Consider the following 57,671-nt stretch of genomic DNA (forward strand, 5'->3'; position numbering starts at 1 on the left):
GGTTTAAAATTTCACTAGAAATTTTAAAAAGAACAGTTTTAGATAATGCCCTTTTTCTAAACCATCTAGAATTAGTAAAAAGTGGGGACATTTTTGAAATTTTTTTTAGAAACAACATAAAAAAACGACTTATATTCTAAAAAATTAAAAGCGGTTTATTTTTATTTGCCTTTCCGGGAATTTTTGCTGGACCCTTTATTGGATTTTTTGGATCTAAAGAAACAACTTTAAATATAGAAGGAAGAAAAGTTGCTGTTGATGAATCCACAATAACTTTTTCTCCAGATGAAAAAAATCCCCTTAAAGAAGAATGAAAAGAGGATAAAAAACAAAAAAACAAAAAATTTGTTATTTTGGGATTATGTTTAAATGGGGAATTTAGGCCAGATATTTTATTGAAATGAAATCAACTTCAAACACAACAAGGATCATATGTAGTAAGAGATTACATAAAGAAAGCTTTAAAAGAAATAGATGAATTGTTAAGACAAAAAATAAATAAATGGGTAGGATGCCAATATAAAGATTTAATTGATGAAAATGGAAAAGTTGGTGTTGGCTTTCTTGAACAAATGTTTACTCTACAGGAGGGCGGGGGGGGCCGAATTCATTGAAAATGAAAATATCAGAATAAAAATAATATAGAAAAAATAAATCTTGCAGCAAATTATCATAATGATTGTCAACGATTAAAAGAAAAAAGAGTAATATGCAAAATAGAACCGCAATTTGTTAATAAAAACATTCAAGATGAAGTAAGAAAGTCGATTGAGGAGAAGCTCGAAAAAACTATTGAAAATCTTGTTAATCGGTGACTCAACGAAGGAATTTGGACAGGACAAAATTTATGCATTTTTTCAAATAAATTTAAACCTGAAAATAATGGATGTTTAAAATCGGGGAAAATAGGTGAAGATAATTCTCTCAAAACAGATATTGAAAAATTAATTGATAAAAATTCAGGAAGACAAGAAAAGATAAATATTGAAATTGGGGATTGATGATTGTCGGGAAGATGAAAAAATAATAGCCAAAACAATGAATGGGGTAGGAGGGAAGGGAAAAGTGATGGTAAAGGAGTTACTTGAAAACTTATTGAATTTGCAGGGAGCATAGGGCAACTATCAACGGAAGCTTTAAAACAAGCTGTTAAAGAACTTGCTGAAGAGTTTGAAAGGATGCTTATCAATCAAAAAGGAGATTTATGCGGTATATGAAATACAGGAATAACTTGTCCTGATGGAGGAGTAATACTTTATAAAAGATAGGGAGACAAACGGCTTAATTCTCGATGATGAATGTTTTAGATTTTCAAGTTTATTAATCATGAAAAAAATGATTAGGTTAATGAAATTGTCAATAATTATTAAGAAAATTTATTAAAGGTTAAAGAATTCAAAAATATAACAGCAGCTATCCAAACATATAAGCGACAATAACATTTATCACTTTTAAGAGTTTTTAAACAAAAAACAAAAGATTAATGCACTAAAAAGACTACTTCAAGTTTTGATGTTTTTGAAATAAATTATGAAAAAAGGATTAATAGCCAGTATTATTGGATGTCCATATGGTCTCTGAGTAGGAGTCAATTTAATTAAGAAACTGGAAGTTGGATTCACATCTTCAGTTAAAAGTGATAGGATCATGGATTGAGAGACTTTTAAATCAAATAGCGAGAAAAAAATTAATTTAGGAGGAGAAACGAATATAACCATTCTAAAGCATGGAGGAAACGATCATAAAAAAGAAATTAAAGTTGCAATTCCCTGTTTAAATGGAGACATGATTGGTTACAACGGGTGAGAACAAACTTCTAAAGTTGGATTGGGATGAACTGACTTTATTAAAAGAATTGAAAATGGATTGAAAGGTTATTTGAATTTAATGTTTAGTTGCAATTTCAAAAAAGTTGTTGAAGATTTTATTAAAGGCGGATGAGATGGTCAGAGAAGGTTCGGAACAAAAGAACAAAATATTGCTGCAATTGTCATTGCAGCTCGAAGTCCAATGAATAAAATGACTGGTTTAAAAAATACTCAACAAGAAGAATTATCACGCGAAAAAAATTCTCATAAAAATAGAGGATATTTGAAATTATTTGATGGTCGTTATAGTCGAGGAGATGAAAAGACAGAAATCCTGATTAATGGGGTTGTATTAAAAACTTGAATTCATAATAGGAATGAATTTCAAGAAACATATCAAAAAGAGGTACAAGCAAATGTTAGACGGGCGTTAGCTGAAACTATAACTGGGATTGTAATTAATGGAAATTGGTGTACTCAAAAAGACTGATCTCACGGTAATTGCCTGAAATGAGAAAAATATAAAACAAAATTGAATGAATATGGTTTTATTCAAAGCCAAAATATAAAAGAAATCAAAGAATTTCAATTAGATGGCAAGACAGGAGTTCAGTGACATACTGGTCAAGAAGGTAAAGGTCGCCCTGTTTGAATTTGACAAGGTATGAAAGATTATGAAAAAGGGGGGGATAATTTTTGAAAAAAAGTTATAGAATACTTAGGAAATCTTAGCGATAGTTCGTGATTCAAAAAAATACAAAATGAAGTTGCAGATGAAATTTCTTATCGAGTTTTTTGTGACTTAATTGGAGGAAATAGAACAAAAGAAATCGAATTGGTTAGACTGGCAATTTCTAATGAAGAATTAAGAAAGAAAATGTGTTCTATCGGAAAAAATGGAATAATTTGTCCTAAAGGCGGATTAATTTGAAAAGATAAAAATTAAAACATTTAAAAGTATTTATTTTTGATAAAAGTTATCAAATTACTTTAATTCCCTATAAATTAAGGTTTTACAAATAAAATAAAGAAGGAAAAATTAAAAGGATTTAAAGAAAATTCTTTGTCTTGATTATTAGATTTAGGTTTGTTCTCGATTAACAAAAGAATCAAGTATATTTCTGGATAGTTGTTCTGCAATTTTTTATTATTTCCCATAGAATATTGATAACAATATAAAGGAATAAAGTAAAAAGATTTTTTGAATAAGGTCCTTTCGTCGAAGAAAATAAAAAAAGTGAAATAGTTGCTGTAAATAAGAAAAAAGGAGCAAATTTTAACAACATTTTGGATTTGGAATTAAAAAATTAGGTTATAAGAAAGGGCTGATTAACTGGGGTAATTGGATGTCCAGTTGGGGCTTGTGCGGGAATTAATTATGTAGATGGTCTAAGAGTTGGATCTAAGACTCAAGTTGAAAACAACAGAATTGTTAGATATGAAAATACTGTAATTCATGGAGAAAGAAAAATAAATTTGGGAAAAGAAATGGATGTTGTCATCTCAAGTCGTGACAAAGGAAAATTTAGCAAAAAAGTTAAGGTTGAAGTTCCCTGCTTAGATGGCGATATGATTGGAAATAGTGATTGAACCAAACTCGGGGGGGGCCAAGGAGATCTAATGAAGATACAAGAGTTTTTTAAAAAAGTAGAAGATGGTTTAAAAGGTTATTTAAATTTATTGTTTGGCTGTGATATAAATTACGCAATTAGTAAAGCATCTTCAGAAAGATGAGCACGCTGGGATAAGATCGGGATAGAACATAGAGAGATAGCTTCAATTGTAGGAACAATTAGAAATAAACCTAAAGGGCTGGCAATGATAAACGGTATAAATTCAAGTGCAGGATCATCAGAAACAAAAAGCTACTTAAATTTGTTCAATGGAGTGTATGGCCGAAACGCTAATGAAAAAGTTCCAATTGAAAATCTTGCTTTAGAAATGTGAATATATGACCGCAAAGAATTTGAAAATTCATATAAAGATATAATACAAACATCCGTTCGAAGGGCTCTAGTGGAGTCAATTATATGAATAATTTTGAATGGAGAATGATGCACACAAAAAGATTTCAGAAAACAGAAATGTTTAAATTATAAAGAATATAAAGATGAAACTATCAAGGGTTTAGTTAATAAAGATAGAGCAATGAGCCTAGGAAAGAAATTTCAATTTGATGGATTAATTGGAGTCGAATGACACCCTGGAAATGGAAAAGGAGGAAGACCAAAATGACTTTGAGAAAGCTTTACAAAAATTAAAGGCGACAAAGATAAAGAATGAGAAAACATTAAAAACCTAATTAAAAAATTAGGGGAAAGTTCTTGACATAAAAAAATTCAAGATGAAGTGGCAAAAGAAATTGCTTACCAAGTTTTTTGCAATTTAATTGGCTTCGAAAGAAGAATGATTATGGAAGAGATAAGGTCATCTTACTTTGATAAAAAAATAAGAGAAAAAATATGTACTTTTGGAAAAAACGGAATAATTTGCCCTAAAGGTGGATTAATTTGAAAAGATAAAAATTAAAAAAATTTAAAGTATATTTTTGAGTAGTTTTTTTATAATTTTCCTTTTATAATCTCTTATGGGAGTATAGCGAGAATATAAAAAGAATATAAAAAAATTAGCATCGGTAATTAAATTTTCTTAATTAAGAAAACAAATTTAGTTTAATAAATTCTTAATTTAAAAAATGAGGTTAAATAGATAGTAATAAATACTTTTTAAGGAAAAACAGTAAAAAAATTTAATAATTAATAACAATTATTAGTAAATTTAATTGGAATTTACAACTCAAGTAGGTAAATGTACAACTGGACCAATTAAACCATTTCCAGCATCACGTGAGTTTGTTGTATAAAGAATTGTTGTTGGTTTAAGTTCTTTTAAAGAAGTATTTTTTGAATAAGATCCTTTTGCCCAAGAGAGTAAAAGAGGTGAAATTGTCGCTGTAGATAGAAAAAGAGGAACAAATTTTAACAATATATTGATGTTAGAATTACAAAGTTAGATTATAAGAAAGGGCTGGTTAACTGGGGTGATTGGATGCCCAGTTGGGGCTTGCACAGGAGTCAGTTATGTAGATAGTTTAAAAGTTGGGTCTGAGACTCAGGTTGACAACAACAGAGTTGTTAGATATGAAAATATTGTGATTAATGGAGAAAGAAAAATTAGTTTAGGAAATGAAATGAAAGTTGCCATTTCAAATCATGATTCAGGAAAATTTGGAAAAAAAGTTAAGGTTGAAGTTCCATGCTTAGATGGTGATATGATTGGAAACAATGATTGAACTAGACCTGGAGAGGGGCAAAATGGAGATGTGATGAGAATACAAGAGTTTTTTAGAAAAGTAGAAGATGGTTTAAAAGGTTATTTAAACTTATTTTTTAGTTGTCACTTAAGAGATGCTATTTATTCAGCTACTTCAAATAAATGATCAAGTTGAGATAAAATTGGCAGAGAAAACAGAGAGATAGCTGCAGTCATATCTGCAATTCGCGGGAGAAAGGAAGGAATTGGAAAGTGATTGCAAAAGAGAGGGGTTAAAACAAATGAACATAACAATTTAGAAATTTCTCATGAAGAGAGAAATTACTTACAACTGTTTAGTGGTAGAACTTACGGGAGATTCGCTAAAGTTAGAGTTCCAGTAGAAAATCTTGCTTTAGAAGTTTGAGTATATAAACGAAATGAATTTCAAGGCACCTATAAAGATCAAATTCAGAAGCGCGTTCGACAAGCTTTAGCTAAATCAGTTGTCACATTAATGCTAAATGGAAAATGATGTGTTCAAAAAGATTCCCATAATAAAGATTGCAAAAAGCAAGAGAAATACAAAAAGGAAAATGTTTTGCCGCTATTGAAAGGTTGAGCGGGGAAACTTAATGAAAGCGAGGAATTTGAATTGGATGGAAAATTTGGGATTCAATGACACCCTAAAGACGAAGATGGGGGAAAACCAAGATGAATTTGAGATAAACTACAGGAAAAATTAAAAAATGTAGGGGAATGGTGAAGAGAATTTAAAGTAGTTTTAGAAAATTTAGGGCAAAGTTCTTGACATAAAAATATTCAAGATAAAGTTGCAAGAGCAATTACATATCTGACTTTTTGTGATTTAATTGGGCCAGAACGAAAAATGATTATGGAAACCCTAAGATTAGCTAAATCAAATCAAACAAAACAAAAAGAAATGTGTTCTGTTGGCATTAATGGATTAATTTGTCCAGAAGGTGGAGCAATTTGAAAAAAATAAAAAATTTAAATGAGTTAGATTTTTAAAAATACTAAATTTATAAGTATTTTTGCTAAAAATGTCCTAATTTCCTTTTTGCATTTAGATTAATTAATTTTCATTGGGGAAGATTAGGGGAAATTTTCCCCTAATCCTTTATGAAAAAATCTAAAAGTTGAAAATCATAAATTTCTCTTTTATAGTTTTTTGAATTCAAAACCTTTTGCAGGTAATAAAAAATTAATACTTATTAAAAATTAATGAATGTAAATTAATAGATTTATTTCATCTTTTAAAAGGATAATCAGAAAGAAGTCAAAATACTAAAAAAGATAATGCAACAACTGCCCCTACAATAATAAAAGAAAAGAATGATAATTGAAAATTATAGGCCGAAAATTGCACATCCAAATGACTATTATTTTCCGTTGATTTCAAAACTTCTGTTAATCTGGTTCAATTTCAATTAGTAACAGCTCCATAAGGCAATAATTGTGTCTTATCAAATGAAAAGAAAATATTACTGATTATATTTAATAATCAATAAATTCCAAATTTTTTAGATACTTCATATTTATTAACTCTAAGGGAAGAATCTTCTCTTCTAAATCTATAAATTAATAAATTTATAAAAGCAATAGGAGTTACAGTATGATTTCACAAATTTCAAAAAATATTAACAGATGTAGGTATTTTTACTGAGTAATAATACAATAAATCAGTACTTAAATAAATTGGTAAAAATAAGAAATAAAAAATAAATCCTGAAGTTACTAATAATGAAGATACAACAATAAAAATTGAATCTGTTTTAAAAATTGATAATTTTGGTTTTATTATATAAGCTAAAGCTACTCCAAGAGCAAAAAAATTAGATTGTCAAGTTATCTGGCGAATAATAACTAAAAAATGTTTTCAAGAGGGTTCATAGTATAAGGAAACTATAGAACCTAATAAAAAAACTATACCAGTAAATAAAACTATTCAGTAGGGATTAACTTTATTGAAAAGGGCCTTAAAGCCCCTTTTAATCCCTATCTGCTGATAAAGGATGATTTTAGAATTTCAAAAGTATTGTTAAAAAGGTTTTTCATGTTTTTAATAAATTTAAGCAAAAAAAGCTAGTATAACAAAAACGGATAAAACTAATGAAAAAAGAACAGCAATTCATACTAATCTAAGATTCTTTAATCCTTGCTTATCAACAATAACTCTGTTTGAAAAAGCATTTAAATTATGATTGGAAAAAAGAGTAAAAACTTTTTCTAAATTCAATTAATTTTTATTATCTACTAGAAAATTTTTTTATTTCTATAGTATCCGCATTCACAAACTCTATGAAATTTTACATATTTTGCACATTTAGAACACTGTAATAAAGGAAGAAAATCTTTAATACCAGAATGAGAATTTCTCATTCTTTTTTTAGTTTTAGAAACTCTTCTCGGAGAGACAGCCATAAAAAACCTAAATTAAGACAATAACCTTAATTTTTTAGACAAAAAAGCTCCAATCCCAGCTACTAATCCACCACCAGAAAGAACTCCTCCAACAACTGCAGGAATAACTATTGAATTATCTAAAAGGGATTTAGATTGATCAATTTCAGATCCAGTCGAAATATAAAAAGGTAATTCTGAATCATTGGGAAATATCATATATGAATCTCTTTTATTGATTTTAAATTTGGTTTTGCCCAAAAGATTAACTTTTTCTCCATCTTCACTCATTTGTTCGAAAATATCCTTAGAAGGATTTTTTTGATATTCCACTATAGCTTCTATATAATCATTTTTTTCTCCTATTTTAGTAAATTTAAAGTCTGTTATATCTATATCAAACTTTTTATTTTCTGGTTTATGTACATTAAATAATTCTTGAAAATTACCATTTTTAATTATTTCTTGTAAATTAGAAATTTGAGTTTTAGGAATTAAATATTTATCTAGACTATTTTTAACCTTTATTTGAATATTTTTATAATACTCTTTTCACTCTCGATTAATTTCATTTATATCTTTAGGAACTATTACATATTTTTCAGTTCCGTCTAAAATATTTTTTTCAATTAATTTCAAATCCATATTATTTCAGAAAAATTCTCCTATTTTTTGATTTGTTTGGGAAGAAATAATTTCTTTAACACTAGAAAATTTATCTCTTCTAATATATTCGGATTTCAAAAAACTAGGTAAATATTGTAAATTAGAAAGCTCTAATTTTTTATTTTCTTCAACCAAAAAATCATAATATTCTATTGATGCTGCAGGACTCAAATCATTTCCAGTAATTTTTATTTTCAAATAATCTAATCATTCTTTTGACATTTTTATAAATTTACTTTTATTTCCCTCTTTATCTGTAGATACTAAATAAAATAACTTTTCTAATTTTTCTTTATTTTTTAATTCCGAATAATAGTAATTTTTTAATTCATCTTGATCCATTACTATTGAATGAAATAAATTAAATCTTTGTTTAATAATAGAAAGATTTAATTTATACTTAAATGATTTTTCATTTTCATTGAAAACTAATTTAATTTTTGAATTATCAGAATTTACTAATAATTCAAAATTAGAAAAAGAATAATCAAGAATTTTATTTTGAGAACTCATTATGTCAAAAGTCTTTCCTTCCAAAATATCTTTAATATGAAATTTAATTTCTCTATCCTCTCCATTTAACTTAAATTTCATTTTGTAATTTAATTGAGGACTAATCTTTCAAAAATCGCTTAATGAGCTATTAATTTTGTCATAGTTTAAATAAATTGATAGTTTTAAAGTATGATCTTTCGTTTTGTTAAATATTTCTGGGATTTTTATTTCAGGAATAAAAATATCATCAAAATCAACATATCAAATTTTGTTGTCGGATTCTTGAGATTCATTAACTTGATATTGTGCCGGTCTATCTAACATTCATTCTCCCAATGAATAGAAAAAATATTGTTTATTTCAACTATTTTCCTTATTTCTATATCCAACATATCCGGAAGAATAAATATTTTTATCTCTATTATTTCGAAAATAAGACTGAAGATTTGCTAATCCTATTTGATCGCATTTAGAGTCAAATCCTTCAGAAATATAAGATTTTTGTTTTTTTAAATCTTTATCTTGCTTTGATGACAAACTTTCACAAGTTTGTTTTTCTTCTGGAAAATTATGATAAATGTCATTTCATCTTTTGTGATGTAATTTCAAATTTCCATACTCAACGTTTGAGATTACATTATTTTTTTGATTTAATTCGCCATTCTTTCAATATCCTGAATAAAGATGTATTTTTGAATCCATAGGAAAGGCATGATTTAATTGAACTATCTTATTATGAGTCTCAAAAGACTTTTCAATTTTTTGAGGAAGACTCAAAGAAAGAATATTTCTTAAATGATGGCCAGAACCCTTTCCATCAATTCAATTAATATTAAAGGAATCATTTCTATAAGGATATTGTTTCATATTGGTTTTGTAATATTTAAAGTCCCTTAAATGCTTCAGATCATTTAATCAAACTTTTTTATAAGAGCCTTTATATTCTTCGGAATGAATTAGTTTTTTGTCAAAAACTAATATATTATTTTCAAAAGTATATTTATCCAAATATTTTCACTCAGATAATCTTCTATAGTACTTATCAAAAATTATTACATTAACTGGTAGAAGTAAATTTGAGTCTGGAAAATTTAAAGGTTCTAAATTTTTTTTAAAATCTTCTTTTGATAAAATCTTTTTATTTTCTTGGGCATTTTTATGAGTTATTCTATTTAAATCAATTTGACTAGTGTCAATAATTAAATTATTAGCCAACAAGGTTGTTGGCAATCCATATAGTAATTTAGAACTCATATTCTATTAAGTTTTTTCATTAAGCTAATATCTGAAAAAATAAAAAAGGAATAAATTTTTAATTTTTAGATAATAAAGACTTATAGCAATATATAGCTATAAAGTATGCTTTAATATTTAAATTGGTCTAGTTTTTTATTTGAAAATGTCACAAATTCCATGAAGTTCTTTACAAAATACAGAAACATTAGTTCCTTTCACTTTATCTTCTATTGTTATTATCATTTTCTTTTTTTGAGTTCTGTTTTGATTATTCTATCAAGCTAAAAATAACATAGACAGTTTATATGAAATTGTTACAGAACAAATAACTGTTCCCTCTTCTGCGGGTGAAGGCACAAAACGCATTACTGTAACTTATAAAAGAATTAGAAAAAAAGAGGAAGTTTTAAAAGATAAAAAATGAAATTGAAAGGAGAAAAAATTATTTAAATAGAAATTTTATTTTCCCCCCCCTTTCAAAAGGGGGGAAAATTTTAGTCTATTATCTTTTCAAGTAGTTTATGGGGTTTAAAATTTCTTTTTCATCTAAAAAGAGAAATTTTTTAATAATTTCAAATATTTCTTTTTCTAAAAGATTTATTTGATTTTTTTCTTCAATATAAAAATTTTCCATTACAAAATGTTTGATAATTAAATTCTTTGAATTATTCGGTCTTATCCCTATTTTTAATTTCAAAATACTATCCAAAGGAAAAAAACTTTCTAAATTTTTAACTCCCAAGTGGGATATTTTCTTTTCTTTTCTTTTTGTTAAAGAATATTTTCCTAAGGGAATATCTAATTCATCATAAATTAATAAAACATTTTGAATATTTAATTTAAGAAAATGAAATAATTTTATAAATGATTTTCCCGAATTATTCATAAATTCATAAGGCTTGCAAAGAATATAACTTATCTCTTTATCTTTAAATGTTCTATTTTTTGAAATTTGAGAACCTAAAAAGCTTTCATAATTAGAACAATTATTTAGAAAGTGGAATTTATCTAAAAGATAAAAACCAACATTGTGCCTTGTATTTTCATATTCTTTGCCTGGATTTCCTAAAGCTACTATTACTTTCATAAATAAATATTTTTAAATTAAATTTTTTGAAATTATTTTCTGAAAAATAAATTAACTTAAATAATTTTTCTAAAGAGGCCTTTCACGGCCTCTTTTACTTTTTTACTTGGAAAAACTTTTAAAAATGTTTCCTTTTAAGCTAGACAAGTCCTTACACATGAATTAAATTTTCTTTCATAATACCCTTAATTCTCCTAAAAATTTTAACTAAAAAGAAAAATATTCTTTTGTAAGCTCTAACACAACTTCTTTTAAAAACAAATATCCTAATTTATTAAAGAATTTCTAATTTTTCACTAAAAATTCTATTTAACAAATACTTTTTAGTTCTATCTAATATTTCTATTTTTGAATGTAAATTTTCAATTTTTAGTTGAATATTTTCACAAAAATCATTAAATTTTTCTAAAGTTTTGTCATCTGGTATTAGTATTTCAAGTTTTTTTAAAACTTCTCTACTTAAATGCTTTATAGTTGTTCCTTGGACCACTTTATTTAATTGAATTAATTCTTTTTTAATTTTCAAAAAAATTAAATAATCGAAATTTTTACTATTTGACGAAATAATAAACACATCCGTTGAAGCTTCAAATTTTCCTCTACAAATTTTTGCAGAAAAATTTCCTCCTCCGGCAACTAATATTGCTGACATGTCATAAGAAAAAGTTGAAGATTTTTGAGTTTCAATAGAACAAGTAAAAAAAGGATATACATTTTCACCATATATATATATATATATTGATTTTGTAGCGCGTGACTTGCCGGTTTTGTTCCTTTTATAATTGTGGCCATTTCTTCCAGTTTTAATCTTTTTCAATTATTTTGGAAATTATTTAGCAATAATTTTTTATAAAAATAAGTTCTTAAAGCTTCTAATAACTCAATTTGTCGTTCATTATTTTCAGTTAATTCATCATAAGCGGAAAGGATATTTCCAATTTTTTGTTGAATGACAAAGGGAGGTAAAGGAAATTTAACGATTCGTAATTTTTGAAAAGATAAAACTGGCTGAGCGGTAGATGATTTAGAAAGTGACACTATTTTTTCTTTTATTATTGGAAAGTCAAAACAATATTTAATGAATTTAGGATTTGAAATCTCTTTAAATGAATTAAATCCGTAAACCTTATCTGAAAGACAAGAGCTGGCTTTTAATAAAGCTGAATCTCCTGATGTGCCACATCTAACTATGCAAACGGTATTCTTAGGGAATAATTTCGCTTTATTACTAAATCTTTTAAAATTGCAATATCTTCCATTTTTTAAAAGCCATAATTTACTTCTAGAAATATCGGATCCATCAATAAAAGGGATATTTTTCCCCTTAAACAAAGCTTCAAAATTTATCATTTTTACAGAAAGTGACATTCCATTTTCTAATAGGCCTAATTTATCTAAAGTCACTCATTTTCATTTATTCATTTAGACTAATTTATAAACAATTCACAACTAAAATAATTATTTCAAGAACTTATTAATTTTTCTTAAAAGCTCCCTAAAAGGAGCCTTTATTAAATTATTAAAAATTAATTTTCGTTATTTATTTCTTCTTCATTTGAATCATTTTCATTATTAAGTTTTCTGTTTAACCTCTTTTCTTCTTCTACTTCTCTAAGAATATCTCTTCAATCTCTATTTCTCTTAAACAACTTTTTACTTAAATTTAAAGTGTTCCTAATAAAATACGAGGAAAACTAAGCTATTTAAATTATTTTCCTTTCAGAATTAATTTTATCGCACTTTTCTTTTTCTTTGTATTGTGTATTAATGCAAATACTATTCTTCACTATTCCCTCATAATTTTTAAATTCAAATAATTTAGACTTAAAAACTTCTCACTCCTCATGAAATTTTTGAAGATCTCTTCTACTTTCATTTAATTTTTTTATAAATTCATTAATTTCAAAATTCAAAAACTTTAAGTTAATGTTATGAAAATTAGAAAGCAAATTCAGAAATACAATACTTTTTTCTAAATCTAAAATAATTTGTTCAATTTTTATCTCCGTTAAATAAAGATTCATAAGTGATTTATTGACTTTATATAAAGACTTATCCAATTGTTGATCTTTATCAGAAAGTGTTGTTTCAATTTCTTTTAACTTTTCTTTAGCTTCATCTCCTGCACTTTTTGCCCCCCCCGAAATATCAGTTGATTGATTATTTTTGAGATTTTTTTGAGTAGCATCACTAATAATCTTTTTAAATTCTTTAATTGTTTTTTGCATATTACTCATATAATCTTTCAAACTAGATGACAATTGATTTATCTGTTTTAATTCATGTAATTTAGTTTGATTTTCTAGTTTATCTTTTTCTTGTTTAGATAATATTTCCATTAAATTATTCAAAATTTCTACAACTTTCACGCTTTCTTTATATAGACGATCTATTTCTCCTTCTATTTTGAAAATTAAATCTAAAGTATTTTTGATTTCAATTGATTTTTGCTCTTTTAATGTATTAGCTGCATTAATTCCATTAGATAAATTATGAAATAAAGATTCCAATTTCTCTAATATTTCTTTTTGTTTGTTTATAAATTCTTTTATATTTTGTTGTTCATAAAATGACTTATTTTTGGAAAAGATTTTTTGTAAATTTGGAAATAAATTGCTTAATTCATAGGGAATTAAATAAGACGACAGTCCAAGAGCTCCTAAAGATGTAGTAGTTAAAGATATTAACTTAGAGGGGAAAAACAATTTAACTAAAAATTTTTACTTTAAATTTTCTGCTTTATTTAGTTAAATTCCGCTTTTAATTAAACATTTTTATAAAAAAATTTAATTATTTTATTTGCAACTATACAACAGTTTTTTCACATTTATCTTTTTCGAAATATTTTATATTGTCATTACAAAAACTATTTTGAACTATACCTCAATAATTTTGAAAAATAAATAATTTATTCTTAAGTTCTTCTCATTCTTTATGTAATTTTTGAAGTGTTTCTCTTGATTCATTTAATTTTTTTATTAAATTATTAATTTCTAAATTTAATGGCTTAAGGTACATATTTAAAACATTAGAAGATAAATTAATAGAAAAAATACTTTTTTCTAAGTTAGCTATATTTTTTTCTAGTTTCAATTCTTTAGAATAAAAATTCATCTCCAAAAGAACTAATTTCCCAGAAATCTTTTCTAAACGCTCACTAACTGAATTCAAATTATTTTTAACTTCTTCTAATTTTGCTTTCGCTTTCTTTCCTGCTTCTCCCCCCCCGCAGCAGAATCAGATTTAGCATTCTTATTATTACTACTTTTTGTAGCTTCTTCTATAATTTTTGCAAATTTATCAAAATTATTCTTTCCATTTTCAATAGATTGATTTAATTTTTTTAATAATTCTTTATAATACTTAATTTCTTCTAAATTAGATTGTTTATTTAATTTTGAAATTTGTTGTTCAGATAAATTTTTTGATAAATCAAAAATTAATTGCACCACTTTTGAGCTTTTTTCATATAAAGAATTTATGTCTTCTTCCGTTTTCAAAATCAACTCTAAAATTTTTTTCATATTTTCTAATTTTTCTTCTTTTCGATTATTTGTTGCACTAATTCCTAAAGCTAAATTATTTAGTAAAGGTTCTATCTTTTCCTCTTTTTCTTTTTGCTCATCTACAAATACTGCCGTATTCTGACTATAATAAGGTGATTTAGAGTCTTTAAAAAATTTTTCTAAATTTAAATTATTTTTTAAATTATTAGGAATTAAATAAGAAGATATACCTAAAGTTCCTAGCGAAGCAGTAGATAAAGCTATTGCTTTAGCAGGAAAAAACAATTTATTTAATTAAAGGCTATTTTAAATTTTTTATTTTATTCAATTTAATCTAACCTAATTTAAAAAAATCTTTTCAATATTAAGAAAGGTTTTTAAAAACCTTTCTTTGTTTTAAAAAAATTTAACTATTTTTAATTTGTTCACATTTTCCTTGATCATTTTGATATTGCGCATTTACACAAAGATTATTTTGAACTATTCCAAAATAATTCCTAAAAATAAATAATTTATCCTTAAATTCCTCTCATTCCTTTTGCAAATCCCTCAGTCTTTGATTAAATTCATTTAAACGTTTTATAAAAGTATTGATTTCTTTTCTCAATGCTTCAAGTCGTGAACTAAAAACACTAGATGAAACCTTAATGAAAGAAACATTTGTTTCTAAATGTTTTATATATTCCTGTAATTTAGATTTTTGATAACTTAATTCTTTTTTTAGAAGAGATAATTGAAAAATTTCTATTTCTAATTCTTGTATAAAAGAGGAAAAGTTGTTTTGTACATTTTTTAATGTTTCTTGAGCTTTAACTCTTTGCCCCCCCCCATCAACATTTTGTTTTGTTAATTTTTCTTTTTCTGTTCCCTTTTTAATGATTTCAAGAAATTGATTAAAGTTATTCTTCCCTTCTTCAGCAAATTTTTTCAAACTTTCTGATAATTCTTCAAAATATTTAATTTGCGCTAAATCTGATTGATTTTTAAATTTAATTGCTTCCTGTTCTGATAATTGATTTGATAATTGAGATAAAAGATCTACAATTTTTTGGCTTTCTTCATATAATTTGAGATTCTTACTTTCTATTTCTGAAACTAAATATAAAGTTTCTTGAATTTTTTTTAATTTTTCTTCTCTTCTCTCTTCGGAAGCATTAATTCCATTAGATAAATCTTTAAACAAATTAGTTAAACTTTCTAAAATTTCTTTCTGTTCATTTGTAAATTTATCTACATTTTGCTTTTCATAAGATGATTTAGAAGTTAAAAATATATTTCCCAAATCGGGAACTAAATCCTTTAAAGTATAAGGAATTAGATAAGAAGATAAACCAATAGTTCCCAAGGAAGTAGTGAATAAAGCTATTGCTTTGGAAGGTAAAAACAATTTAATTGAAAATTATTTTTAAATTTCCGTTATATTCAGTTAAATTCAACCTAATTTAAAAAATTCCTTTAACTTATTTAATAAAAAAATCTTTACTATGATTTCACTTGTTTTTGAGAACATTTGCCCCGATCATCTTTATATTGTGTATTTATGCAAAGACTATTTTGAACTATACCTTCATAATTTCTAAATTCAAATAATTTGGTTTTAAACTCTTCTCATTCTTTATGTAGTTTTATTAATTTATCTTTTGTGCTATTTAATTCTTTTATTAATTCATTAATTTTTAGATTTAAAGCTTTTAGATTGATGTTATGAAGATTAGATGACCAATTTATAAATGAAATATTATTATCCAATTGCAAAATAACTTTTTCTATTTCTGATTCTTTTAAATAAAGCTTTTCTAGTATTTTAAAACCTTGAGATAAAGCTTTAATTAATGCTTTATTTCTATTCAAAAAATTTTCTTTAACTTTTTTTAACTCTTCTTGAGCCTTTTCACCAGCTTTGCCCCCCCCGATGAATTTTTTTGACTACTACTACTACTACTACTATTTTTAGGTACTATTGTTAAAACTTCAATAAAGTTATTAAGAGATTCTTTAATACTAAGCAAACCATCACTAAAGTTAGAAAATAATTTTCGTCAATACTCTATTGTTTTTAAATTTGATTCTTTTTCCAATCTTTCTTTTTGTTACGAAGTTAATTGTTCTCTCAATTTGTCTAAAGATTCCACAATTTTTAGACTTTCTTCATAAAAAGAATTAATTTTGCCTTCTAATTTCAAAATTAAATCTAAAGCTTCTTTAATATTTTTAGCTCTTTCTTCTTTTCTTTCTTTCGTAGCTATCACTCCTTCAGATAAATCTTTAAATAAAGTATTTAAAACTTTTAAAATTGCTTGTTGTTCTATCGCAAATTCATTTATATTTTGCTTATCATAAGATGATTTAGAAATGGAAAAAATATTTCTTAAGCTTGGAATTCAATTTTTTAAGCTATAAGGAATTAAATAAGAAGATAAACCAATAGTTCCTAATGAAGCAGTAGTAAAAGCTACTAGCTTAGAGGGGAGAAACAACTTTTAGTTAAAAGTTGTCTTTAAATTACTCTTTTTTAGCTGTTTAAACTCTAAAAAAGCTTTAAAAAAATAGAGATATAAATAAAATTTTTATGCTCCAGTTACTGCTATGATAATCGCTATAATAAGCGCATATATTGCTACAGACTCGCAGATAGCAGCACCAATTATAAATTGTTTAAAAATAAGAGCTTCAACTTCAGGATTTCTAGCTAAAGCTTCTACAGCCTTCCCTCCCATATAACCTTGAGCAATAGCCGCTCCCATACCAGCAATCATTGCAATCCCAGCTCCAATTAAACCTCATTTATTATTGTCTTGAAAAAACAAAGATTTTAAAAAGGATTCTAAAAATCCATCCCAAAAAGAAGACATTAAATACTAATCTCTTTTAATAAATGATTAAAAAAATAAACTCCTATTATTCTACCGAAAAGCTTTTTAAAAAAGCTTAAAAATTTATCTTATTTATTAAACCGCTACCATTAAAGAAGTAGAAAAAAACTTATTTAAGCTAAAAAATCTATTAACTTTTCTCAAAAGAGAAAAAAATATTGGTCTTACATAAATATAGAATGTTCTTTTAATAAATAAAGAAAGAGAATCTCCCTTTCTGAAATTATTTTCTAAAGAATTGTAATTACAACACTTATCAGATAAATCAAATTTTTCAAACAAATCTTCTCCCTTCAACAAACAAACAAGATAGATAATAAAAAATACTCCAGCAATAGAAGAAAACAAAACTGTTCTTAAACTCAATGAACAAGCTCTATTCAAATTACTAAACAAAAAGTAATTTTTCAAGAGAAATTTAATTACTTAGTTAAAGACAAACAATTTTTATTAATTTTACTAATCAAAAATAAATATCTTTAATTTTCTTTTCGTTCTATTTGTCCTGTGATTAATCCAGATTTTAAGGAAACAACCATATCTACACTACCTTTAACAGCAGCATCTGTCAAGATTTTTCTAGTATCTTGGAAAGATGCTGCAGCCAAAAAAGAACCTGACATCATAGGAATTTCTTCAAGATCTAATATTTCATATTCTGCATGTGAAACAGCTTTTTTACCCAACATCTTGCTTTTAATTTCTCTCTTAAAGCTTTCTCTTTCAATCATCTCCCCAACTTCTACTCTTGATTTATCAGATTCTGTAATTCTCCACTTATTGGTCATTTGTCGCACTACAGATTCCACATATTTATCTGATAAATCAAGACCATGCAATCAATAAATTTTTAATACCTCTTCAGTAATATAATTTCTAATTTTTTCTACTCCTAAACTTAATTTCAACTTCTTTAAGTTTAAAGCTCCTTGAGCAATTACTTGACCCACTTTAACCTCATCTCCCACATCAACACTTATTTTTGTAGAAAGACTAACCTCATATTTCTTTTTCTCTTTAATTCCTTTAATAGTAATTGTTCTCATTTTACCTTCTCTTTCAACACTTTCTACCTTTCCTGAAATTTCAGTTAATACAGCTTCTTCTCATTCTTTTGGATCAATTCCATCGAACAATTGTCTCAAACGTTCAAAACCTTGAGTAATATTACCTTCCCCAGCAACCCCTCCAGAGTGGAAAGTTCTCATGGTCAATTGAGTTGCAGGCTCACCAACTGATTGAGCTGCAATAATTCCTACAGCAGTACCTAATTTAACTGGTTTTCTAGTCTTTAAGTCATAACCAAAACATTTTTGACAAATACCATTCTCTTGCTCGCAGCTAAATACACCTCTAACTTCTACCTCCTCAATGCCAAGAGCTTCAATTTCTTTGGCAGCTTTTGCAGTTATATATTCTCCATCCCTACATATAACTGAACCATCCCTTGGAGATACTATATCTCCAAAAGCACATCTATATTTAATTCGCTCTTCTAATGTTTTTATTATGTTATCGCTGTTTTCATCTTTAATAGCTCTAATTAATACTCCTTTCTTAGGATTGCAATCTATAGATCTAACAATTACTTCTTGAGAAGCATCTACTAATTTTCTAGTCATATAACCTGATTTAGCTGTTTTAACAGCTGTGTCTGCCATACTCTTTCTAGAACCATAAGAAGAATTAAAGAATTCAATCATATTTAATCCCTCTATGAATGAATGTTTAATAGGTACCTCTATTACATCCTTAATTACTCCTGATTCATCACTTTGTCCATAGTTATAAGATCTGTTCATTAAGCCTCTCATACCTGAAAGTTGAACGAAGTTTGAAAGGCTACCTCTAGCTCCAGATTTTTCCATAATTGCCATCGGATTATCTCTATATTCTTCTCCTCTAAATCAGGATTTAATTTCTTCTGAAACTTTATCCTTAACTTCGCTTCACAAATTAATTACTTTTTGATATCTTTCATCTTCAGTAATCATTCCTAGTTCAAAATATTCTTTTTGAGCTTTTACTTTCTTCTCAGCCTCAACAATTAAATCTTCCTTAAATGAATCTTTAAATCTAGGAATATCAAAAGGAGAAATGGTAATACATGATTTTGTAGAATATTCAAAACCTAAGCTTTTAATATTATCTAACATATTTGAAGTTACTTCTAATGGATATTGTTCATAAACTTCTTCAATAATTGTTTGAATTACTTTCTTACTGAAAGGAGCTTTTTCTTTCAGATTTTCTAATACTTTAGAATAATCTGAACCAAACTCTACTATATCTTCTGGAGAAACTCCGCTTTCTGAAGAATCATTTACATATCTATAATCCTTAGGTAATGCTTGATTGAAAATTACCTTACCTGTAGTAGTAAACAATAAACCTTCTTTATCTCATTTCTTTTCTTTGAATAAAGTAGTTGAAAGAATAATAAAAGCATTTAAATCTATTTCGCCAATATCATAAAGATATTTAACTTCTTCTAGAGAAGAACATAATCTTCCCTCCCCTTTAGCTCCTTTTCTAGTATTAGTCAAATAATAAAGACCTAATACCATATCTTGAGAAGGCATCAAAATTGGTTGTCCATTCTTAGGTGCTAAGACATGGTGAGGAGCTAATAGAATATCTCTTGCTTCTTGAACTGATTCTTCTGATAGTGGAAGATGAACTGCCATTTGGTCTCCATCGAAGTCAGCATTGAAAGCTGTAGTTACTAGAGGGTGAAGGCAAATAGCTTTACCTTCTACAATAATAGGTTCAAAAGCTTGAATTCCTAAGCTGTGAAGAGTTGGAGCTCTATTTAATAGCACGGGTCTTTCTTTAATAACTTTTTGTACTACTGGTCATAAAATATCTTCTTGATCTTCAATGATTTTTTCTGCAACTTTAATATTTTGAGCTAATTGAATTCTTTCTCCAGTCTTTTCATCTACATAACTTCTAATTAATTCTCTAATAATGAAAGGTTTAAATAATTTCAAAACTATTAGAATAGGCAAACCTACTTGATGTAGTTTTAATTCAGGGCCTACAACAACTACAGATCTACCTGAATAGTCTACTCTTTTACCTAGTAAGTTTTGTCTAAATAGCCCCTGCTTACCTTTCAAATGATCAGTTAAGGATTTCAATGGATGTTTATCTTTTGCTAATAATGGTTTTTTTCTACTTGCATTATCAATTAAAGAATCTACAGCTTCTTGCAACATTCTCTTCTCATTATTGGCAATGATAGAAGTAACATTAAGACTTAATATTTTCTTAAGTCTTTCATTTCTGATAATAATTCTTCTATAGAAAATATTCAGATCTGAAGTGGTGAATCTTCCAGCATCTAATTGAACTATAGGTCTTAAATTAGGAGGTAGAACTAGAATATTCTTCAAAATCATTCATTCAGGTCTATTTCCTGATTCTTTAAATCATCTAATAACTTCTAATCTAGAAAGAAGTTTTTTAACTTTAGGATCATAATAACTAATAGATTCTTTATTTTTACTTTCTAATTGTTTTAGAATAGAATGTTCCAAAGATTCTATATCTATCATTTTTAGAAGTTCATAAATAGCTTCTGCTCCTGTACCTATCTTTATTCCTGTTCATTGATAGATATATTCAAAAACATCATGAAGGGAGAAAGGAAGATTTGAAGAAGAAAGAGCTTTATAATAAGTTCTTCCTTGTTGATAAGCAATAGAATTAACTCCATCTTGTTCTTCTTGAGCTCTTTCTTCATAAATTAATCTAAGAAGTTTTCTAATTTTGAATAAAGATCTTAGAGGGCTATTCTGATCTGAAACATTAACTATTTCCAATCGTTCAAAAATACCTGAATATCTCTTAGATCCAGTATTTTTTATATCAATAACTATATAGTTAACGAAATAAACTACTTCTTCTACACTCTTATACTTAATTCCCAAAATTAGAGATACTTTTGAAGGCAAAGGTAATTCCTTTATCATTCAAATGTGTGCAATAGGGCATGCTAAGGCAATATGTCCCATTCATTCTCTTCTAACTATTGATTCAGTAATACATACACCACATTTTTCACAATATTTACCCTTATATCTCACTCTCTTATATTTACCGCAGAAACATTCATAATCCTTTACAGGTCCAAAAATTGCTTCACAGAATAAACCTCCTTTTTCTGGCTTAAATGTTTTGTAATTAATTGTTTCCGCAGATTTAACCTCTCCTCTAGATAAAGAAAGAAGGTACTCAGGAGAGGTAATACTAATTTGGAAGCCATTAATAGTTAAGTCTTCTAAGTCACTTTCTTGAGAAAAATTAGCATCTCTTAATTTGTATCCCTCTCTTTCATCTTTTTGATTATTTCAGCTAAGTAATTGAATTTTTTCATTTAATTTCATTCTTCTAGCTAAATAATCATCAAATCCAAGAACCTCCTTGGAGGCCCCAAATCTAATATTTACTCTAAGACCAATAGCTTGCAACTTCTTAACCAACAATTTGAAAGATTCAGAAATTGTCGGCTTAGGAAGAGCTTGACCTTTAATAATGGAGTAATATATTAAATTTCTAGCTTGAATATCATCTGATTTAAGAGTTAATAATTCTCTCAAATTATTAACTGCCCCATAAGCTTGAAGAGCTCATACTTCCATTTCCCCAAATCTTTGACCACCATTTTGGCACTTACCACCCAGTGGTTGTTGAGTAATCTTAGAATAAGGACCTACAGAACGAGCATATATCTTATCATCAACCATATGATCCAATTTCAACATATAAATAATTCCTACTGAAATCGGATCCTTAAATTTCTCTCCTGTTCTGCCATCAAATAGAGTAAATCTTCCATTATGATGATTGAAATCAATTCCGGCGTGAGACATAATATTTATTAAATCAGCATTTTTGCAGCCAGCAAAAATAGGAGTTAATACTTTAATTTCTAGTTCATCATATTTAATTCCAGCCATAGAAAGAATAATAGAGAAATCCAATTGATTCAATTTAGAAATAGCCTCTTCCTTATTCTTTATTTTTTTATCAGTTAAATAAGAGCTAAGTACTTTAGATAATGATTGAAGCTCTATTTTTGACTTAGAGAATAGAGAATTACATGATTCCAAATCATTCGCAAAATGAGCTTCCAAAATTCTTCTAAATACTAACTTTCTAGCTGAAAAAGCAAGATAACTTTCTAGAATTTGACCAATATTCATTCTTGAAGGAACTCCCAATGGATTCAAAAGAATATCAACAGGAGTTCCATCTTCCAAGTAAGGCATATCTTCTACAGGAGCTACTTTAGAAACTATACCTTTATTTCCGTGACGTCCAACCATTTTGTCCCCAATTTGAATATTTCGTTTTGAAGTAACAAATATCTTAATAGTTTCCAAAATATCATCTCCTAATCTATCTCCCTTAGCTGCAGAATATCTAATTATCTTAGTTACAATACCTTCAGAGCCTGAAGGTAGTCTTAAAGATGAATCTTTAACGCTCTTAGCTTTTTCAGAGAAAATTGCTTGTAGCAATTTTTCTTCTGGAGTAATATCTCCCATAGCTTTAGGAGAGGTCTTACCAACCAAAATATCTCCTTCCTTTACTGCAGCACCTACCAAAATAACTCCATCTTCATCAAGATATCTTTTCTCTTCTGAGGTGCATCCTGGAATAAATCTAGTAATTTCTTCATCTCCTATTTTTGTTCTCATGCAATTCACTGTATATTCTTGAATGTGCAGAGAGGTATAAACATTTTCCTGTACTAATCTAGAAGAAAGGATAATAGCATCCTCATAGTTGTAACCATACCAAGAAGTAAAGGCTACTAAAATATTTTGACCTAATGCAAGCTCTCCATTTTGGATAGCATGGCCATCTACTAAGATTTCTCCTTTTTTAACTTCTTTATTATCTCTAGGAATTATTACTTGATTTTTGCAAGTATTTTGATTAGTTTTTATAAATTTTTGAAGATAATAGGTTTTTTCCCCTAATTCCTTATCCTTATATTTAACTCTCAATTGAGAGCTATCTAGATAAGAGATTACTCCATCCCCCTCAGCTTGAAGTACTACTCCAGAATCTCTAGCTATTCTTTCTTCAGCTCCTGTAGCTACAATAGGAGATTTAGGGCTAATTAATGGAACAGCTTGACGTTGCATATTTGCTCCCATTAAAGCTCTGTTTGCATCGTCATGTTCCAAGAAAGGAATTAAAGAAGTGGAAATTGAGGTAATTTGAGTACAATCTACATCAATAAAATGAACTTCCTCAGGCTCAACAGATTCTACTTCTTCATCTCTTCTAACTGTTACAGGACCTTTTAATTTACCATTTTCATCTATTTCTGCGGTAGCTTCAGCTATGCAGAAACTTCTTTCTTGAATAGAGTTAAGTCAAATCTTAGTATCTTTAAGTACTTTTCCATTTTTAACTCTGTAATAAGGAGTATTAATGAAACCATATTTATCTACTTTAGATAAAGAAGCTAAAGCCATAATTAATCCAATATTCATACCTTCTGGAGTTTCAATAGGACAAATCCTTCCATAGTAAGAATAGTGAACGTCACGAATATTTAAATTAGGATCTTCTCTCTTAATGCCTCCAGGCCCCATAGCAGAAATTTTTCTCTTATTAGTTATTTCAGAAAGAACATTTTGTTGATCCAAGAATTGAACTAATTGATGAGAATTAAAGAACTCTTTAATTGCTATTTGGAAAGGTTTGGTATTCATAATGGCATTTAAAGAGAAATAATCTTCTAATTCTCCATCTTGAAGAGAAAAGTAATTTAATTTAGATTCAAGACTATTCATTCTGTCAATAGAGAATTTTTGAATTCTTGAAAGAGCTATAGAAATTCTATCCTTAAGGAGTTCATCAATTAACTTAAGTCTCTTATTACCTAAATTATCTATATCATCATATTCTCCAACTTTTTTCTTTATATGCAACATATAAGAGATAATTGCAATAATATCTGACGGAGAAAGAGATTTATTGTCATCCAAATAAGGTGTTCCTAATAAGGTAATTACTTCACTATCTAATCCACCAGAATAAATAGCCACTTTTTCATATTCAATTACATCGAAATTACTATATCTTTTTTCTGCATCATCAAAACTCTTAGTAATATCAAAGCTACGAATTATATTTATTTTTCTAGCAATAGCTGCATCTTTAAATTCTGATAGTTTTTCAAAATCCATAAAGGTATCTTTAGGAAAAATCACCTTTCCTGAAAAATCACAAATATCTTCAGCAAGATATTTATTTTTCATTCTGTCTCAAATAGATAATTTGTGATTTAATTTATATCTTCCCGCGGGAAGAATATGATAATAATTCATATCATAGAAATAAGATCACAATAATTCTTGATATGAATGAACTTCTCTTCTGGCTACTTCAGTATTAATAGAAAAAGCACTAATTAATTGTTTAGAAGCTAATTCAATAGCTATTTTTTCTAATATTTCTTCTTTTTCTTTTTTAGAAGAGTTTGATTTTTCAGCTTCTGTATATTTCACACATAGAGAATAAATAGTTTCTCTAATTCAACCTTTAGCTGAATCTCTTAATTTATTAACTCCTTTTGAACCTGCAATTTCAGCAAAAATTGATGTCACAGTAGAATCATTTAATACTGCTTGAGTATTAAAGGTATCTTGACTTAAAGCTTTCATAACTTCAGGGAAAGATCCAAATAACTCTTTTACAATTTTGTTAGAAACACCTAAAGCTGTTAAAAATACTGTAATAGGGAAAGAAAAAGCATTATTTCCTGAAATATTTCTAGCCAACAATTTAATTGAAGGTATATAACCTTCTTCCTTATCTTTTTCAGAAACATTAGGTAAATGGAATAGTAATAATACTCCCTTTACAGGGAGTAATTCACAAATTATTCCCTCTTGCGTTCTTTTTCTAGAATTAGAAAGTCTAATTTGCGCTTTATTAAGTACATATAAACCTGGCGATCTAACAATTTGACAAATTACAAATTTTTCAATTCCATTAATGATGAAATTTGAAGAAGAAGAGAAAATAGGTAAATGGCCAAAAAAGACTTTAAAGCTTGATAATCTATTTTTTTCTTCATTGAATTTTGAAACCAATTTCAGTTTCAAATAAACAGATCTTTGATAGCTTTTTGAACTATTAACTGCTTCTTTTTCATCAATTTCAATCTCAGGAATAATAATTTCTTCAAGAAATACTTGAGTATTACCTGAAGCAGATGACATAGGGAAATATTTCATAATCAATTCTTTAATACCACTTTCAATAAATTTGTTATAAGCATCTATTTGAATTCCCTTTAAATTAGGAGGAGTTCAATCTCCTGAAGGGAGTTTAGAAAAATCTATTCGTTTTACAACGGAATTAATTTCTTTTAGTTTGTAATTCAAGTTAATTAAAAGGAAATAACTTTAATTTCTTCCCTTTCAAAAAGAATAGCCTTTTGATTATTTTTTTCTGAAATTTTAAAAATAGAATCATTTTGTTTTACTCCAGATAAATCTAGAAAAGCTCTAGCGCATTCTTCCAAACTTTCACTTGTTTGATTTAATAGAGAAATTATATATACACCTCTAAAAATAGAACTAAACTGAGAAATTAAATCTCTTGAAGCTTCTTCATAACTTTTTTTCTTAGAGAAAACAATAATTGGGAAAGGTAATTTCAATTTTGAAAGAGCTAAAATCTCTTCTTCTAATAAAGACTCTTCAAAAATAAAACAAGCTAATATATCAGAATCAGAAGATTTATTGCGTTCAGAATGTAAAGCATCACTTAATTTCAATAATCTAAAAGATTTTATTTCTTTAGTGCAATAATCTCTTAATTTATTGTAATTGCAATGCTTTTCCCCCGCTTGCACTATTCTAGACATAGTAGAAACTGCTATTAAAGGGAATAAACCTTGAGCAGTCTCTCCTGAAAGCATAGTGCTATCAGCACTTAATTCAGAAGCTCTAAAAACATCTGAAACTTCTGCTCTAGTAGGAACTACAATTCTTTCTAATGAATCTAACATTTGTGTGGCTACAATTACAGGCTTTCCTACCTTAGCGGCTTTAGAAAGTATTTTTTTAGTCCAATAAGGAACATCATAATAAGGGCTTTCTAGAGCAAGATCTCCTCTTGCTATCATAATACCATCAGACTGAGAAATAATTTCATCTATATTTTTCAAAGATTGAGAAGTTTCTATCTTAGAAATAATTAAAGGTTCAATCTTACCCTTTTCTAAATTATCTCTCACTAATTTCCTTACAGCTAAAATATCTTCTTGTTTATTAACAAAAGATAAAGCTATAAAAGCAAATCCATTTCTTAAAGAGAAAAGAATATCATCTTTATCCCTTTCACTAATAAAAGGCATTGAATACTCAGCATTAGGCAAATTAATTCTCTTATTCCCTTTAACAATATGATCATTTTCCACTACTACTTCTACAATACCTTCTTCTTTATTAATTCCTTTTATTAATAGAGAAAGTTTTCCATCATCAACTAAAATCTTTTCACCAACAATGCAATCTATAGCCATATTATATTTACCTGTTGAATCAGTTACTGAAAAAGCTTTTTCATTTCCTTCACATTTATTAAGACAATAAATTTTTAATTCTTGACCTCTAGTATACATTTGACCTTCTTTATTTGCCATGCTACAAACCCTAATTTCAGGCCCTTTAGTATCGCATAATTCAGAAATAGGAAAAACAAAATGGAATTTATAAGGGGATTCACCATTATTTTTATTAATTTGATTGAAATGAATAAAAAATTCTTTCTTAATATCTCTCAATAAGTTCAATCTAAACACTCTCTCTTCATTATTTGAATGAGAAAAATTAAATCTAACACAATTTAATCCATTAAAGAATAAATTATTAAATAAAGATAAAACTTCATCAAAATCTTCTCTATTTTTATCTTTTGTTGAAGAAGGACTTAGTTTCAAAGTTACAGAAGGTCCAATAGTTGCAACTATTTTTGTGCACTTTAATGGATATCTCATTCTAGCTAAAAGATAAACTATTTTTTTCCTCAATTAAAGTCATTCTATCTCCCTTAGAATTACTACTTAATTCTGAAATGGGAGTTCTATAGAAATTAAAACCATCAAAGCCAATAGCTATATCAAATTCTTTTTTGTCAAAAGAAATAAAAGCTTCTTTTCCAAATTGAGAAGAAACAAATAATTCTCAAGAAGTTGGAATAGCCCCTCTTTGTACATGTCCTAAAACACATCCTCGAATGGTAAAACTCAACTCTTTCTCAAGATTTTTAGTTAGTTCTTCCATAGAAGGTAAAACTTCTTTACCAAGAATTTTTTCAGAAATTACAATAACTATCCCCTTTCTACCTTTTTCCTCTCTCAAAAATTTAATTTTTTGTTTCAATTCTTGAAAATTAGGAACATTTTTAGAGGTAATTACATAATCTACTAAAGGAGAAGCTGTAGAAGCTAAAACAGCTAAATCAGAACAATCTCTTCCCATTACCTCAACAAAAGTTAATTGGGAATGAGATTCAGCTGTATATCAAATTTTTTTAATTGCTTGAAAAATTTCTTCTAGTGATGAGAAAAAACCTATAGTGTAATGAGTAGAAGTTACATCATTATCAATTGTTGCTGGAAGTAAAATTACAGGCATTCCCAATTGTGAAATTAACTTCCCTCCTTCATAAGAACCATTACCCCCCAAAATCACTAAAGCTTCAATATTTTTTTCCTTTAAATATCTAACTCCCTTTTCTCTAGCTTCACCCGAAGCTCTAAATTCTGAAGATCTACTAGAACCTATAAAAGTTCCAGGAGAATAAACTTCTTTTTTCAACTGATCTAAATTAATTTCTTTATATCTTCCTTCAATAAAACCTTGATAACCATCCTCTATATAAAACACTTCATATCCCTTTTTATTAATTAATGAACTAAAACTATATATTGTGCTATTCATCCCAGGGGAATCTCCCCCTGAACTTAAAATAGCTACTCTCCTCAAAAATTAACTAAACGAGCTTCCCTTTATATTAAAAAAATTTAAATAAAAAGTCTGATACTTTGTATACTAAAACTTAAAAAATTATTTAATATTATTTACTTTTTCCGCCGCCGCCTCTTCCTAATTCTTCATCTATTTCTCTTTCCACTTCTCTATCAATTTCATCGTCGTCATCATTATTGCTTCCTCCATTACTTCCAACTTTTACACCTTTCTTCTTAGTATTTCCTCCACCACCTCTTCCTAATTCTTCATCTATTTCTCTTTCTACTTCTTTATCAATTTCATCGTCGTCATCATTATTGCTTCCTCCATTACTTCCAACTTTTACACCTTTCTTCTTAGTATTTTCTCTTGAAGATTCAAATAAATTAGGATTTCCGAAAGAAGAAAGGATAGAAGAATCTTTATCTTCATATTTCTTTTCTTCTCTTACAGTTTCAGCTCTAACTTCTCCAGTCATTTCATTAACTAAATAATTTTTAGGTTTAAACAATTCAGTATTATTGAAGTCAAGACTGAATAAACTATAAAGACCATAAAAGGTTGAATTAACAGAAGTCAAATCTATTTCAATTTCAAGCAATCTATTGTATTTAGCTATTCTTTCGGATCTTGAAAATGAACCTGTCTTGATTTGACCGGCCGCAGTTCCAACTGCAATATCAGCAATAGTTGTATCTTCAGTTTCTCCAGATCTGTGAGAAACAATACATGATCAACCAGCTTTCTTAGCTAATTGCATAGTTTTCAAAGTTTCAGATAATGTACCTATTTGATTAACTTTAATTAAAACTGAATTGGATAGTCCTTTATCAACTCCCATTTGAGTTAATTCTGGATTTGTGCAATAAAGATCATCTCCAACTATTTGAACTTTTTCACCAATTCTCTTATGTAATAAGGATCATCCATCCAAATCATCTTCAGAAAGGGGATCTTCAATTGAAATAATAGGATATTTTTCAACTAACTCAACATAATAATCAATCATTTGAACAGTACCTTTTGTTCCTTTTTCTTCAGAAATGCAACCAGCCTTAATCATTTTTTTAAACTTATAAAGTTTTGTTTCTTTGTCATACAATTCACTAGCTGCGCAATCCAAAGCAATAGCTACATGTCCGTGTATTACTCCAGCTTTGTAACCAGCATTGGAAATTGCAATTAACATAGCATTTAATGCTTCTTCATTCGAATTGAAATTAGGAGCAAATCCTCCTTCATCGCCCTTAGCTGTAGAAAGACCTCTGCTCTTTAAGTATTTAGCCAATTCATGAAAACATTCAGCAGAAATTCTAACTGCTTCATGCATAGAAGATGCTCCAACAGGAACAAACATAAATTCTTGGAAATCCAATGAATTATCTGAGTGAGCGCCCCCATTAATAACATTCACCATTGGCAAAGGAAGAACATACTTTCTAGCTTTTGGACTTCCTGCAAGTTCAGCTACATACTGATAGAAAGGTAATGATTTAGCTTTTGCAACAGCTTTTGCAACAGCCAATGAAACAGCAAGAATTGTATTAGCTCCATATCTTGACTTATTTTCAGTTCCATCAAGATCAATCAAAAACTGATCTAATTCTGCTTGATCAGCTGGATTTACATCATTTTCAATTAATGAAGGGCCTAGAACATAATTAATGTAGTGAACAGCTTTTTTAACTCCTTTACCACAAAATCTTGATGAATCTCCATCTCTCAATTCAAGAGCTTCTTTAGATCCAGTAGAAGCTCCCGAAGGAACTAATACTTTAGCTGTAAAGCTTTTCTTATTGAATAATTTTCCCTTTGCAACTTTTGCAATGCACGCAACTGTTGGATTTCCTCTAGAATCAATTAACTCGTATGCAAATAAATTATCTATACTAAAAGCCACTAGCTCCCTAGTTCTTCTTTAATATATACAACTAATTAAGATTTAAGCATTTTTTGTTTAACTACTCTGCCGCTATTATCCCCTAATTGAATTTTAGTTTCAAAGCCATTAATAATTCTAGTTGTAATTGTTTGTTCTAAAATGCTTTTTCTAACCATTTCAATTCTATCAGGATCATTTAAATACTCTGAATAACTTTGTCCAGTTTTACTTAAAAAATCTTTTAAAACATCTCTAGCCACATCTAAAGAAACTTCTAAACCTCATTCCTTAGCCAAATCTTCATAAATTAATTCTTTAAGAATCATTACTTTAACATTACTCCTTATTTCATCAGCACTAAAACCTTGAAATTGTTCTAAAAATTTCTTTTCTTTTTCCTTTACTTCTTCTTCATCAAATTCAATTGAATATGCAGAAGCAACTTCATCCATCACGCAATTAAAAATATTATCTTTCAAAATAACTTCTTTTTTCTTTTCTTCTAACTCCTTTTTAGTAATTCCCGGATTAGCAGCTTTCAATGCTTGTTCAAAATTTTCAACCAAATGAGGGAGGGTTTTAATTTCATTAACCACTACTAAACTTCCCCAATTAATTGCTCTATTTCTCTTAACTTTTGATTTAAATGACGGTTTACTAACTAACTTTTCTTGCACCAAAAAGCTTCGAATGGCTATTTCATTTAACTATTTAAAATTTTACTAATCAATTCAGAACATTCTAAATGCACATTCTTCAAATCTTCTAAACTTTTGTTCAATTTTTCTTCTACTTTTGAATAATCAATTTTTGGTATCGTATTAAGTTTTAAAAGAGAGTCTAATTCAACTTCATCTCTTTGTAAGCATATATTTCTAAAGAAATTTGAATAACTATCTAAAAGGTGGGCACATTTTTCATGTAATTTTCCTTCAGGAGAAAAATGTTTAACAGTAGAGCCTATTTTTCTTAAATATTCAGCATTTAATTTCAAAATTAAATATTCATTCATTCAACCTTCTTCGCCATCTTTTCAGCTACTAATATAAGGAGCATATTCATAATACAATCTCACCAAATATTTTCTTGATTCTGAATTAAATTCAGCATTAAATTTAGCTCAAAAATATTGATTTTCTCTCAATAAATCATCGCAAAGAGTATTACATTCATCCTTTAATTGATGTACCAACTTTTCAGTATCGCTTACTATAGTTTTCTCAAAATTCTCCAATATTTTCTTTTTTTGTTTCATTTTTTCTTCAATTTTCTCTTTTTCTTCATTAAATCTATCGATAAAAGCCTTAATAGCTTTATTTTGAAGATTCTTTAAAGCGCTATATTGATTTTTCACAAAATTCAAATTGAAACAATATTTATTTTCTATTCTCTCGATCTCTGAATCTAAAGAACTAATTAAAGGAATCAAAATAGAAGAATATTTTTCCTTCAATTTTTTTATCTCTTGATCTATTTTTTCTTTCTCTAATTGAAGAATTACTTCTAAATCATATGATTCAAATTTAATTGGTTTTAATTCTAAAAAGGTTTTAGCTTCATGTAATTTTTTAAAGAGAATATTCATTAAATTAACATAACTTTCTTTAATATAAGCAATCATCTTGTCAATTTCTCCAGTAAAAAAAGTTTGATATCTAATACTTATTTCTTTATAGTGATTAATAATAGAGGTAATTTCTTTTAGACTTAAAAGATATTGCCTCTTAAATTCTTTGCAATTATTAGATAATAAAACTAAATCATTAGTAATAGTATTTCCGGCTGGTAATTTCAAAAATTGAGCTTCATACATCCTAGATTCCAACTTCTTTTGAATAAATAATCTGAAATCTAATAATTTACCAGAAGGTAAAGAAAAATTACTCATAATATCGTGATATTCCTTAACAATGGATTCTCTATATTTTTCTAAATCTTTAAATGTTTCTTTTTTAAGTCCATCAATAATAGTATGTAAATCTACATATTTTTCTGATAAGTAATATATAGCTTTTCTATTTTCTGCCCCTATAATGGTATTTCTCAATTCATAATTAACATCTAACAATCTAAGTCAACATTCAAAAGCTTCTTCTTCTATTTTTTTAAGCGCCGCAATATTTAACTTACTTACAGAAGCCGAAATATTGATTTTTCCATTTTTTCTTTGGTCATAATAATATAACAGTTGCTTAAAAAAATTAATTTGTTCCTCTCCTTCTCTGAAATTAACTAAATCCTTATTGTTAATATAGCTAATATATTTCTTTAATTCAACTGGATCTAAAGCTTCTGAACTTTTCATAAAGTCATTGATTAGGGAGATGTTCTCCCTATATCTTTCTATTAATTTATTAGAAATTTCAATTATTTTGAAAGCTATAAAAGATTTAGTTTCAGATCTAAAAAAATAATAGGAGAACAATTGATAAAGAGCAAATATTCTTTTACCTTGTCTGGGTTTTTCGCAGTATAAAGATAATTGATTAGCAATTTTTGCTTTAGCTATATCAAGCTCTGTAGGATTTGAGTTAGGATTTTTAAATAAAAGTTCAGTTTTCATACTTGCTGATTGAGCCACTTTTAAATTACCACCTCTGAAGATTTCAAAATTTCGACAATTGAAGCATCTATTAATGAAAATTTAGATGCATTTCTTTTTCTGGGAATTATTTCCAACTCTACAAATTTCACAAAATCTCCTTTTTTGGCTCCATTTAAATTTTTTTTATGTACAAAATGAGAAGATTTTTTATACTTTTCACCTTCTTTTTTTATAGTAATGAAGCCATTTCCACTTTTCTCTTCAATATCCAAAAATCCTTCTCCAAATCTATCACTTTTTTTGTAATCTAAATAATCTATAAATCATTTACCATACTGATTTTCACCTATTAAATATTTTTTCTTTAAAGAAGTTAGTATATTAAAAAAAATTTCCTCAGAAACGAATTCTGTAGGATGATTTGCTCTTATAAATCTAAAAAACTTAGATTTTAAAACATTAAAAGGTACTGGTCTAGTATCTACAGTTAATATCTTCAATATTATAGAAGCTATTTCATCTTCTTTTAAATTAGATTTATTTTCTTTTTGCAACTCCAAAAAAAAAATTAATTAATGACTATAGGCCTACCAATTTAAATTTAAAAAAACCTAGGAGAGAACGCCCCCCCCGTAGGGGTATTTACAAATTTACCTTATGAATAATACAATTATTTATTATTTTCTTCTGAAGAAATGTCTTCCACTTCAACTTCTTTTGCATTGGCTTCTGGACTTTCCGCCTCAAATTGTTCTTCAGTTTTTCCTGAATCTTGATGTTGTTTATAAGCTTCTTGCATCATTTTTTGACTTAAATTTTTTAATTCTTCCATCTTACTCTTCAACTCATCATATTTCTTTTCTTCAATTAATTTTTTAAATTCATCTACAACCTTTTGAGCCTCTTTTTTAGATTCTTCCGGAAGCTTTGCACTATCATCTGAAATTTGTTTTTCAAGCATTGAAACTCAAGATTCAGCTTCATTCTTAATTTCTATTTCTTCCCTAACTTTTTTATCTTTTTCAAGATTTTCTTCAGCTTCTTTAATTATTTTGTTAATTTCATCTTCTGAAAGTCCAGAAGCTTGATTAATAGTTATATTACTTTGTTTTCCTGTATCTTTGTCCTCTGCTTTAACTGTAAGAATGCCATTTGCATCAATAGAAAAAGATACTTCTATTTTTGGCATTCCCTTAGGAGCTTGTTTAATTCCATGAAGAGTGAAAGTTCCCAATGATTTATTTTGACTTGCCATAGGTCTTTCACCTTGAACCACATGAATATCAACACTAGGTTGATTATCAACAGCTGTCGAGAATAATTGTTTTTTATCAATTGGAATAGTACTATTTCTAGGAATAAGAGGAGTAGCCACCCCCCCTAAAGTTTCAATACTTAAAGTCAAAGGAGTTACATCCAAAAGTAGAATATCTTTAATATCGCCAGCAAGAATACCAGCTTGAACAGAAGCTCCTAAAGCAACTACTTCATCCGGATTAATTGATAGATTAGGTTTTTTATTAGTTAATTTTTCTACTAATTCTTGTACAGCTGGCATTCTTGTTGAACCCCCAACTAATAAAACTTCATTTATTTCTGAAAGAGATAACTTGGACTCTTTAATTGCATCTTTAACTGGATCGACAGTTCTTTCCAACAAATCTTTTGTGAACAATTGAAATTGTTCTCTAGTTAACGAAAGATCAATATTCAAAGGTTCACCCTTAACCATTGTCAAAAAGGGTAACATAATTTGAGTTTGTTGTACTGAAGACAATTCAATTTTTGCTTTTTCAGCAGCTTCTTTCAACCTTTGCATTACTAAATTATCTTTTGAAAGATCTACTCCATGTTCTTTTTGAATGCTTTCCAACATTCACCTAATAATTCTTTGGTCCCAATCATCACCTCCTAAATTGTTATCTCCTGAGGTAGACAAAACCTGAAAGGTCCCATCAGAGACTTCTAGAACAGAAACATCAAAAGTACCGCCCCCTAGGTCATAAACTAATATTTTTTGTTCTTTGTCTTTCTTATCTAATCCATAAGCTAATGCAGCGGCAGTAGGTTCATTTACAATTCTTACAACTTCAAGTCCAGCAATTTTTCCAGCATTTTTAGTTGATTGTCTCTGCGAATCATTAAAATAAGCCGGAACTGTAATAACAGCTTTTTGTACTTTTTCGCCAACTCTTTTTTCTGCATATTCTTTAATATAAGAAAGAATATATGCAGAAATTTCTTCTGGACTATATTCTTTTCCTTGCGCAACTACTTTCTTGTCAGTACCAATAAATCTTTTAATAGAGAAGATAGTATTTTTATTTGTAACCATTTGTCTTTTTGCACTATCTCCAACAATTATTTGATCTCCTTTAAAAGAAACTACAGAAGGAACTGTTCTTTTGCCTTCTGGAGTTTCTAATACCTTAGGATTTCCACCTTCTACAATTGCAACACAAGAATTAGTGGTTCCTAGGTCAATTCCTAGAATTATTTCCTTTTTAACTGCCATACAGAAAATATTTTAGCATATTTTTTTTTGACTGCTAAAAATATTTAAAAATTAATTTATTTTTCCGGAGTAGGAGTAATAAATTTTTCTCATGCGTTTAACATAAAAATATATATATAGGAAAAATTTATACCCGCGTGAGATTAAAAAAATTTTCTATTTATTAAATTAAGTAAAAGTTTTAAATAAAACTATTGAATTAATTCAGAGGCTAGTAAAACGAGAAATATGCAAATAAATCTAACAAAAATAATGATCGGTGGAGCAGCCGCCACTTTATCTTGTTCTGGGGGAGTTTGTGCTTTAACTCTTATCCCTTCAATATCACCTTTTAAACAAAAACTTATAAGAGAAGATAGCCCCCCCCGTCAACAACATCTAAGTAGTTTTGAACAATATCATTGAAAATCGCGTCAACAAGATGGCTATAGATTTAAAAAAGAAAAACTTTATGGAAGTACATCACATAAAAAAGAACTTCATCTTTATACAAAAACAAGTTATAGTGAAGAACTAAAGAAAATATATGAAGCTGATGAAAAGAAAAAAGAATTCCATATGCCGCATGGATTTAAAGACAGAGAATGAAACAATCAAAAAAGTATAGAAATAGAACAAAAAATAAGAGACTATACAGTAGGATTAAATCACAAATGTGGTTCAGGAACTGGTTGAATATTAGATTATGAATGACCAGAAAATGGAAAATATCCAACCAAATGGTTTATTGCAACTAATGCTCATGTATTTGAAAGATTTGATTTTTCAAGCAGCACTTATAAACAAGCTCATCCAAGAAGTTGTACAGGAAGATGAAATACTGGCTCTTTCTTTCAATTAGGAGTATGAAAAGAAGTATTAAGCACTAATAATAGAAAAACAATAAATAGAGTTGGTGTTAAATCAACAAAATTATTCTATGCAGCTAGAAATCATTTAGAAGACGCATTGAACAATGTTAAAGGCAATTACTTTCATGACTTTATAGTCTTGGAAGTAGAGTTTCATGATCAACATGATGCTAGAGAAGCCACTGATAATTTCCATGAAAAATATGGAGTTAAAAAAGAAAAACCTATAAATTTCTTCCATGAAGGAATTACCAAAAATGAGGAAAATTTCTTTAAAGAAGAAACTTACACCACTCCTTATTATGTTGGTGGATTTCCAATAGATGAAGAAACTCAAATGACTTTCAATCATAATCTAGATAAATATAAAGGACTACCAGCTTCTACATTAAGTCAAGAAACACATAATTATGCTCCAAAAAGATTAAATCATGGAAAGAATGCTTTTAGAGGATTAGGTGATCATTCTTCCTTTGAATTGCAATGAGGAACAGGTAGTGCAGATAAACAAAATTTAACTGGTTTCATTTATTGAATAAATCAAATGGATATTGGAGCGGGAGGTTCTGGCTCTATGGTGGTAGATGAAAATGGAAATTTATTAGGACTTTATTCATATGGAACTGGTAAGGAACGAGAACAAGGAGGGGTTCAACCCATAAGGTCTTACAGTTTAGAAATGTCTGAGAATGAAAAATCTCCTAAATTTGATCTAATTAGAGGTACTCAAGGTCAAAAAAGTTCTTATAAAAGTCAATTAGATGAATATTACAAAGATAAACAAACATTTTTAAAAAATAATTTCAGTGAATTTAATGCATCTTTTTAGATAAAAAACTAAGAGTTTTTTCACAATAAATAACTAAATTTCTTAGGATATTTTCTATCCTCTTTTAGGATAGTTTTTTTAAAAAATTACTTCCCAAAATAATAATAAAATTTGAGATTTATAGGGAATAATAATGATTAAAAGGTATGAAATATCTGAATTGGAAAATATTTTTTCGGAAAATTCCAAATATAAAAGATGGTCAATTTTAGAAAAAGAAATTCTTTATTCTTTGGCTAATGAATTATCTATTTCAGAAAAAGAACTTTTAAAAATAGAAAAAGAATGGCCAGAAATACAAAGTTATGAAGTTATTGCTGAAGAGATAAAAACTCAACATGATTTTGTAGCTTTCTTACGACTACTAGAAAGAAAACTCAACAATCAATGAGCTTCTAAATTTATTCATTATGGAATTACCAGCTCAGACATTATTGATAGTGCTAATTCATTAGCTTTAAGGGAGGCTAATAAATTATTAATTAAAGAAATAGAGTCTCTCCAGGAGACTCTATATAAATTAGCTAATGAATATAGAGATATTCTACAAATAGGAAGGACACACGGGAGGCATGCTGAACCTACCTCTTTTGGATACAAATTTGCAATTATTTATCAAGAGTTAGAAAATTCCATAGAAGCTTTTTATTTATCTAGAAGAAATATAGAAGTAATAAGTATTAAAGGATCAGTTGGAACTTTTGCTCATATTGGCCCTGAAATACAAGAAGAATTAGCTAATAGATTTGGATTATTTACTATTTCAGGCTCCACTCAAGCTCTGCCTAGAAATAGATATTCTTCTTATATTTTTGCTCTATATCAAATAGCTTCTATTATTAATGGACTAGCCCTTAATCTTAGGACTCTCATGAGGGAGGAGATATCTGAAATATATATTCTAAAAGAAGAAAAAAATGTAGGCTCTTCTTCTATGCCTCATAAACTTAATCCAGTTGAATTAGAAAACATTACTGGTTTAACTAAATGATTAGAGAGTCTATGAACCCTCTCTAAAGAAAATAATTATTTATGAGAAGAAAGGGATATTAGTCATTCTTCTAATGAAAGAATGAGTTTAATGGACGCTCCTACTTTGGCTTTCAACATTGTAACTAAAATGAATAAATTACTGAAAAGAATCAAAATAAATGAAGAAGGAATTACTAAAAACCTTCAATTAAATAAAGGTCTAATTTGCTCACAAAGTATTCTTTTGTCTTTATTGAAATCTTCTTCAATTAAATCTAGAGAAGAAGTTCATTCTCTCCTTACCTCTTTATCTCAAGAAGTGATGGCAAATAAATTTCCTTCCCTTTTAGAGGCAATTAAATCTTCTCCTATTAAAAAGCTTCTTTCTAAAGAAGAATTAGAAAAATGTTTTAACTTAGAGAGACATTTGAATCACTTACCTAAAATTTATGCCCAAATATTTGGACAAAGAAATCAAACTTCTACTTTTTCTAGGCAATTATATAGTAAATATGAAATAGACAATATTATTTACTATTTAGCTCAAAGACTTAATTCATACTATATGAAAAATATAGAGGAAGCTCCTTCTCCTATATTAATTATTTCTCTAATAGAGGGAGCTTCTGTGCTTGCTGGGAAAATTTTATCTCTTTTAAATTTTCCCTTTGTTTTTTCTTCCCTATATCATTCAATGAGAAATTACACTAAAAGTTTCGAAATGGAAAAACTTCAAAACTTTAGTGAATTTATAAATACAGAATTAAATAAAAAACATGATTTCAAAAAAATTAGAAAACTTATTGAAAAAAGTCCTAGAATCTTAATTCTTGAGGGGGTGGTTGAAAGTAAAACAACTCTCAACTATCTGTACGAAACTTTATCTAAATTGCCTGAAGTTCAAGAAATAAAAACTGCAACTCTTTTCAAAAAAATACTTAAAGAAAATAAAGAAAAAGAAAGTTTTCAAGAAGAATACTATAAAAAATCTTTATTTCCTAAAAATTTTAAAGGAAAAAAAGAAGGAGAACGGCAGAGAGCAATAAATTGAAAAGTAAATTCTTCAAATTCAAAAGAGAAAAAGAATGAAAAAATAGTTAATTGAGTTGGGGAAATTATTGAAGTAAATAAAGGCGAATGAATTATTGGAGCTGGGATGGACTTAGAAGAAAATTACAGAGGAATAGGTGGTGTTTGAGTAAAATAGAGCTCCTTTAACTTTTTCAAATACTTATCAAATAACTTAAAATTAAATTTTTCATCTTCACTAGAATTTACTAGTGTTTTCAAAAAAATTTAAGTAGAATAAGGAAAAAATGAGTAATTGATGAGATCAATTATTTGTTTTGAATTTTTTTCGTTTAGATAGTTGGATCATGATTTTTTTGTTAAGCGCATCAAGTTTGTGTATTTGATTGGCTCTAATGTTAATATGAAAAGACTATAAAAAAATGTCTTATAGAGAATTTGGTAATTATTTAATTAAAGGAAGTTATTTTATTACAGGATATTCTTATTTTTTACAAAATATTAAAAAAATTCCATTAAGTCTAAACTTATTTATTTCTCAAATGCCTATCTGGAAGAAGTGAAAATCTATTGATAAATCAACTCCCCTTAAATCTACAAGTGAAATAAATTTATTCAACAAAAATAAAAAAACTAAAAAGAGAGCAGAACAAATATCAAACATCTTTAAAAAATAAAAGAATTAAAGAATTTTTTTTAAAATTTGGCTTTTTAAATTTAGTATTCAAGTTTTAGAAAATTAATGTTTCTAAAAAATGAGAAAAATAAATAAAAACTTTAATGTATTGATTTTTTAGAATTTTTGGATATTCACCTGAAAGTTGAGCTGATTGACAAGTTATTTTCATGATTACTTTATGCATTATTCTATATGTGTGATTTGTAATTGAAGTTGTGAGAAGCAAAAAAGGATTTGGTTATCGAGAATTTGCTAGATGAGCAATTTCATTTGTTAAAAAAGAGCAAAAAATAGCACCTAATAAAAATGGAAAAAATAATTAATAAAAAATGAAATTAAGCTTAATGGGGCAATTTCTAGCAGGATTTATAATTCCAGTAACTGCGGGAACTATTGTAATTCTCCCCAAATCATCTCATTATGAAAATAATGAAATAAATTTGAAGGATGCAAAAAGAAATGGAAAAGGTTATGGCGATAAAAGAGTACTCGGTAAATTACAGAAATAATTAATAAAAGTGTTTAAAGGGGGAATCATATTAGGAGGACTTGGTAGCGGAGGGCTACTCAGTACATTGTTTTTGTTTTGGGCTGGAAATGCTAAAAATGAAAAGACTCGTGAAAATTTCTTTAACAGTGTATTAGATGGAAGAAAAATCGATATTGAAAATCTTTTTAAAAATAGAGGAGGACTTTTTTATGCTATTCCACAGGGAGAAAAGGGCATTGATGGAGAGTTAAAGGTTATTCAAAGTAAAGAAAATGTAAAAAAAGAAAATAACAAATTTAGTAGTGGATGTGAATTTGTTAGGAATATTCTCGGAGAAGATGGAAATATTAAATACTTAGGAGAACGTGGACGAACAATTATCGAAGAAACGGAGAAAAAAGAAGAATGAAGCCAAAATGCTGTCAGAGTGATTTTAAATCAGGAATCCAGCTCAAAAGGTTGTTTATTAGATAAAATACTAAATTCAAGCAACAATGAATTTCGTCTTCATTATTTAGTTAATGTGGGAGGGTTTTCTAAACTGAAAGGTCAAAGTGGGTTAATTAATTTTGGAAGAGAAAATGATGAGAGGGCTAATCTCACAAGTTGAGGCATATATAAGAGTGCAAAAAATTTCATCAATGAGATTAAGAAAATTAGGATAATTGAAGGAAAGGGGATGGGAAGGGAATTAACCTATGACTTATATATTTCTCCAGAATGAACTAAGCAACTTAGTGATTTAGAGGTTAAAAATGACGAGGAAGTTTTATTGAGTCTGGCGGAATTTGGCCCAAGAGAAGGGAGTGAGATAACTGAGCAAAAAGGGATGACTAATTTAATTTGAACAGTAAATAAAAAACAATGAAAATTTGCTCGTTTCGAGCTTGGTTTAGCGCCCGCCGTGAAAAATTTTAAGAATAAAGTTGGTTATTTAGAAGAACAAAAATGTAAAAATATTGAAAGCGATTTTAGCAGTATTAGCGATAAGGAACTCTGCAAAATTGGTTCATTATCAACCGAAAGTCAAAAGTGACAGATCTGGTTTCCTGAAGTTTTATGAGAGTTGGAAAAATCGAATAATAATGATGGTTATCAATTTGAAAAGGGTGAGTGTAAAGATTTGAGAGATTGTATAAAAAAAGTAATAGGAAATTCCGATAATAAAAAAAATATATTAGGCGTGTGAGGAGAAGTTGGAATCTTAGATAACAATGGTGGTGTTAGATGACGAAGTTTTTAATTAAAAAAATTAATATTTCTAAAAAATAGAAAAGGGTATGGAAATTAAAGAGTACTTTATAAATTAAAAAAATAATTAATAAAAGTGTTTAAAGGGAGAATCATATTAGGAGGGATTGGTAGCGGCGGATTACTCAGTACAGTATTTTTGTTTTCGGCAGGAAATGCTAAAAATGAAAAGACTCGTGAAAATTTTTTTAACAGTGTATTAGACAGTAGAAAAATTGATATTGAAAGTCTTTTTAAAAATAGAGGAAAACTTTTTTACGCTATTCCGCAAGGAGAGTCGGGAGTGGATGGAGAATTAAAAGTTGTTCAGAATAAAAAAGAAAGAGTGGGTGAATTTGATAGCGGTTGTGAATTTGTTAGAAGTGTGCTTGGGGAAAATGGAAAGATTAAATATTTGAAAGAAAAGGGCAGAAAGATTTTAGATGAAGAAATAGAAGAGACAGATTGACAACAAAAGATCGTCAAAGAGGTTTTAAAAGAGGGTTCAAATAACCAAGGTTGCTTGCTAGATAAAATATTGAATTCAAGACAAAGTGAATTTCGCCCTTATTATTTAGTCGATGTGAGTAAGTTTTCTTCAATAAAAGGTCAAATTGGATTGATTAATTTTGGAAGAGATGATAATGAACATGTTAGACTTGCAAGTTGAGGCATATATCATAGTAAAAAGAATTTCAAAGATGGGATTACAAAAATTCGAATAATTGAAGGGGAAGGGGAAGATAGGAAATTAACTTATGACTTATATATTTCGACAGAATGAACAAAACAGTTTGAAAATTGAAAAACTGAAGATAACAAAGATTTTATATTAAGTCTTGCTGAATTTTGGCCTAGGGAAGGTAGTGAGGATAGTGAACAGAAAGGGCTAACAAATCTAATTTGAAAAACAAAGGGTGGGAAATGAAAATTTGCTCTCTTTAATCTTGGTTTAGGGCCTGCTGTAAAAGACTTAAAAAGTAAAATCGGTTATTTAGATGAGCAGCAGTGTAAAAAAAGCGAGAATGGTTTTAACAATATTACAGATAAAGATCTGTGTGAAATCAATCCAAAACAAGTCAAAGATCAAAAATGACAGATTTGATTTCCAAAAGTTTTAGAAGAATTAGAATTAGCAGAAAATAATCGAGATCACCCTTTTGAAAAGGGTACATGCGAAAATTTAGAAGAATGTATAAAAAGAGTAATAGGAAATTCCAAAGATAAAGGAAATATGATGGGAGTGTGAGGAGAAGTTGGAATCTTAGATGATAATAGTGGTGTTAGGTGGAGAAGTTTTTAATTAAAAAAATAATTAATAGAAGTGTTTAAGGGGGGAATCATATTAGGAGGTATTGGTAGTGGCGGGTTACTGAGTACAACATTTTTGTTTTTAGCTGGAAATGCTAAAAATGAAAAAACTAGGGAAAATTTCTTCGGAAGTGTATTAGATGGAAGAAAAATTGAGATTGAAAGTCTTTTTAAGAACAGAGGAGGACTTTTTTATGCTGTTCCACAAGAAGAAAATGGAATTAATGGGGAATTGAAAGTAGTCAAAAATAAAGATGGAAAGGGAGAAATAAGTTTAGGATTTGACAGCGGTTGTGAATTTGTTAGAAGTGTGCTTGGTGCTGATGGAAATATTAAATATTTAGGGGAAAAGGGGCGAAAACTTGTAGATGAAGAGTTAAAAAATGAAGATTGACAAAAAAAGACCGTCAAGGAAGTTTTGAAGGAAGGCGCAGGTGACCAAGGTTGTTTAATAGATAAAATATTTAATCCAAAGGATAGTGAATTTAGACCTCATTATTTAATTGATGTGAGTAAATTTTCTTCAATAAGGGGTCAGAGTGGATTAATTAATTTCGGAAAGGATGAAAAAGAGTTAGTTAAACCTGAGAGTTGAGGCATATATAGGAGTGAAAAAAATTTTAGTGATGTAATTACAAAAATTCGAATAATTGAAGGAAAAGGTAAGGGTAGAGAATTAACTTATGACTTATATATTTCAACAGAATGAACTAAGCAAATTGAAAATTGAAAGACTGAAAGTAACAAAGATAAAGATATTGTATTAAGTCTTGTTGAATTTTGGCCTAGGGAAGGGAGTGAGGATAGTGAACAAAAAGGTCTAACGAATCTAATTTGGAAAAAGAAAAATGATGGATGAATGTTTGCTAATTTTAAGCTTGGAATAGGACCTGCTGTGGAGAATTTTAAAGATAAAGTTGGTTATTTAGGCGAAGGCAAATGCATAAAGAAGGAACAAGGTTTTAACTATATTGAAGATGGGGAACTATGTGTAATTGATTTAGAGAATTTCAAAAATCAAAAGTGACAATCTTGATTTCCGAAAGTTTTAGAAAAATTGGAAAAATCGAAAACAAATGAAGAATACCCATTTGAGAAAGACAAGTGTAAAAATCTAGAAGAATGTATACAAAAAGTACTAAAGAATTCTGAAAATAAAGGAGATATGATAGGAGTTTGAGGGGAAGTTGGAATCTTAGATGATAATAGTGGTGTTAGGTGGCGAAGTTTTTAATTAAAAAAATTAATATTTCTAAAAAATGGAAAAGGTTATAGTGTTCAAAGAGTACTTGATAAATTAAAGAAATAATTAATAGAAGTGTTTAAAGGGGGAATCATATTAGGAGGACTTGGTAGTGGCGGATTACTCAGTACAGCATTTTTGTTTTTAGCTGGAAATGCTAAAAATGAAAAAACTAGGGAGAATTTCTTCGACAGTGTATTAGATGGAAGAAAAATTGAGATTGAAAGTCTTTTTAAAAATAGAGGAGGGCTTTTTTATGCTATTCCACAGGGAGAAAAAGGAATTGATGGAGAATTGAAAGTAGTCACAAATAAGGAAGGAAAAGAAGGAGTGGATGGCATATTTGATAGCGGCTGTGAATTTGTCAGAAGTGTACTGGGAGAGAATGGAAGAATTAAATATTTAAAGGAAAAGGGTAGGAAAATTTTAAACGAAAAAGTAAAAGAATCTGATTGGAAAGAAAATATTGTAAGAGAGATTTTGGAAGGAGGGGAAAATCGAAAAGGTTGCTCTCTCGATAAAATATTAAATTCTAGCAGTAATGAATTTCGACCCTATTATTTAGTTGATGTAAGTAAATTTTCTGAAATAAGAGGGCAGAGTGGATTAATTAATTTTGGCAGAAACAGTAACGAACAAGTTAAGCTTTCGAGTTGAGGAATATATCAAACTGAAAAACAATTTGACAATGGAATTTCAAAAATTCGAATAATTGAAGGAAAAGGTAAGGGGAGGGAATTAACTTATGACTTATATATTTCAACAGAATGAACTAAACAGCTTGAAGATTGAAGTGTTGAAAATAAAGAAGATGTTGTGCTGGGTCTTTCAGAATTTGGCCCAAGAGAAGGAAATGAAATTACAGAGCAAAAAGGACTAACAAATTTAATTTGAAAAGCGAAAGGAGGAAAATGGATGTTTGCTCGTTTTGATCTTGGATTAGCTCCTGCTGTAAGAAATTTAAAAGAAAAAATTGGTTATTTAGAATCGGGAGAAGAAAAATGTAAAACCAAAAGTGAAAGTTTTAATAGTATTAAAGATAATAAATTATGTGAAATTAATTCAGATCAAGTTAAAAGCCAAAAGTGGCAAACTTGATTTCCGAAAATTTTAAGTAATTTAGAGAAATCAGAAAATAATTCAAGTTACCCATTTAAAAGGAGTGAATGTGAAAATTTAAAGGAATGTATAGAAAAAGCAATAGGAAATTCCAAAAATTCAGGAACTATGGTTGGGGTGTGGGGAGAAGTTGGAATTCTAGATGATAGTGGTGGCGTTAGATGGCGAAGTTTTTAATCTTAAAGGAGATTAAAAAAATGTGAATATCATATTTAACTAAAAAAAATAATAATTAAGAATCTAACTCTTCATCAAATACTTCTAAACCTTCTTTATCTAACGCCTTTTGATCAATATCCTCTAAATCATTTTTATCTTTCTTTTCACTTTCTTTCTCATCTTCTGAATTTATATTAGTTGATAATGATTGGCTATTATTTCTATCTACTAAAGATTTCATACTTCATGCAGTAATACTTAAAGCTCCAAAAGTAACTAATATTATTCTTCATGCCCCAAATATCCCAAACATTTTTTATCTATTATTTTTTAAATTAATTTTTAAACTCAAAAAAATTAATTAAAGTTTTTTAATTCTAATCTTCCTCCCTTTAGAGGGAAGAATAAAAAATAATTAATAACTTGACTTGCTTATTTTATTTATCTTCATAACATACACAAGGCTTCCAATCATCAGGAATAGAATTATTAACTTTTTTAACTATTCAACTAACCGGTTGAAGCATGTGAGAAAAAACAGAAGAAGCGGCATTAAATTTAGTAATAGTCTGTTTATCTGTTACAACATTTTGTTGATTTGGCATATGATGTGCATGATTTTCTCGTTGATTGTGATGACTATGCGTATTACCATGATGATTATGATGATGCTCTTTATGATGATGCTCTTTATGATGATGAGTAATTGATGTCGGGGGAAGTAATTTTTGCTCTTTTTGTGTTGAAGAATTGCTAGTTCAATTAAATAAATATGAAATATCTCAAGAATCGTTCACCAATCTATTTATAATAGGAGTTCCAGAACCTAACAAAGCCAAGGCTCCTGCTCCATAATAAAGATGAACTTTACAAAATTTCATGTTACCTAGATTTTATATAATCTTCACCTTTCAATTTAAGGATAAAAAATTTAATTATTTTAAAAATCCTCCCAAAGGATTAAAAACAATTTACTTGATTTAATGCTTTTTTAGATATAGATTTTTGATTACTTATCAAAAAATTAAATAATAGATTTAGATTATTTAGTATATAAAAATTTACGGAAAAATTCAAAATTCTAAAAAACTAATTTAAAATTATGGATTTAAGAGTAAAAATACCTATAAAAGTGAAATTAAAATTTTCTAGAAAGTTTTTATCTAAAATCATTTCACCAGCATTTATATGAGTGTAAAAATGAGAAAAATTTTAAACACAAAAAAATAGTGAAATAAAAGAAGTTTAAGTTGAAGACAAGTATAGTTTTAGGTGGAATTGGTGGAGGAGGTATATTTAGCACAGTAATTTTGTCTTCCTCGGGAATTTCCGGAAATAAAACTACTTGGAAGAGAAATTTAGAAAAAATGGTTGATGTTAGTTCGAATTTCAAAAACTTTGGTGGGGTTCTTTTGGTTCATTCAGGAGATGGAAAAGATTTAACAAATGAAATGAAAATTAATCGAGGAGTGCAAAAGGATAATAATGGTAATTTTGACAGTCGAATTAGTGATCTTAAAAAACAGGGATTTGAAATAAAAAGTTATTTTTGCGGTAGAAAAGAACTAAGAGAATTTATAAAAGGAAATAAAACCCTAACAATGAAAACATGCGGAAATAACGGAGAAATGTTTGATACTAATAATGATGAAGCGAGGATTAGGAGTATTGTGAAATTAAGTAGTTTTGAAGAATTAGAAACAAATCTTGGATTGATTTATTTCAGAAAAAAAGAAGGATCTTATGGAAGTTTTGTGGGGAATAAGTGAATAAATGTGGAGAAGGGTGGATTCCAAAATGGAATTAAAAAAGCCTATGAAATTACTAAGAAAGGAGAGCCCAAAATTAATGGATTTATAGGAATTGATAAATGGGATTTAGGAGAAGTCGAAGAGAAAAGAGAATCAAATCTAGAGGAAAAAAGAAATGAGATTTGAGCTATTCACGATATAACTCCAACAGGAGGAGATGAAGAATCGCAACAAACGGGAATAGACAATTTAATCTGGTTTTGAAATGGGAATTATCGATGAATGAAAATAAGTAATGGGTTATGAGTTTCTATAAAAAATATTGAAAAAATTAAAGAAAAGATTGGAGAATGAAAAGATAATACATGTAAAAAAGTGGTTGATACTTATTCTTCATTAAATAGCAAAACTTTGTGCGTAATTCAAAATAATAAAAAAGATGCGATTAGCGTTCTTAATGAAATATATGAAAATGCAGAAAGTGAAGAGGAAGAGCTTAAAAAATTTTATAAAGGAGAAGAATCGACATTCGAAAAAGCTTTAGATAAAGCAGAATGAGGAAATAAAAACAAGCCCGAAAGTGAATCAGAAAGAGTTCGAATTTGAGGTCAAGTAAGTTTAGAAGGGAAAGTTGGATGAAGAAATTTTTAATAAAAAAACTAAACAAATAATTGGAATAAATTTCTCACTATCCCATTAATAATAGAAATTAGACGTTAGAAAAAGATAGCTATAAAGATATCTTTTACTTTTACTACTTTATATAGTTTTCGTCTCTTAACTTAATTTTTTAATCTTTTATCTCTATACATTCTCTTTTGAGTGAGTCCTTTTTAACAATATCTGAACCATTTCCCGTAATTTTATGAACTTCTTGAGCTTTAAGACTAAATTCCTTTAAGCATAATAAATTTTCATCATAAAAGAAAGTTTTATGTTGGTTTAAATGAAAATTATTAAATTTATTTGGTGAATTTGATAATAAACTATTAATTCAAGCCTTTTTGACATAATCATTTTGTATTTTTCCTTTTTCTATACCAAAACTTAATTTTCTTCCCTGAGAACTAGTTAAACCAGTATTTCTAAAGCCAAAATGTTTGAAATAATATTGATTTATTCGGAAATAAGAATTAGGAAATACAAATAATGAATTTTTATTAGCTTCTCTTCTAAGAAATTCCAATGCTAAATAATTATTTTCTGGAATTTCTTTTATTTTTAAATGATTGAAATCTCTTTCTTTTTCGTAATTAACAACTAACTTGTTAATACTAGATCTTTTTAGTCCGCCTTCTCTAGAAAAACCATTTCATATGTCAAAGCAACCCAAAAAATGATTATCACTTAAAAATCAATTTTTAAGTCAATAATTACCTTTAGTTTGTTTTTTTTCTCCATTAGTTACTATTGCGATTGCATCGTTGCTATGTGTTCTGCCTCATTGGCGCTCACCGCCATGATCGGAATTATCAAAGCAAGATCCTTCTTTATGAAAAACTAAAAAAGTTACTATATCCTTTGATAATTTCCATTCTTTTATTTTTTCCTCTTTAAAAAAGTCTTTATAGTTTATTAATACATTTAATACTTTTTCTAAAAAAGAATAAGACGAATGTCCATAAATTGTTTCATCATTTTCTGTAGAAACTAAAGAAAGATCTATTTCTCCCTTTTTCAGGGAAGATCTCCCTGAATCAGAACCTACAGGAAGTAAAACTAAATCAACTTTACTTAAATCAATTTCTGGATATCCCTTATTATCTACACTATCGCTTAAAGTTTCAAATAAATCAAATAAAGAGCTGCTGCCCGCAACTGTTATATTTTTAATTCCTCTATCATTCTTATTCAATAAAGGAATTAAAATCCCTTGTAAACCAAAAGTTACTACTATTCCTGTAACTCATTTAGTTTTGAGTAGCAAGATTTACTTTATTTATATTAACTTAGTTTTTCTCTCTATTCTTTTTTTGCTATTGAAATAATTTGTTGAAATTTGAACAAAATTTAAAAAAATTTCTATTTTTATTATCGTAATTGCTTTTTTGGTTTTTCATTAACTGCCGTTTCATAACCTGTAACTATATATAATTCCTGTCTCTTGATATCCCCAGACAAACAAAGACAATTTACATCGAGATAGACAAAAATTATATCTAACTTGAAATTTTTATAACCAATTGTTCAAAAAATTAAATAAAAAAGCCATTGCATCCACCTTTACTGTTATAACCTTTAACATCTTAGATCTCTTTAATACAACAATTTATTTAAATTTGATAGTTCAAAACTAAGAAATTAATAAATTCCCGAATTTATATTTAGTTAAAAACTTTATTCACATCATAACCATAAGTATTTTCCCACTTAAATTGCTTACCTACATCTAGATAATTAACTAATAATTCAAAAATGTAAGCTTTTTTTACATTTTCTTCATTATTTGTTACATTTTCTTTTGAAATTTCAAATCTAAAAGCTCTTGACTTTGTACTTCTCAATGAAGTATTTTTAAATCCCAAACTATCTAAATACTTTTTATTCATTAAATAAAAAGAATGTGGAATTGCGAATAATGTATTTTGAAGTCCTTCTCTCTTCAAAAATTCAAATGCTAAATAATTATTTTCAGGAATTTCTCTAATTCTTGTATGATCAAATTTTTCATTTTCTTTGTAATTCAAAATAACTTTATTTAAATTGGATCTCTGCAAACCTCCTTCTCTTGAAAATCCTATTCATTCTTCAAAACAATGCATTTTTTCTGTTTTTGTTGCTCCTCCTCGAAACCAATTCAAAACAGATGATATAACTGACGTTCCTTTATTGCTTGCTTCTTTTTGAGCTGACTCTCGATTAGTAAAAATTTGCAAGATTTCTGTAATATATCTTGCTGCTCAACTATTTGAATTGCTGTGACTCGAATGTCCCCCCCCGTTATTGCTTGAAAGATTTTTCTTAAAACAATCGCCAACATTATCTAAAGCAAAAAAGAATATAGGATCATTTCCTAAAAGTCACTTTCTGCTTCGTTGTCCATAAAGATATTTTTCTGGATGTGAAAAAATAATATTTTTCATATTTTGAAAAATATTATCACTCGCATGACCAAAAATATTCTCTTTGTCTTCTGCTGAAGTTAAAGACATCTCTATTTCTTTATTTTCTAGAGATTCTTTGCCTCAAGCTGAGCCTGTAGGCAATACATTTAAAAAAATTTTGTCAAAATCTATATTTTTACCTAAGGTCGAAATACCCTGTTTATGGTTACTTAATTGTTCAAATAAATCAAATAATGATCCACTTCCAGCTAAAGTTACAGTAGTAACCCCTTTATCTTGAGAAATTAAAAAGGGTATTACTGCACCTTGAGAGCCGAAAGTAGATCCCCATCCAATAATTAGCTTTGTTTTACTTATCAAAAAAGTTAATTTAGTTCTTACAAATTAATAAACTCTCAAATTTATCTAGTTAAAAACTTTATTCACATCATAGTTATAAGTACTTTCCCATTTAAATTTTTGACCAATATTTAAATAATTAATTAGTAGTTCAAAAATATAAGCTTTTTTTACATTTGTCTCGCTATTCTCTACATTGTCTTTTGAAATTTCAAATCTAAAAATTCTCTGCCTTCTGCTCCTCAATAAAGTATTTTTAAATCCCAAACTATCTAAATAATTTTTATTAGTCCAATAAAAAGAGTTTGGAATTGCAAATAATGTATTTTGAAGACCTTCTCTCCTTAAAAATTCAAAAGCTAAATAATTATTTTCAGGGATTTCTCTAATTCTTGTATGATCAAATTTTTCACTTTCTTTGTAATTTAAAATAACTTTATTTAAATTAGATCTTTTCAAGCCTCCTTCCCTTGAAAATCCTATTCACTCTTCAAAACAATGCATTTTTTCTCTGTTTGTTGTTCCACCCCCTCCTAAAAGACTTCAAATAGATGAAAACAAAGATCCTCCTCTATTTGTTTTTTCTTCTTTCTGAATCTCATCGCGATTAGTAAGAATTTGTAGAACTTCTGTTATATATTTAGCTGACCAACTATTAGGATCGCTGTTCGAAGAATGTCCCCCCCCACTACTTGAAAGATTTTTCTTAAAACAATCGCCAACATTATCTAAAACAAAAAAATAAATAGGATCATTCGCTAAAGGTCACTTTCTATTGCGTTTTCCATAAAGATATGCTTCTGGTCGTAAAAATACAATATTTCTTATATTTTCAAACATACCATCACTTGCGCGACCAAAAATATTTTCATTATCTTCTGCTGAAGTTAAAGCCATTTCAATTTCTTTATTTTTTAAAGATTCTTTGCCTCAAGTGGAGCCTGTAGGCAATACATTTAAGAAGACTTTATCAAAATCTACATTTTGAGCTATAGTAGAACTTCCCTTACTACTATCACTTAAATGCTCAAATAAATCCAATAATGATCCGCTTCCAGCTAAAGTTACAACTGTAACTCCAGAATCTTTCTCATTTAAAAAAGGGATTATTGCCCCTTGCGAGCCAAAAGTAGTTCCAATTCCTGCAATTCACTTAAACTTACTCAATTAAAAATTAAGTAAGTTTATAAATTTTTAACTAAATTTGATATGTTTTTCTAAAAAACCATTATCAATTATTACTAATTCATCCATATAAGGTTTAACTTGATCTATATCATGATGAATCATGATAATAGTAATTCCATATTTTTGTTGTAGAGATTTAAGATAGTCGAGAACGACTATCTTATTTTTAATATCTAAGAAATTTAGTGGTTCATCTAAAACTATAATTTTTGAACCTTGAGCTATTGAGCGAGCAATAATTGCTTTCTGTCTATTACCTCCAGACAAAGAATATAAAGATTTAGACATTTCTTTTTCTAATTTCATTTCTCTAAGTATTTCCAGAATTTTCTCTTTTTTCTTCTCTTTAGATATTTTTTTAGTAAATCCTTCTCAAGGAGAAAAACCTATTGAGATGAATTCAAATAATGAAATATCATGATAAATTATTGATTGCTGAGGAATATAAGAAACATTTCTAGCAAAAGATTTAATAGATATATCTTTTAATTCTTTTCCAGCTCAAAGCACTTTTCCTTGATAATCAGATAATAAGTGAACTATTATCTTGGCAATAGTACTCTTTCCAGAACCATTACTCCCTACAATAACAATAAATTTCCCAGAGTTAAGACTTAAATTTAATTCTTTAATCAGTCTTTCATTTTTTGCAGTACTTAAATATTTTTCTCATTTTTTCTTTGCGAATTCCAATTTAGATAAATATTTATATATTCCATTAACTGTTTTAGGTAAATTCTTATAAGCAAATGAAAGATTAGTTAATACTAATAGTTTTTTTTGAACGGGCAATAAAGTAGGAAAAATTCTTTTAGAGTAATATTGATTTAGTTTAAAGGATAAAGCTGGTGAGGAAAAAAGCTCCTCTCAAGCCTTAATAGGGGAATTCAATAATAAATATTTCATAAAAATTAATCCAAATGGGTTGAAAACACTTTCTATAAAAAAATAAGTTTTAAGCTTATCATCAATATTTATTTTTGAGCTATAAATTTTGGTAGATAACAAAAATTTAGCGAAAAATAAAAAACTTGCAAGTGATAAAAAAAATCACTTTAAATTATTGAAAAAAGTTAAAGATTCAAGTTTTAAATCAGATAAATAAATAAATAAAGCTCATAAAGAAAGAGAAATAAGTATTGCTCAATGATTTATAGAAATTCACTTTATAGTTGTTTTGAGTGGTAAATAATTTTTTCAAGCAACTCAAATTAAAGAAAATAAGAACTTAATAATTGGAGGAAGTTGAATACAATAGGGAATTTCAATTTTCTGAAGAAAGATTTAAATCATAAAGCTGATTAAGAATATCAGCTTTCAAAATTTCTACTTTATCTCCCATTTTGAAAATTTTTCCATCTTTTAAAGCAACTATTCTAGTAGACAAATTAGCAATTTCCGTGAAATTATGTAAATTAGCAATAATAGTTTTACCAGAAAGATGTAATTTCTTTAAAAAAGAAATAAAGAAATTTCTATTATGTACATCTAAGAAAGTTGTAGGTTCATCCATCAGTATTAATTCAGCATCTTTCATTAAGATGCTAGCAAGAATAACTTTTTGTCTTTGGCCGCCTGAAAGCTCTCCCATTCTCTTTCATCTCAATTCTTGAATACCAACTGATTTAATTACTTCCAAAGTTTTTATATGATCTAAATCACTTATTTTTTCTAATCTAGATATTGAAGAATATCTAGAATAAAGTAAGAAATCATAAACAGGCGTATCTGCCTGTATATTTAACTCTTGAGGAATATAAGCAGTTTTCTTCCAAAAATATTTAATATCAATATTTTTTAATTCTTTGCCGCCTAAATAAAGTTCTCCAGAATTAGATTTGAGTATTCCTCCCAAATGTTTTAAAAAAGTAGTTTTTCCGGCTCCATTAGGTCCTATAATAGAGTAAAACTCATTTTTTTCTAAATTACAACTAATATTTTTAAGAATTTGATAATTATTTAATTGATAATTCACATTTGATAATTCAAAAGAAGAAATTTGATGATCCTTACTTTCCTTTCTTCTTTTTAAATAAAAAGGAAGATCAAATTTATTAATTTTTCTTTTTTTATCTAAATAATAAAAAAGAAACCAACCGGGCAGTTGAGTAATAATGTGATAACTTATTCTTTTAATCTTTCGTGATTTAGAAATATTTGGATCTAAAGCGATAAAAATGATTCATCCAAATAAAAAAAAAGAAGAACAAAATAAGATAACTACAGAAAAAATTGAAAAATCTATTCAATTAGATAAAGTAAGAAATTTAGTACTAAAACTATCGAAATTAGAAACTAAATTTTCTTGTTTAAGTTCTTTGTCAGATTTTTGATCTTCATGTTCTGTTGGAGAAATTAAATGTTTTCAATCTAAATCAGTTAAAAATTTATTTAACAATTTATGTAAATCTTTAGAATATAGAGATTCACTAGAATTAAGTAATCCTTTCAATTCTACTATTCCTTTATTGCCGCTAGTTTTATTGAAATCGAGTTGATAAAGAAGTTTTTTTAATCAAGAAAAACCTCCTGAAGCCATAATCATAGATCAATAAGAATGTTGAGGGAGGCTATTATTTTTTGTAGCTAAATTTTGTCCATTATTTTGTAAAAACTCATCTTCAGCCATTATTTTGTAATTTTCCATTATTTTTTTACCACTAAAAATTGTTAAAGGGAGAAAAGAAGTGCATAAAGAAGAAATAATTGAAAGTACTTTAAATTTCATTAAATACTCTTTTGTCTCAATATCAAGAAAAGAAAAATAGGAGTAATAATGGCTGTAGATAGTATTCCTATAGGAATATCTCCCCCAAAATTAACAGAAAAGAAAGTAGCGGACACTACTAAAAGAGCTCCGCAAATAAAACTAACTAAAACATTAGAGGAAGCTTTATTTCCAAAAATAAATTTAGCAATATGTGGAGCTATTATTCCTAATAAAGAAATAGTTCCTATTAAAGAACTTTCTATTCCAGCTAATAAAGCAATTATCACAAAAAACATTTTTTTTACTTTTTTTATTTGAATTCCTTGTGAAATTGCATAATCATCTCCCAATTCAATAATCTCTAATTCTCTTCTAAATAATCACACTAAACCAACTATAAAAGCTATTAATACAAAAGAAATTATTGTGACAATTCTTCAATGAGGTAAAGCAGTAATTTCTTCTAAATTAGGTAATCTACCGTAGCTATAGTTAGCTATTTCTTTCGAAATTAATGAAGCATTATCTTTATTATTTGTAACAACACTTAAAATAGCGACACTAATTGCTTCACAAAAAAATTGAAAAGCAATTCCAGAAATTACAAATGATTGAGTATTTTTTTTATTTTTAGAAAGAAAATAAATTAGACTTGTTCCAAAAATTGAAGCCAAAAGTGAGACAAATGGAAGAATTAATTTCAAAATTGGAACTGAAGCCTTTTCTCCATCAAAAGTAACAAATATATAAAAAGAAATAGCAATAATATTTAGGGATCCTATACCTAATAAAGAAATATCTGCTAAAGGGTTTTTAGTTAATTTTTGTAGGAGTAAGCCAGCTACTCCTAAAGCTCCTCCACTAAATGTAGCTAAAAAATATTGTCATAATCTTAAATTACTAATTCTATGTATATTAAAGTCATAATAACCATTAAAAGTAAATAAAGTAAAAAAAGTAGCTGAACAACAAACAATTAATAAACTTATTCACTTTGAAGGTTCACTTAAAGTTCTTAATTGGAGGGCTCTATTTACACTCATAGGATGGAATAAAGACATAAGTCTTATTCTTTAGTTAGAAGAAGCAAAGATAAAGCTCCCAAAGCCAAAATTACATTAGAGCTCGAAATGGAAGGAATTGATTGATTTATAGTGACAGCAATCATCATTAAACACATTGCAATTATTGATGAAATTGGAATAATTGTCTCATATTTTCTAGTACGATACAATTTTCTTGCTAAATGAGTACTAATAAGTCCAATAAAGGAAATATTTCCCACTAAATTAATAGTTAAAGTATTGCAACACAGAATTATTAAATAGCCTATAAATTGGAGTGCTTTAACATTTACTCCCAGTGAATGGGCTTGATCAAAGCCCAATTCAGTAAGATTTCAATTTTTAGATAATGATCTAACTATTATGAACAAAACCATTACTATAGGAATTGATCATCTTATTAAAGAATATTGAGAAGGGAATAAATTAAATATATTTTCAGCCCCTCCCATTGCAAGAGCAAAAGAAGTATTAATTGAGGTGGGGCTATATTGTTTTATTAAATGAATAGAAGTTCTGAAAAATATATTTAGAACTAGCCCAAAAAGAATAATCATTGTACAAATATTTGTTCTTTCTCATGTAGTTTTTCTATTAAATAAAAATCAAATTAAAGCAAATACCATAAAAGCGCATAAAAAAGAAGTGACAAAATGAGCTCAGTAAAAATCCCCTACATTTGCGCCTAATATAACTTTCAACACCATTAGCCCGAAAGCAGCTCCATCAATCATTCCTAAAGTTGAACAATCTGCTAATGGATTTTGAAGTAAAGATTGTGAAACATTTCCTGATAATGAAAGAAGAACTGCTGCAAGTATAGAAGCAAAAGAAATTCAAACTACTCTTTGATAATCACCAAATTTATTCATATCTTGTGTTTGAACTTCTGATTTTGCTTTCGGTCTAACTCCAAAAAGAGGAGCTAATACTTCTTCTAACTCCCACTTAGGGAGTTTTGTAAATAAATTAGTACATAATAAAGCTAAAGAAAGTAAAACTAATGAAATTCCAATACATCATTTTTTAGTAAATAAAGACTTCAATGGATTTCATCCAACATAATTCTTCTTTCTTTCGAGTAAGTTTTTTGGGAGGGAATAATAAGCATATATATTAGACATATTTTTTCATTTCTTTAATAAACTCCATTAAATTAATATTAGGAGTTTTGTTAAAGAAATGAATATCTTCTGCTCCTAAAGAATAAAAAGTTCAAGAAACAATTTTTTTAAATTCTTCTTCCCCAATATTAGTACTACTTACTCCAATTAGTATTACTCTTTTTTTATAAAAAAGTTTTTTAGTATGTAAGCTACATCAATCTAAAATATTTTTGAAAAAACCAGAAAAATTGTAGTTATATTGTGGAAATACAAAAAGTAAGATATTATGCTCTAATATCTTTTCACTAAGAAAAGAGATAGAAGGGGGGATTTTTTTTTCATTAATTAAATGATTATTTAAAAGAGGAACATTACTATCATAAGAATTTAAATAAATGGTCCATAAAGATAATTCCTTAGAAAGTGTTTGTGCTATTTCAAAACTTTTAGATTCTTTACTATTGCTACCGCAGATAATTAGAGCTTTAGTAAAAGTCATTTATGAAGAGCTAAAAGTTTGTAGTAAGAACTCTTGAAATTGCTTTTCCATCTTTATTTGTGGTATAAAAATTGATTAATTCAGTTTTATATTTGAAAGTTTTTTTAGAGTGAAAATCCACAGCAACTCCATAACCACATTGTTCAATCATGAGAATATCATTTCCTTCATTACCTACTCCACAACATTCACTCAATTTTCAACTTTTTTCTCTCTTCAAAATTTCTTCTATTGCGAAAAATTTATTAATTTTTCGATCAATAACTTCTAATAATCAGCCTCCATGAGTAGAAACATAAAATTCTGAAAATTTAGATTCTATTATAGCCCTTAATTTTTCTGAATTTTTATGAAGAGTAATTATCATCACTTTTTGTATATTATTTCAACTTTCAGATAAATACATTAACTCTACATATTTAACTGTTGCTCCATATTTTTTAGCAAATTTTTTAGCTAAAGTTTTAGAAATTAAGTCATTTTCTGTATAAAGAATATTTTCAGAAGTAAAAACTAAAAATGAAACTAAAAAATGACTTTTTACAAATTTAATTAAATGTCAGAGTTTATCAACTTTAAATGTTTTAGAGTAAATGATTTTTCCTGTTTCATTATTCACCAAAGTTCCTCCATTTAAACAAATTAAATAAGGTATTTTATATCCTCCCAATCTATCTTCTAATCATTCAGCAATTGCTTTAGCTCTAGTAATATTTCTCCCAGTAGCTAGTATTAA

53 protein-coding genes (1 of these 53 only partly in view) are annotated in these 57,671 nt (G+C 27.7%); 15 read left to right on the forward strand and 38 right to left on the reverse strand.

Annotated features, from left to right (window positions below):
* Positions 1-136: 136 nt before the first annotated feature.
* Positions 137-340 (reverse strand): hypothetical protein, encoded by a 204-nt coding sequence (locus tag PRV_RS01820; protein WP_022769958.1) that lies wholly within the window; start codon positions 338-340, stop codon positions 137-139.
* A gap of 13 nt (positions 341-353) precedes the next feature.
* Here PRV_RS01820 and PRV_RS01825 point away from each other — a divergent pair, with 13 nt between their 5' ends.
* The 3 genes from PRV_RS01825 (at position 354) to PRV_RS01835 (ending at position 4,337) form a co-directional block, all read left to right on the forward strand.
* On the forward strand, positions 354-1,268 hold the full coding sequence (locus PRV_RS01825; protein ID WP_022769962.1) for a hypothetical protein: 915 nt from the start codon (positions 354-356) through the stop codon (positions 1,266-1,268).
* Positions 1,269-1,530: 262 nt separating this feature from the next.
* Positions 1,531-2,754, forward strand: a complete 1,224-nt coding sequence (locus PRV_RS01830; protein WP_022769963.1) for a hypothetical protein — start codon at positions 1,531-1,533, stop codon at positions 2,752-2,754.
* 530 nt (positions 2,755-3,284) lie between these two features.
* Positions 3,285-4,337, forward strand: a complete 1,053-nt coding sequence (locus PRV_RS01835) for a hypothetical protein (protein ID WP_022769969.1) — start codon at positions 3,285-3,287, stop codon at positions 4,335-4,337.
* A 249-nt stretch (positions 4,338-4,586) separates the two neighbouring features.
* Here PRV_RS01835 and PRV_RS01840 read toward each other — a convergent pair whose 3' ends face one another.
* Positions 4,587-4,793, reverse strand: a complete 207-nt coding sequence (locus tag PRV_RS01840) for a hypothetical protein (RefSeq protein ID WP_022769973.1) — start codon at positions 4,791-4,793, stop codon at positions 4,587-4,589.
* 55 nt (positions 4,794-4,848) lie between these two features.
* On the opposite strand from PRV_RS01840, the gene PRV_RS01845 reads away from it, so the two are divergent.
* Positions 4,849-6,066: a hypothetical protein gene (locus tag PRV_RS01845; protein ID WP_022769977.1), complete on the forward strand. Its 1,218-nt coding sequence runs from the start codon at positions 4,849-4,851 to the stop codon at positions 6,064-6,066.
* Between the two features lie 219 nt (positions 6,067-6,285).
* Here PRV_RS01845 and PRV_RS01850 read toward each other — a convergent pair whose 3' ends face one another.
* The 4 genes from PRV_RS01850 to PRV_RS01860 form a co-directional block, all read right to left on the reverse strand.
* On the reverse strand, positions 6,286-6,759 hold the full coding sequence (locus PRV_RS01850; RefSeq protein WP_022769979.1) for a hypothetical protein: 474 nt from the start codon (positions 6,757-6,759) through the stop codon (positions 6,286-6,288).
* A gap of 393 nt (positions 6,760-7,152) precedes the next feature.
* The gene (locus PRV_RS03050; RefSeq protein WP_022769982.1) at positions 7,153-7,320 is read right to left on the reverse strand and encodes a hypothetical protein; all 168 of its coding nucleotides are present in this window, start codon (positions 7,318-7,320) and stop codon (positions 7,153-7,155) included.
* Between the two features lie 17 nt (positions 7,321-7,337).
* Positions 7,338-7,505: a 50S ribosomal protein L32 gene (gene rpmF / locus PRV_RS01855; RefSeq protein WP_022769986.1), complete on the reverse strand. Its 168-nt coding sequence runs from the start codon at positions 7,503-7,505 to the stop codon at positions 7,338-7,340.
* A gap of 12 nt (positions 7,506-7,517) precedes the next feature.
* Positions 7,518-9,899 (reverse strand): hypothetical protein, encoded by a 2,382-nt coding sequence (locus PRV_RS01860; protein WP_022769989.1) that lies wholly within the window; start codon positions 9,897-9,899, stop codon positions 7,518-7,520.
* Positions 9,900-10,044: 145 nt separating this feature from the next.
* On the opposite strand from PRV_RS01860, the gene PRV_RS01865 reads away from it, so the two are divergent.
* On the forward strand, positions 10,045-10,335 hold the full coding sequence (locus PRV_RS01865; RefSeq protein WP_022769993.1) for a hypothetical protein: 291 nt from the start codon (positions 10,045-10,047) through the stop codon (positions 10,333-10,335).
* A gap of 48 nt (positions 10,336-10,383) precedes the next feature.
* Here the strand turns inward: PRV_RS01865 and pth are convergent, their stop codons facing one another.
* The 21 genes from pth to dnaK form a co-directional block, all read right to left on the reverse strand.
* Entirely contained in the window at positions 10,384-10,968 is a 585-nt protein-coding gene (gene pth / locus PRV_RS01870; protein ID WP_022769997.1) for an aminoacyl-tRNA hydrolase, read from the reverse strand.
* Between the two features lie 274 nt (positions 10,969-11,242).
* Complete coding sequence (locus PRV_RS02950; RefSeq protein ID WP_330216742.1) at positions 11,243-11,707, reverse strand: restriction endonuclease subunit S; 465 nt, start codon at positions 11,705-11,707, stop codon at positions 11,243-11,245.
* Positions 11,605-12,390, reverse strand: coding sequence for a restriction endonuclease subunit S (locus tag PRV_RS01880; RefSeq protein ID WP_022770004.1), 786 nt, complete (start codon positions 12,388-12,390; stop codon positions 11,605-11,607). The genes PRV_RS02950 and PRV_RS01880 overlap by 103 nt, the downstream gene beginning before the upstream one ends.
* Positions 12,391-12,494: 104 nt before the next feature.
* Positions 12,495-12,617, reverse strand: a complete 123-nt coding sequence (locus PRV_RS03155) for a hypothetical protein (RefSeq protein WP_022770008.1) — start codon at positions 12,615-12,617, stop codon at positions 12,495-12,497.
* A 54-nt stretch (positions 12,618-12,671) separates the two neighbouring features.
* Entirely contained in the window at positions 12,672-13,673 is a 1,002-nt protein-coding gene (locus PRV_RS01885) for a coiled-coil domain-containing protein (RefSeq protein WP_022770012.1), read from the reverse strand.
* 100 nt (positions 13,674-13,773) lie between these two features.
* Positions 13,774-14,139: a hypothetical protein gene (locus PRV_RS01890; protein ID WP_022770016.1), complete on the reverse strand. Its 366-nt coding sequence runs from the start codon at positions 14,137-14,139 to the stop codon at positions 13,774-13,776.
* A 17-nt stretch (positions 14,140-14,156) separates the two neighbouring features.
* Positions 14,157-14,759, reverse strand: a complete 603-nt coding sequence (locus tag PRV_RS01895; RefSeq protein WP_022770019.1) for a hypothetical protein — start codon at positions 14,757-14,759, stop codon at positions 14,157-14,159.
* Positions 14,760-14,880: 121 nt separating this feature from the next.
* Positions 14,881-15,861: a V-type ATP synthase subunit I domain-containing protein gene (locus PRV_RS01900; protein WP_022770023.1), complete on the reverse strand. Its 981-nt coding sequence runs from the start codon at positions 15,859-15,861 to the stop codon at positions 14,881-14,883.
* A 95-nt stretch (positions 15,862-15,956) separates the two neighbouring features.
* Positions 15,957-16,325, reverse strand: a complete 369-nt coding sequence (locus tag PRV_RS01905) for a hypothetical protein (RefSeq protein ID WP_022770027.1) — start codon at positions 16,323-16,325, stop codon at positions 15,957-15,959.
* 20 nt (positions 16,326-16,345) lie between these two features.
* On the reverse strand, positions 16,346-16,552 hold the full coding sequence (locus PRV_RS01910; protein WP_022770032.1) for a hypothetical protein: 207 nt from the start codon (positions 16,550-16,552) through the stop codon (positions 16,346-16,348).
* Positions 16,553-16,564: 12 nt separating this feature from the next.
* Positions 16,565-16,951, reverse strand: coding sequence for a hypothetical protein (locus PRV_RS01915; protein WP_022770036.1), 387 nt, complete (start codon positions 16,949-16,951; stop codon positions 16,565-16,567).
* 90 nt (positions 16,952-17,041) lie between these two features.
* On the reverse strand, positions 17,042-17,326 hold the full coding sequence (gene atpE / locus PRV_RS01920; RefSeq protein ID WP_022770041.1) for an ATP synthase F0 subunit C: 285 nt from the start codon (positions 17,324-17,326) through the stop codon (positions 17,042-17,044).
* A 96-nt stretch (positions 17,327-17,422) separates the two neighbouring features.
* The gene (locus PRV_RS01925; protein ID WP_144062309.1) at positions 17,423-17,713 is read right to left on the reverse strand and encodes a hypothetical protein; all 291 of its coding nucleotides are present in this window, start codon (positions 17,711-17,713) and stop codon (positions 17,423-17,425) included.
* Positions 17,714-17,826: 113 nt separating this feature from the next.
* Complete coding sequence (gene rpoC / locus PRV_RS01930; protein ID WP_022770049.1) at positions 17,827-25,764, reverse strand: DNA-directed RNA polymerase subunit beta'; 7,938 nt, start codon at positions 25,762-25,764, stop codon at positions 17,827-17,829.
* Positions 25,765-25,769: 5 nt separating this feature from the next.
* The gene (gene pyk / locus PRV_RS01935) at positions 25,770-27,416 is read right to left on the reverse strand and encodes a pyruvate kinase (RefSeq protein ID WP_022770051.1); all 1,647 of its coding nucleotides are present in this window, start codon (positions 27,414-27,416) and stop codon (positions 25,770-25,772) included.
* Positions 27,385-28,374, reverse strand: coding sequence for an ATP-dependent 6-phosphofructokinase (locus tag PRV_RS01940; protein WP_022770054.1), 990 nt, complete (start codon positions 28,372-28,374; stop codon positions 27,385-27,387). The genes pyk and PRV_RS01940 overlap by 32 nt, the downstream gene beginning before the upstream one ends.
* 91 nt (positions 28,375-28,465) lie before the next feature.
* Entirely contained in the window at positions 28,466-30,259 is a 1,794-nt protein-coding gene (gene eno / locus PRV_RS01945; RefSeq protein ID WP_022770058.1) for a phosphopyruvate hydratase, read from the reverse strand.
* 35 nt (positions 30,260-30,294) lie between these two features.
* Positions 30,295-30,918 (reverse strand): MPN555 family protein chaperone, encoded by a 624-nt coding sequence (locus tag PRV_RS01950; RefSeq protein WP_022770062.1) that lies wholly within the window; start codon positions 30,916-30,918, stop codon positions 30,295-30,297.
* 26 nt (positions 30,919-30,944) lie between these two features.
* A complete protein-coding gene (locus tag PRV_RS01955) occupies positions 30,945-32,822 on the reverse strand; it encodes a hypothetical protein (RefSeq protein ID WP_022770066.1) in 1,878 nt (625 codons plus the stop codon).
* A gap of 2 nt (positions 32,823-32,824) precedes the next feature.
* Entirely contained in the window at positions 32,825-33,346 is a 522-nt protein-coding gene (locus tag PRV_RS01960; protein ID WP_052312107.1) for a hypothetical protein, read from the reverse strand.
* Between the two features lie 110 nt (positions 33,347-33,456).
* Complete coding sequence (gene dnaK, locus PRV_RS01965; protein ID WP_022770072.1) at positions 33,457-35,301, reverse strand: molecular chaperone DnaK; 1,845 nt, start codon at positions 35,299-35,301, stop codon at positions 33,457-33,459.
* A gap of 228 nt (positions 35,302-35,529) precedes the next feature.
* Between dnaK and PRV_RS01970 the strand changes: the two genes are divergently transcribed.
* From PRV_RS01970 to PRV_RS02010, 9 genes are all read left to right on the forward strand, one after another.
* Positions 35,530-36,981 (forward strand): MIP family Ig-specific serine endopeptidase, encoded by a 1,452-nt coding sequence (locus PRV_RS01970; RefSeq protein WP_022770075.1) that lies wholly within the window; start codon positions 35,530-35,532, stop codon positions 36,979-36,981.
* 133 nt (positions 36,982-37,114) lie between these two features.
* Positions 37,115-39,160 carry an adenylosuccinate lyase gene (purB, locus tag PRV_RS01975; protein ID WP_022770078.1) on the forward strand — a complete coding sequence of 682 codons (2,046 nt, stop codon included), beginning with the start codon at positions 37,115-37,117 and terminating at the stop codon, positions 39,158-39,160.
* 217 nt (positions 39,161-39,377) lie between these two features.
* The gene (locus PRV_RS01980) at positions 39,378-39,659 is read left to right on the forward strand and encodes a hypothetical protein (RefSeq protein WP_144062310.1); all 282 of its coding nucleotides are present in this window, start codon (positions 39,378-39,380) and stop codon (positions 39,657-39,659) included.
* Positions 39,660-39,762: 103 nt separating this feature from the next.
* Entirely contained in the window at positions 39,763-39,984 is a 222-nt protein-coding gene (locus PRV_RS01985; RefSeq protein WP_022770085.1) for a hypothetical protein, read from the forward strand.
* Positions 39,985-39,990: 6 nt separating this feature from the next.
* Positions 39,991-40,170 (forward strand): hypothetical protein, encoded by a 180-nt coding sequence (locus PRV_RS01990; RefSeq protein WP_022770089.1) that lies wholly within the window; start codon positions 39,991-39,993, stop codon positions 40,168-40,170.
* Positions 40,171-40,179: 9 nt separating this feature from the next.
* A complete protein-coding gene (locus PRV_RS01995) occupies positions 40,180-41,394 on the forward strand; it encodes a hypothetical protein (RefSeq protein WP_022770093.1) in 1,215 nt (404 codons plus the stop codon).
* A gap of 84 nt (positions 41,395-41,478) precedes the next feature.
* Positions 41,479-42,684 (forward strand): hypothetical protein, encoded by a 1,206-nt coding sequence (locus tag PRV_RS02000; protein WP_022770097.1) that lies wholly within the window; start codon positions 41,479-41,481, stop codon positions 42,682-42,684.
* 21 nt (positions 42,685-42,705) lie between these two features.
* Positions 42,706-43,926, forward strand: coding sequence for a hypothetical protein (locus PRV_RS02005; protein WP_022770100.1), 1,221 nt, complete (start codon positions 42,706-42,708; stop codon positions 43,924-43,926).
* Positions 43,927-44,010: 84 nt separating this feature from the next.
* Positions 44,011-45,231: a hypothetical protein gene (locus tag PRV_RS02010; RefSeq protein WP_022770104.1), complete on the forward strand. Its 1,221-nt coding sequence runs from the start codon at positions 44,011-44,013 to the stop codon at positions 45,229-45,231.
* A 55-nt stretch (positions 45,232-45,286) separates the two neighbouring features.
* Here PRV_RS02010 and PRV_RS02015 read toward each other — a convergent pair whose 3' ends face one another.
* Positions 45,287-45,526, reverse strand: a complete 240-nt coding sequence (locus PRV_RS02015) for a hypothetical protein (RefSeq protein WP_022770108.1) — start codon at positions 45,524-45,526, stop codon at positions 45,287-45,289.
* Positions 45,527-45,650: 124 nt separating this feature from the next.
* A complete protein-coding gene (locus PRV_RS02020) occupies positions 45,651-46,094 on the reverse strand; it encodes a hypothetical protein (RefSeq protein ID WP_022770112.1) in 444 nt (147 codons plus the stop codon).
* Positions 46,095-46,463: 369 nt separating this feature from the next.
* On the opposite strand from PRV_RS02020, the gene PRV_RS02025 reads away from it, so the two are divergent.
* Positions 46,464-47,615, forward strand: coding sequence for a hypothetical protein (locus PRV_RS02025; protein WP_022770116.1), 1,152 nt, complete (start codon positions 46,464-46,466; stop codon positions 47,613-47,615).
* Between the two features lie 139 nt (positions 47,616-47,754).
* Here the strand turns inward: PRV_RS02025 and PRV_RS02030 are convergent, their stop codons facing one another.
* From PRV_RS02030 to PRV_RS02070, 9 genes are all read right to left on the reverse strand, one after another.
* Positions 47,755-48,891 (reverse strand): hypothetical protein, encoded by a 1,137-nt coding sequence (locus PRV_RS02030; protein WP_022770120.1) that lies wholly within the window; start codon positions 48,889-48,891, stop codon positions 47,755-47,757.
* Positions 48,892-49,288: 397 nt separating this feature from the next.
* The gene (locus tag PRV_RS02035; RefSeq protein WP_022770123.1) at positions 49,289-50,389 is read right to left on the reverse strand and encodes a hypothetical protein; all 1,101 of its coding nucleotides are present in this window, start codon (positions 50,387-50,389) and stop codon (positions 49,289-49,291) included.
* 45 nt (positions 50,390-50,434) lie between these two features.
* On the reverse strand, positions 50,435-51,535 hold the full coding sequence (locus PRV_RS02040) for a hypothetical protein (protein WP_022770127.1): 1,101 nt from the start codon (positions 51,533-51,535) through the stop codon (positions 50,435-50,437).
* Positions 51,536-51,562: 27 nt separating this feature from the next.
* Positions 51,563-52,564, reverse strand: a complete 1,002-nt coding sequence (locus PRV_RS02045; protein ID WP_022770131.1) for an ABC transporter ATP-binding protein — start codon at positions 52,562-52,564, stop codon at positions 51,563-51,565.
* 220 nt (positions 52,565-52,784) lie between these two features.
* Positions 52,785-54,284, reverse strand: a complete 1,500-nt coding sequence (locus PRV_RS02050) for an ABC transporter ATP-binding protein (RefSeq protein WP_022770139.1) — start codon at positions 54,282-54,284, stop codon at positions 52,785-52,787.
* Positions 54,284-55,309: an iron ABC transporter permease gene (locus PRV_RS02055; protein WP_043896190.1), complete on the reverse strand. Its 1,026-nt coding sequence runs from the start codon at positions 55,307-55,309 to the stop codon at positions 54,284-54,286. The genes PRV_RS02050 and PRV_RS02055 overlap by 1 nt, the downstream gene beginning before the upstream one ends.
* A 23-nt stretch (positions 55,310-55,332) precedes the next feature.
* Positions 55,333-56,454, reverse strand: coding sequence for an iron chelate uptake ABC transporter family permease subunit (locus tag PRV_RS02060; RefSeq protein WP_022770147.1), 1,122 nt, complete (start codon positions 56,452-56,454; stop codon positions 55,333-55,335).
* Positions 56,447-56,935 (reverse strand): NAD(P)H-dependent oxidoreductase, encoded by a 489-nt coding sequence (locus PRV_RS02065; protein ID WP_022770151.1) that lies wholly within the window; start codon positions 56,933-56,935, stop codon positions 56,447-56,449. Before PRV_RS02065 ends, PRV_RS02060 begins: the two co-directional genes overlap by 8 nt.
* Before the next feature lie 10 nt (positions 56,936-56,945).
* A protein-coding gene (locus PRV_RS02070) for an HAD-IIB family hydrolase (protein WP_022770155.1) crosses the window boundary here: on the reverse strand, positions 56,946-57,671 show its 3' portion. The gene runs 159 nt beyond the window's last position; the window shows 726 of its 885 coding nt (coding positions 160-885); its start codon lies off the right edge, out of view; it ends in the stop codon at positions 56,946-56,948.

Origin of the sequence: Mycoplasma parvum str. Indiana, from assembly GCF_000477415.1 — a bacterium.
Lineage (GTDB): Bacteria > Bacillota_I > Bacilli_A > Mycoplasmatales > Mycoplasmoidaceae > Eperythrozoon_A > Eperythrozoon_A parvum.